This window comes from Silanimonas sp., assembly GCF_044377035.1.
Taxonomy (GTDB): domain Bacteria; phylum Pseudomonadota; class Gammaproteobacteria; order Xanthomonadales; family Xanthomonadaceae; genus Silanimonas.
This window is the reverse complement of record NZ_JBILJW010000005.1, coordinates 111,979-164,353: the sequence shown is the minus strand read 5'-3', so window position 1 is coordinate 164,353 and position 52,375 is coordinate 111,979. Positions and strand designations below refer to the sequence as shown.

Here is a 52,375-nt window from a genome sequence, read left to right as displayed (position 1 = left end):
GTGCTTGCGGCCGCCCTGCGGCGGGACGCTGGCGACCGTGCCTTCGATCAGCTTCAGCAGGGCCTGCTGAACGCCTTCACCCGACACGTCGCGCGTGATCGACGGGTTCTCGCTCTTGCGCGAGATCTTGTCGATCTCGTCGATGTAGACGATGCCCTGCTGCGCCTTCTCGACGTCGTAGTCGCACTTCTGCAGCAGCTTCTGGATGATGTTCTCGACGTCCTCGCCGACATAGCCGGCTTCGGTCAACGTCGTGGCATCGGCCATCGTGAACGGCACGTTGAGCAGGCGCGCCAGCGTTTCGGCCAGCAGCGTCTTGCCCGAACCGGTCGGCCCGATCAGCAGGATGTTGGACTTCGCCAACTCGACGTCATCGCCTTTCTGGCGCGACTCGATGCGCTTGTAGTGGTTGTAGACCGCGACGGCGAGGGTCTTCTTCGCGCGCGGCTGGCCGACCACGTACTGGTCGAGCACCTCGAGGATCTCTTTGGGCTTGGGCAGGTGGCTGCGCGCCGCCTGCGACTTGTCCTCGAGCTCCTCGCGGATGATGTCGTTGCAGAGCTCGACGCATTCATCGCAGATGAACACGCTGGGGCCTGCGATCAGCTTCCGCACCTCGTGCTGGCTCTTTCCGCAGAAGGAGCAGTAGAGGATCTTGGAACTGTCGGCGGGGCGGCTGGGTCGGTCGTCGGTCATTTCTTGGGAAACCCGGGGGCAGCGGTCTCGGCCCGAGAATAGCACCGGCACCCCGGAGCGGAAGCCCCGAGGTGCTGGTACGGCGTGAAGGGGAAAACGGCGGCGTTCAGCCGGCCTGCACCGTGTCGTCCGGACGGCGCTCGAGCACGGCGTCGATCAGGCCGTAGGTCTTCGATTCTTCCGCGTTCATGAAGAGATCGCGCTCGAGGTCCTTCTCGATCTGCTCCACCGACTTGCCGGTGTTGGCGGCGTACTCGCGGGCCAGCTTCTCGCGGAGATACAGGATCTCCTTGGCCTGGATGGCGATATCGGTCGCCTGGCCCTGCGCGCCGCCCGAGGGCTGGTGGATCATCACGCGGGAGTTCGGCAGGGCGTAGCGCTTGCCCTTGGCACCGGCGGCCAGCAGGAACGAGCCCATGGAGCAGGCCTGACCGACGCAAATGGTGCTCACGTCCGGCTTGATGAAGCGCATCGTGTCGTAGATCGCCAGGCCGGCGGTGACGACACCGCCCGGCGAGTTGATGTACAGGCTGATGTCCTTCTCGGGGTTCTCGGCCTCGAGGAACAGCAGCTGGGCCACCACCACGTTGGCCATGTAGTCGTCGATGGGACCCACCAGGAAGATCACCCGCTCCTTCAGGAGGCGCGAGTAGATGTCGTACGCGCGCTCGCCGCGGGCGGTCTGTTCGACCACCATCGGGACGAGGTTGAGGCTCTTGGTCGGTTCCATGGGACGCTCCGGTTCGTTTAGGCGTTCGGGCGCAGCGCGTCAGTGAAGGACATCGCCACATCGGTCGCCTGCGCACGCTCGGCGATCCAGTCGATCACCTGCTCTTCCATCACGCGCGCCTGCAGGCCCTGCATCAGATTGGGGTCGTTGCGGTAAAGATCAACCACCTGCTGCGGATCCTCGTAGGTCGAGGCGATCAGGTTGATGGCTTGGTTCACGCGCTTCGGGTCAAGGCGAAGGTTGTTGCGCTTGGCCACCTCGCCAACGATCAGGCCGGCCGAAACGCGGTTGCGCGCGGCTTCCATGAACGGGGCGTGGTCGACCTGGCCGACGTTCTGGCCCTGGCGACGGGCGTTTTCGGCGGCCTGGGCGGCCATCGAGCGGGCCTCGGCCTCGATCAGGCGGGGCGGCAGCTCGATGTGGGTGTAGGCGGCCACCAGCTTCTGAGCCACTTCCGAGCGCAGGCGGGCCGACAGCGCGCCCTTCAGCTCGCGCTGCAGGTTGCTGCGCACTTCATCGCGGAACTTGTCGAGCTTGCCGGACTTGACGCCGAAGCTCTTGATGAAGGCATCGTCGATGGCGGGCAGGTGCTGCTCGGAGACCTTCGCGGCCTTGACGTTCACCTGCGCGGTCTTGCCGGCGAGCTCGGCCACCCGCCAGTCGGCCGGGAAGCTGACGTCGACGGTCTTCTCTTCGCCGGCCGACAGGCCGACCAGGGCCTGCTCGATCGCCGGGAACAGCATGTTGCTGCCGACGACGGTCATGCCGCGCTCGACACCTTCTTCAGGCAGGCGCTTGCCATCGACGACGGCGAAGTTCTCGACGTTGACGAGGTCGCCGGCCTGCGCCGCGCGCTCGACGACATTCCAGGAACGGCGCTGCTGGCGCAGCGTCTCGATCATGTTGTCGATGTCGGCGTCTTCGACCGACGCAGCGGCGCGCTGGATCGGGAGCGTGGTGATGTCGATGTCGCCGAAGTCCGGCGCCACCTCGAAGGTGGCGGTGTAGCGGATATCTTCCGCCACGCCACCCTCGGCGTTGATCTCGGGCTGGCCCACCGGCTGCAGGTTCTGCTGGCGCAAGGCCTCGCCGAAGGTGTCGCGCACGACATCCGAGTACGCCTCCGAACGCACCTGCGCGCCGAAACGCTGCTCGATGACCTTCGCGGGGACCTTGCCCGGGCGGAAGCCGTTCATGCGCACCGTGCGCGAGAGCTCGCGAAGGCGGTTGCCCACGGCGCTCTCAAGGCGCTCGGCCGGGACGCTGACCGAAAGCTTGCGCCCCAGGCTGCCGATGGATTCAACGGAAACGTGCATGGTGACTCCTGAAATGTCGCGTGTTGTGCCGCGCTCGTCGCGCGCGCTGGAAACGAAAAAACCCGCGGAGTCAGGCCTCAAATCCTCCGCACCGGATGCTGCTTGGTGCGAAAGGAGAGACTCGAACTCTCACGGGTTGCCCCACTGGAACCTAAATCCAGCGCGTCTACCAATTTCGCCACTCTCGCAGGCTTTGGAGCAGGCGAAGCGGCGTTCGAGGTTTGGTGGGCCGTCTAGGATTCGAACCTAGGACCTACGGATTAAGAGTCCGCTGCTCTACCAACTGAGCTAACGGCCCGGAAACCTCGTCGCCGACGCGACTGCGAAGGCGAATTATGCCCTACTGAAGGGCTGGGGTGGAAGACGGGATTTGAACCCGCGACCCCTGGAATCACAATCCAGTGCTCTAACCAACTGAGCTACATCCACCACATTGAAACTGGCGCGCCCGGCAGGAATCGAACCTGCAACCGCCGGCTTAGAAGGCCGGTGCTCTATCCGATTGAGCTACGGGCGCTCAGAAACGGATGGACCCACCGGACCCGACGCCGGGGCATCAGCTTATCGACACCACCAGACCACGCAACTGGTCGGGGCAGAGGGATTCGAACCCCCGACATCCAGCTCCCAAAGCTGGCGCTCTACCAGACTGAGCTATACCCCGGCTTTGAAGCGGTCGGGCGAAGAACGACTGCCACGCGAATTGTGTTGGACCACTGGATCGACGCGATGCCGCGTCTCTCCTCCGAACAAAAAAGGTGCCGAAGCACCTTGTTTGATCGATGGCGCGCCCGGAAGGATTCGAACCTCCGACCCCCAAGTTCGTAGCCTGGTGCTCTATCCAACTGAGCTACGGGCGCGTAGAAGTGAAATTATGCGGAGTGGATGTCGGGACGTCAAGCCCCGGAACCCACTTTTCTGAACCACCACCGCGACGCATGCGATTGATGCAAACGCGCTGGCGATCCATTCCCACCAGACGAAGACGCCGCCCGAGGGCGGCATCGACGTGGCGGAGTGAGAGGGATTCGAACCCTCGATAGAGCTTTTGACCCTATACTCCCTTAGCAGGGGAGCCCCTTCGGCCTCTCGGGCATCACTCCGTCGACCCGCACCTCATCGGCGCGGGCGCAAAGAGTAACGGCTCACGCCTCTCCGGGCAAATCTTCTTTGCCCCTGGACGGCCCTTTGCCGGCTTCGTCGCGCTGAATGCGCTGGAAAATCTCTTCGCGATGCACCGCGACTTCCTTCGGGGCGGTGATGCCGATGCGCACCTGATTGCCCTTGACGCCAAGGACCGTCACGGTCACGGAGTCGCCGATCATCAGGGTTTCACCGACCCGCCTGGTCAAAATCAACATACGCGTGTTCCTCGTCCGGGGTTCTTCCTACACCGGACCGCGGCGGCATCCGAGCCCACCGCAGCCTGATCGGCTCTGCACGACGCACCGCACAGACCGCCGATACTAGGCGCGCTGGACTTCACGCGCAACGCGCCGGTGCCGTGGAAAAGGCAAGTTTCGTCAGCATCCGGCGCGCGCTCAGACGCCGAGCTTGCCCGCCACCCACGCCGGAACCGCCGCCAGCGCCGCGACGAGGTCGTCGCCGTCGCTGCCACCGCCCTGCGCCATGTCGGGACGCCCGCCGCCCTTGCCGCCCACCTGCTGCGCCACGTGCGAGAGCAGGTCGCCGGCCTTGACCTTGGCGAGCGCGCCGCCATGGCTGCCGGCGATCAGGCTGGCCTTGCCATCGTTGGCAGCCGCGAGGATGACGACGACGTCGCCGAGCTTCTGCTTGATGTTGTCGACAGCGTCGCGCAGCCCCTTGGCGTCGAAGCCCTCGAGGCGCGCAGCGACCACCTTGATGCCCCCGACGTCGACGGCCTGGGACGCGAGGTCGGCGCTGGCACCCGCTGCCGCCTTCGCCTTGAACGATTCGATCTCGCGCTCGAGTTTCTTCTGGCGATCGAGCAGGCCGCGCAACTTGTCGAGGAGATCGGACGCACGACCGCCGACGAGATCGGCGGCCTGCTCCAGCACCGCGTCCTGCGCGGCGATCTCGGCCAGCGCGCCGCGTCCGGTAACCGCCTCGATGCGACGCACGCCGGCGGCGACGCCGCCTTCCGAGACGATCTTGAACAGACCGATATCGCCGGTGCGGTGCACGTGCGTGCCACCGCAGAGCTCGGTCGAGAACTCACCCATGCGCAGCACGCGGACGCGCTCGCCGTACTTCTCGCCGAACAGCGCCATCGCGCCGAAATCGAGCGCCTCCTGCATGCCCATGTGGTGCACTTCCGCCTCGGCGTTGCGGCGGATCTCCGCGTTCACCATCGACTCGATGGTGGCGAGCTGATCCGGCGTGATGGCCGAGAAATGCGAGAAGTCGAAGCGGAGGCGGTCCGGCGCAACCAACGAGCCCTTCTGCGTGACGTGCTCGCCGAGCACCGTGCGCAGGGCCGCATGGAGCAGGTGGGTGGCCGAATGGTTCAGCACGACGTCCTGGCGGCGCCCATCATCCACGCGGGCCGAAACGCGATCACCGATCGCGAGGCCACCGGCGCTGACACGGCCGAGGTGCGCGTGGAACTGGCCGGCGAGCTTCAGCGTGTCCTGCACCTCGAAGGCGTCGCCGCGCGCATCGATGAGGCGCCCGGTGTCGCCGACCTGGCCACCCGACTCGGCGTAGAAGCTGGTCTTGTCGAGCAGGACAACGCCCTCTTGGCCCGCTGCAATGCGCTCGACCGGCTTGCCGTCAAGCAGAAGCGCGACGACGCGGCAGTCCTCCGTCTCGACGGACTCGTAGCCGAGGAACTGCGTAGGATTCAGCTTGGCGATGAGTTCGGCGGGCATGACGATGCCGCCGCCGAACTTGCCGGCGGCGCGGGCGCGCTCGCGCTGCTCGTTCATGCGCTGCTCGTAGACGGGCAACGCGTCGACGGCGGGCGACAGGCTGCGCTCGCGCAGGATGTCGAGGATGAGGTCGGGCGGGCAGCCGTAGGTGTCGTGCAACTGGAAGAGGGACTCGCCGTCCAGCACGGCGCCGGCCTTCGAGAGCGTGCCGTCCAGGCGCTGCATGCCGGCATCGAGCGTGGTGGCGAATGCGGCTTCTTCGGCCTTCAACGCCGCCTCCACCGTGCCTTGCTGCGACTTGAGTTCCGGATAGGCCTCGCCCATGGCCTCGACCAGCGGCTGCACCATGCGCCAGAACACGCCCTCGGGCTTGAGCGCACCGAGCTTCCAAACATGGCGCGTAGCGCGACGGATGATGCGGCGGAGCACGTAGCCGCGGCCTTCGTTGGACGGCAGCACGCCGTCGACGATGAGGAAGCTGGCGGCACGGATGTGGTCGGCGATGACGCGCAGCGACTTGTGCTCGAGGTCCTTGGTGTCCGTCAGGGCCGCGGCGGCCTTGATCAGGTGCTGGAACAGGTCGATCTCGTAATTGCTGTGCACGTGCTGCAGCACGGCGGCGAGGCGCTCGAGGCCCATGCCGGTGTCGACGCAGGGTGCCGGCAGCGGCAGCAGGCTGCCGTCCGGTTGGCGGTCGAACTGCATGAAGACGTTGTTCCAGATCTCGATGAAGCGGTCGCCGTCTTCATCCGGCGAGCCCGGGGGGCCGCCCGCGATGTGGGCGCCCTGGTCGTAGAAGATCTCGGTGCAGGGGCCGCAGGGGCCGGTGTCGGCCATCTGCCAGAAGTTGTCCGAGGCGTAGGGCGCACCCTTGTTGTCGCCGATGCGGATGATCCGTTCGGCCGGGATGCCGACGGTCTGGTTCCAGATGGCGAACGCTTCGTCGTCGGTGTGGTAGATCGTGACGAGCAGGCGGTCCTTCGGGAGCTTCCAGACGCCGGTCAGCAGCTCCCACGCCCAGCAGATGGCGTCCTTCTTGAAGTAGTCGCCGAAGCTGAAGTTTCCCAGCATCTCGAAGAACGTGTGGTGACGGGCGGTGTAGCCGACCTGGTCGAGGTCGTTGTGCTTACCGCCGGCGCGCACGCAGCGCTGCGAGGACACAGCGCGGGTATAGCTGCGCTTCTCGGCGCCAAGGAATACGTCCTTGAACTGCACCATGCCGGCATTCGTGAACAGCAGGGTGGCGTCATTGCCCGGGACGAGCGGGCTGGACGGGACGATCGTGTGGCCCTTCGACTGGAAGAACTCGAGGAAGTCGCGGCGGATCTCGGCGCTGGTTTTCATGCGGAACCTGAAGGCGGGTCGGAAGGGCACGGCCGGGGCCGCGTCATGCCGACATGGGAGGCGGAAAGTCAGCCTTCAAGGGTAGCAGGGGGCGCGCGGGGATTGGCTCAGGGCTCGTCGTCGCCTTCGGCACGCAGGGCCAGGGCCTGCCGGGCCTGGTCCTGCGAAAACCCTCGCCGCAGCAGGAAGCCCAAGGCCTTGTGCCGCAGCTTGATCGCCTCCGCCCCCCGCTCGGCACCTCGCAGCGCGGGGAGGAACCGGGCCGCGACGCGAGCCGCGGTGTCCGCCCAATCGAGGCCCTCGGCTTCCGCCGCCTCGAACGCCGCGTCGACATCAGCCGCGGGCACGCCGTTCACGCGCAACTCGGCGCGGATGCGGATCGGGCCCTGCCCCGCCAACGCGCGGCTTCGAACCAAGGCCTCGGCATAGCGACGATCATCCTGGAAGCCCTGCCGCTGCAGGGTCTCAACGGCGGCGTCGAGTTCATCGACCTCGACGCCCTTCCCGCGCAGCTTGCGCTTTAGCTCGGTGGCCGAGTGCTCGCGCCGGACCAGAAGCCCGAGGGCCCGCTGGTAGGCAGGGACCGCCGGTCGCTCGCGACGACCACGCGGGGTCGGCTCGCGATCGTCGGCGCCCTCGCCACTCACGCGTCAGCCGGCTCTTCGGATTCTTCGTTGCGGCTCTCGGCCGGAACGTAGAGCTCACGCAGCTTGGCCTCGAGCTCGGCGCACTGGCGCGGATTGTCCTTGAGCCACGCGCGGGCGTTCTCCTTGCCTTGGCCGATGCGCTCGGTGCCGTAGCTGTACCAGGCGCCCGACTTCTCGACGAGCTTGGCATCGACGCCCATGTCGATCAGCTCGCCCTCGCGGCTGATGCCCTCGCCGTAGAGGATCTCTGTGACGATCTGCTTGAAGGGCGGCGCCAGCTTGTTCTTGACCACCTTGATCTTGGTCTGGTTGCCGATGATGTCGTCGCCCTTCTTGACGGCACCGATGCGGCGGATGTCGAGACGGATCGACGCGTAGAACTTCAGCGCGTTGCCGCCGGTGGTGGTCTCGGGATTCTGGCCCGGCATCATCACGCCGATCTTCATGCGCAACTGGTTGATGAAGATCACCATCGTGTTGCTGCGCTTGATGTTGCCGGTGAGCTTGCGCAGGGCCTGGCTCATCAGGCGGGCCTGCAGGCCGACCTGCATCTCGCCCATTTCGCCCTCGATTTCCGCCTTCGGGGTCAGTGCGGCGACCGAGTCGACCACCACCACGTCGACGGCGTTCGAGCGCACGAGCATGTCGGCGATTTCCAGTGCCTGCTCACCCGTGTCCGGCTGGCTGACCAGCAGGTCGTCGAGCTTGACGCCCAGCTTCTGCGCGTAGATCGGGTCGAGCGCGTGCTCGGCGTCGATGAAGGCCGCCGTCCCGCCCGCCTTCTGGCACTCGGCGATGACTTGCAGGGTCAGCGTGGTCTTGCCGGACGACTCCGGCCCGTAGATCTCGATGACGCGGCCCTTCGGCAGGCCGCCGATACCGAGCGCGATGTCGAGCATCAGGGAGCCAGTGCCGATGACTTCGGCGGCTTCCACGTTCTTGTCGCCCATGCGCATCACCGTGCCCTTGCCGAACTGGCGTTCGATCTGGGTCAGGGCGGCAGTCAGGGCGCGCTTCTTGTTTTCGTCCATCGCGGTCATGTCGGGTCTCGGGTCAGAGGGTGTGGAAAGGAGTCTGGGGCAGGCGTTTCGCACAGGCTGAGACAGCGGCGGAACGTGGGATCAGGGTGGTGCAAACCGGCCGGGCGTCGCAGAAGCCGGTGCCGCGCGGAAGAGTCGGAGAATCAAGGCCCGGGGCGTACGCCGCGCTCACCGCGACGGCCTCAGCAGGCCGCAGAACAGGCCTTCGATGGCGAAATCCTGGTCCTCGGCGACGGCAATCGGCGCGTGTTCGGGATTGCGCGGCATCAGCCGAAGGCCCTCACCGCCGAAGTGCAGCACCTTCACAGTGATCTCGCCGTCCACCCGGGCGATGACCACCTGTCCGTGGCGGGCATCGGCCGTGCGGCGCACGCCGATGAGGTCGCCGTCGAGGATGGCTTCGTCGCGCATCGAATCGCCCTGGACGCGAAGCAGGTAGTCGGGCGTCGGGTGGAAGACATGCCGATCGAGCACCACGGTGGCGTCGCTACCGATGTCGGCCCCGATCGGCTGGCCGGCGGCGACACGGCCCAGCACCGGCAGCCGGACGGCATCGTCATCGACTGCAGAGGCGAGCGGCAGGGCCGACTGTGCCCTGGCCGGCGCCTGCAGCACGCGCAGGCCGCGGGCCTTGCCCGGCAGGCGCTCGATGGCGCCGGCGGCCTCGAGGGCCTCGAGGTGGTACTGCGCGGCGCGCACGCTCTTGAAGCCGAAAGCACGGGCGATCTCGGTCTGCGAAGGCGGCATGCCCTCCGACTCGATGCGTTCGGCGATCAGTTCGAGGATGGCGGTTTGGACGTCGGTCAGCGGCATGTGGGTAGTAATACTACTAACCAAGCCCTGCCACAAGCCCCCGAAGCGCGAGTGGGGGGACGCCGCCTCAGTCGGAGGTCAGGGCCAACAGCCCTCGCAGGGCCGCCGCAATGGTTTGCCGCCGCACCGCCTCGCGGTCGCCGGCGAAGTGGAACACCTCGGCCTTCGGGTAGCCGCCACGACGCTTCCAGCCGATCCAGACGGTACCGACCGGCTTGTCGACCGTCCCGCCGCCGGGGCCGGCGATGCCCGTCACCGCGACGGCCACCGAGGCCGCCGAATTCACCAATGCGCCCGACACCATCTCGATCACCGTTTCGCGGCTGACCGCGCCCTCGCGCTCGAGGGTCTGCGGCCGCACGCCGAGCATGGCCTGCTTGGCCTCGTAGCTGTAGGCGACCATGCCGCAGTCGAACCAGCCCGAACTGCCAGCGAGATCGGTGAGGGTCTTGGCGATCCAGCCGCCGGTGCAGCTCTCGGCGGTGCTGACGAAGAGGCGCTGGGCAACCAAGGCATCGGCGAGCTGCCGCGCCAGCGCGGCCAACTCGGCATCGTTGGGGAGGTAGGGCGTGTCCATCCCGCTAGACTAGCCGGCCCTTGCCCGACCGGTCAGCCCGCACGTTCCGAATGGCCAGCGACGCCCCACAGCACACCCCGCTGATGAAGCAGTTCTTCGCCGCCAAGGCGGAGCATCCGGACTTGCTGCTGTTCTTCCGGATGGGCGACTTCTACGAGCTGTTCTACGACGACGCCCGCAAGGCGGCGCGGCTGCTCGACATCACACTCACCCAGCGCGGGCAGTCGGGCGGGCAACCGATCCCGATGGCGGGCGTGCCGGTGCACGCCTACGAGGGCTACCTGGCCCGCCTCGTCGCCCTCGGTGAATCGGTGGCCGTATGCGAGCAGATCGGCGATCCAGCGCTGGCCAAAGGCTTGGTCGAGCGCAAGGTCGTCCGCATCGTCACTCCGGGCACGGTCACCGACGAGGCCCTGCTGCAGGAGCGCCGCGACACGCTGCTGATGGCGGTGGTGCGCGGGAAGAGCGGCTTCGGTCTGGCCTGGGCCGACCTCGCCGGCGGCCGCTTCCTCGCCAACGAGGTCGCCGACGAGGACGCGCTCGCCGCGGAGCTCGCTCGGCTGGAGCCGGCCGAAGTGCTCGTGCCGGACGAGGACGGCTGGCCCAGCGCGGTGACCCAGCGCCAAGGTGCGCGTCGTCGCGCGCCGTGGCTGTTCGACGCCGACAGCGCCCGGCGTGCCCTTCTCCGCTTCTTCAACTTGCACGACCTCTCGCCCTTCGGCCTCGAAGGAAAAGCGCTGGCGACGGCCGCCGCAGGCGCCCTGCTCGGCTACGTCGAGGAGACGCAGAAGCAGCAACTGCCGCACCTGACGGCCATCGCCGTCGAGGCCGCGGACGAGGCCATCGCCCTGAACGCCGCGACGCGGCGGCATCTCGAGATCGACACCCGCGTCGACGGCAACACGGCGCACACCCTGCTGGGCGTGGTGGACAGCACGATCACGCCGATGGGCGGCCGCCTGCTGCGGCGCTGGCTGCACCGGCCGCTGCGCACTCAGGCGGTCGTCGCCGAGCGCCACCACGCCGTGCGCAGCCTGCTCGACTCCCGCGCCTTCGACGGCCTGCGCGAAGCGCTGCGCCGCGTCGGCGACCTCGAACGCATCCTCTCGCGCGTGGCCCTGCGCTCGGCGCGCCCGCGCGATTTGTCCACCCTGCGCGATGGCCTCGCGCTCTTCCCTGCCCTGCGCGAGGCATTGGCGCCGCTGGATTCGCCCCGCCTCGCCGCCCTGCTCGCCCGGCTCGGCGAGCACGTCGACACCTCGGATTGGCTGCAGAAAGCCATCGCGCCGCAGCCGCCGTTGAAGCTGGTGGACGGCGGCGTCATCGCCGAGGGCTTCGACGCCGAGCTCGACGAGCTGCGCGTGCTGTCGACGAATGCCGACCAGTTCCTGCTCGACCTCGAGGCCCGCGAGCGCGCCGCTACCGGCATCGCCACGCTGAAGGTCGGCTACAACCGCGTCCATGGCTTCTACATCGAGATCAGCAAAGGCCAGGCCGACAAAGCCCCGCTGCACTACAGCCGCCGGCAGACGCTGACCGGCGCCGAGCGCTACATCACCGATGAGCTGAAGCAGTTCGAAGACAAAGTGCTCTCGGCGCGTGATCGCTCGCTGTCGCGCGAGAAGCAGCTCTGGGAAGACCTGCTCGACGGCCTCAATGCCGTGCTGAACCCGCTGAAAGCCGCCGCCGAGGCGGTGGCCGAGATCGACGTACTGGCCGCATTCGCGGAGCGCGCGCTGGCGCTGGATTGGGTGGAACCGCAGCTGGTGGCCGAGCCCAGTATCGGCATCGAGCGCGGCCGCCATCCGGTAGTGGAGGCGGTGCGCGAGGCGCCGTTCGAACCCAACGACCTCGCGCTGTCGCCCGAACGGCGGATGCTGGTGATCACCGGCCCGAACATGGGCGGCAAGAGCACCTATATGCGGCAGGCGGCGCTGATCGTGTTGCTGGCCTACGCCGGAAGCTTCGTGCCCGCCTCGCGCTGCGTGTTCGGGCCCGTCGACCGCATCCTGACGCGCATTGGCGCCGGCGACGACCTCGCCAAGGGCCAGTCGACCTTCATGGTCGAGATGAGCGAGACGGCCTACATCCTCCACCACGCCACCGCGCACTCGCTCGTGCTGATGGACGAGATCGGCCGCGGCACGTCGACCTACGACGGCCTCGCGCTGGCGCAGGCCTGCGCGCTGCACCTCGCCAACGTCAATCGCGGCTTCGTGCTGTTCGCCACGCACTACTTCGAGCTGACGGCGCTGGCCGGCGACGGCAGCAACGGCATCGCCAACGTGCACCTCGACGCTGTCGAGCACGGCGAGAAGCTGGTCTTCATGCACGCGGTGAAGGACGGCCCGGCGAACCGCAGCTTCGGTCTCCAAGTGGCGGCCCTCGCGGGCCTGCCGCGCGCGGTGCTGGGCGAAGCGCGACGCACGCTTGCGGAGTTGGAGCAGCGCAGCCGCGACATGCCGGCGACCGCCACCTCGCCGGCCGCCATCGACCAACCGGCACAGATGGCCCTGTTCCGCAGTCCGCCGCCGGCGCTCGACGCCTTGGCCGCGGTCGATCCGGACGAACTCACGCCGAAGCAGGCGCTGGAAGCGCTCTATCGCCTCAAGGCGATGCTGTAGCCGTTACAGCGCGTCGAGGTCGCCCAAGGCCTGGATCAGGCGGCGTTGGCGCTTGTTCGGGCGCGTCTCGGGCGGCTGGTAGCCCTGTGCTTCGAAACGCCGTTTCTCGCGCTCCGCAAGGCGGGCGGCGATCGACGCTTCGGATTCAACGTACAGCTGCTGCGCCACGCTGGCCGGGCCGCGCTGTTCGGCGACCCCGCGGACTTCGACCTCGTAGCGCTCGCCAGCCCGCTCGACGGCGAGCACGACGCCGGGGCGTACCGTGCGACTCGGCTTCAGGGTCTGGCCGTCGATGCGCACCTGGCCGAGTTCGATGGCCTTCTTCGCGAGCGCGCGGGTCTTGAAGAAGCGCGCCGCCCAGAGCCAGAGATCGAGACGCACGCCCGAGGCGTCTTCGGCAGCAGGACCCGCAGCCCCCGAAGGCGTGCCGGCGGACGCTTCGAATCGGCGGTGGCGTCGTCGTGTCGGAAGGATCATGGAGACGGAGGCCGGAAACACGAACGGCCGCGCGAGGCGGCCGTCCGGGGTTGGCGCTAGCGCGGCCGGGATTACTGGGCCGACTTGCGAGCCGCCAGGTCTTCCTTGATGCGCGCCGCCTTGCCTTCGAGATCACGCAGGTAGTACAGCTTGCCGGCGCGGACCTTGCCGTAGCGCTTCACTTCGACGGAGTCGATGATCGGGCTGTGGGTCTGGAACACGCGCTCGACGCCGAAGCCGTGCGAGATCTTGCGGACGGTGAACGAGGAGTTCAGGCCGCCGTTCTTCTTGGCGATGACCACGCCTTCGAAGGCCTGCACGCGCTCGCGGTTGCCTTCCTTCACCTTGACGTTGACGATCACGGTGTCGCCCGGGCTGAACGCGGGAAGCTGACGCTGGATCTGCTCGGCCTCGAACTGGGCGACGATCGACTTGTTGAGCTGGCTCATGGCTTTAAACCTGTGTAGTTCTTATAGATGCCGCGCCACGCAGGCACGTAGCCCGGGCGAGTCGGAAAGTATACCCCCGTCTTGACAGCCGGCGCTAGGGGCTGTCGGGGCTCGAAACTTGACGGGCGATGAATTCGGCGAGCAGGGCCCGGTCCTGCCGGCTCAGATCCATCCGGGCCAGAAGGTCCGGGCGGCGGAGCCAGGTCCGGCCCAGGGACTGCTGCCGGCGCCAGCGGGCGATCTTCGCGTGGTCGCCGGAGAGCAGGACCTCCGGCACGCCGTCGGTGCCGAGGGTCTCCGAGCGAGTGTAATGCGGGCAGTCCAGCAGGCCGTCCTCGAAACTGTCCTGCACCGCCGAAGCCGCGTCGTTGAGGGCGCCGTCGAGCAGGCGGCCCACGGCATCGATGACCACGGCCGCGCCCAGCTCACCGCCGGACAGCACGTAATCGCCGATCGACAACTCTTCATCGACATGCGCGTCGAGGAAGCGCTCGTCGACGCCCTCGTAGCGGCCGCACAGCAGCATGAACCCGGGCAACGACGCCAGCGACCGGGCCTTGGCCTGGGTGAAGCGCGGCCCCTGCGGCGAGAGATAGATAACCGGGCCGGAGGCACCGTCGGCACGTGCTGCGGCCAGGCAGGTTTCGAGGGGCTCGGGCAGCATCAACATGCCCGGGCCACCGCCGAACGGCCGCTCGTCGACGCGCCGGTAATTGCCGGTGGCGTAGTCGCGCGGGTTCCAGCCCTTCACCGCGATCAGCCCGCGCTCGGCGGCGCGACCGACCACGCCGACACCAGCCGCTTGGGCAATGAAATCCGGGAACAGCGTGAGGACGTCGATGCGCATGGGCGCGCCGATCAGAACTCGGGATCCCAGTCGACGACCATCCGGCCGCCGTCGAGGTCGACCTCGCGCACGACGTCCGGGGTGTAAGGCAGATAGCGCTCGCGCTCGCCCTTGATGGCGATGACGTCGTTGGCGCCGTTGTTGAACAGATGGGCAATGGTGCCGAGTTCGACACCCTCGACCGTCGCGACCTTCAGGCCCTCGAGGTCGACCCAGTAGTACTCGCCGGGCTTCGAGGGCGGCAGCTGCGAGCGCAGCACCCAGATCTCGGCGCCGACGATGGCCTCGGCGTCGTCGCGGGTTTCCACGTCGGGGAGGCGGGCGGTGACCGAACCGTTCGGGTTCACTTTGCCCTTCGCCCCGGACACGAGGCTTTCCTCGCCACGATGGACGAGGATCAAGGGCTTGTAGCGGAACAGCGCGTCACGGGGACTCGTCCAGGACTCGAGCTTCAGCTCACCCCGAACGCCGAACGCGCCGACCACCCTGCCCAACAGGATGCGGCGCTCGGTGCTCATTCAGGTCTCGTGCGCCATCGCGGAAGGATGGCGCAACGGGATCAAGCGGCCTTGGCCGCTTCCTTGACCAGCAGCGCGACCTTGTCGGTCATCTGCGCGCCGTGCGACACCCAATGCTTCACGCGATCGGAGTCGATTTCGACGCGCTTCTCGCCACCACGGGCGACCGGGTTGTAGTAACCGACGCGCTCGATGTTGCGGCCATCGCGGGCGTTGCGGCCGTCGGTGACGACGACGTGGTAGAAGGGGGCCTTCTTGGCGCCACCGCGAGCCAGGCGGATCTTGACCATTGCTGTTTGCTCTGTAGTTCTTGGGGTCATACCTGCCCGTTCAGGGGCAGGGAATTGGAAAGTCTAGCGGGGCCAGCCCCAAAAGGCAAAGCCGAGCATCAGGACGGGCTGCAACACCGGGACGCCGTTCAGGCTCGCCGTGCCAGCCCTCAGCGCGGGAAGCCGCCACCCGGGAAGCCCCGGCCGCCCATCATCCCCTGCATGCCGCGCAGCATGCCCTTCATGCCGCCACGCGACAGCTTGGACATCATCTTCTCCATCTGCTGCCACTGCTTGTAGACCTGGTTCACCTGGGCCGGGCTGGTGCCGGATCCCTTGGCAATGCGGGCCTTGCGGGAGCCGTTCAGCAGATCGGGATTGCGGCGTTCCTTCGGCGTCATCGAGTTGATGATCGCGATCATCCGCGGCACTTCCTTGCCGGTGACCTGCGCCTTCACGCTGTCTGGGACCTGGCCCATGCCGGGCAGCTTGTCCATGAGGCCAGCCAGGCCGCCCATGTTCTGCATCTGCAGCATCTGGTCGCGCAGGTCGTTCAGGTCGAAGCGCTTGCCCTTGGCGACCTTCTCGGCGAGCTTCGCAGCCTTGTCCTTGTCGACGCTGCGCTCGACCTCCTCGACCAGCGACAGCACGTCGCCCATGTCGAGGATGCGGCTGGCGGCGCGATCCGGATGGAACACGTCGAGGCCGTCCGGCTTCTCGCCAACACCGACGAACTTGATCGGCTTGCCGGTGATGTAGCGCACGGACAGCGCGGCACCGCCGCGGGCGTCGCCGTCGGTCTTGGTGAGCACGACGCCGGTCAGCGGCAGCGCCTCGGCGAATGCCTTGGCGGTGTTGGCGGCGTCCTGGCCGGTCATCGCGTCGACGACGAACAGGGTCTCGATCGGATCGACCGCGGCGTGCAGCGCCTTGATCTCCGCCATCATTTCCGCATCGATGGCCAAACGGCCCGCGGTGTCGACGATCAGGACGTCGGCGACATTCCGCTTGGCGGCGTCGATGGCCGCGCGGGCGATATCGACCGGCTTCTGGCCGGCTTCGGACGGATGGAACAGCGCGCCGACCTGGCCGGCGAGCGTTTCGAGCTGGGCGATGGCGGCCGGACGATAGACGTCGCAGCTCACCACCATCACCTTCTTCTTTCGGCGCTCCTTCAGGTGCTTGGCGAGCTTGCCAACCGTCGTCGTCTTGCCGGCACCCTGCAGGCCGGCCATCAGGATCACCGCCGGCGGCTGCTGGGCCAGCGAGAGCTCGGCCCCCTGCCCGCCCATCACCAGCGTCATCTCGTCGCGGACGACCTTGATCAGGGCTTGGCCGGGGGTGAGCGACTGCAACACCTCCTGCCCGACCGCGCGCACCTTGATGCGCTCGATCAGGGCCTGCACCACCGGCAGGGCGACATCGGCCTCGAGCAGGGCGATACGGACCTCGCGCAGGCTCTCGCGGATGTTCTCCTCGCTCAGGCGGCCGCGGCCGCGGAGGCGCTGGAGGGTGCCGGAAAGGCGCTGGGTGAGGGACTCGAACATGGCGGAAAGCGCTGCAGGGACGCGGTAAAGCGGGGCGCGAAGTATAGCCCCGGGGCCGATGCGAGGCGTTCTCGTCTCGAGGAGCCCTGTGCGACACTTCGGCCATGCCCACCGACCTGATCCTCGCGGCCTTCGCCGCGCTCGCCTACGCGCTCGCCGCCTTCGGGCTGGTGCGTCGCCTGCAGGCCGGCGGATCGGCGCACGGCGCGCTGTGGCCCCTCCTGCTCGCCGGCAACGGCGTCCTGCTGCAGCTCGGCCTTCACGCTTGGGCCGGGCACGTGAAGGGGGCACCGGACCTGCACTTCTTCGCGGCGCTCTCCCTCGTGAGCCTTGGCATGGCGGCCCTGACCGTCGCGGCGGCGAAGCTGGAACGGCTCGAAGCCCTCGGTGTGGTGGTGTTCCCCGTGGCAGCGGCCTGCGTGCTGACGTACGCCCTCGGCGCGCAGCCCGGCAGCGGCAGCAACGACCTCCCCTGGCCGATCCTGATGCACGCGTGGCTGGCCCTGCTGGCCTACGCAGCCCTTGCCTTGGCCGCGCTTTTCGCAGCCGGCCTGTGGCTGCAGGAACGCGCGCTGCGGCAGCGACGCATCACCGGCATCGTGCGGATCCTGCCGCCGCTCACGCAGTCGGAGAGCCTACTGTTCCGTACGCTGGTCGCGGCCTTCGCCTTGCTGACGCTGGCATTGGCGATGGGCCTGGTGTTCGTCGAGAACCTGTTCGCCCAGCACCTGATGCACAAGACCGTGCTGTCGCTGCTCAGCTGGACGGTGCTGGCCACCCTGCTGTTCGGCCATTGGCGCTGGGGTTGGCGCGGGGCCAAGGCAGCACGCTGGACGCTCGCCGCCATGCTGCTGCTTGGGCTGGCGTTCTTCGGCAGCCGCTTCGTCTACGAGTTCCTGCTCGCGCGCTGAGCGTCCACCGCCTCAGGCCTCGATGCGCTCCGAGGGCTGGAAGGGCTCGATGCGCCCGTCCGCGAAACGCTGGAAAAGCACCGGCGAGAGGGCGTAGGCCGCATCGGCGTGGATTTCGGTCGCGTATCGGCGAAGCTCGGCGACGACCTTGGGGTCGGCGCTGTCGCCGAACACGAGGACGTCGCGCGCGGGAATCGCGATCACCGGGTCGCCGCGGAGGCGTTCCCTCTCCCGAACCCAGAATTCGTCAAGAAGCACGATCGAGGCTTCGTAGTAGCCGCCAGCGACGACCATGTTCAGCCCGCCGCCGCGCTGCACCTCGAGGCGCGTCAACTTCGCGCGCAGGTTGTCGACGGCGCGACGACGCAGGCCTTCGACACCGATGCCGCGATCGACGAACCAGTCTTCGCCGACATAGGCGACGTTGTGCGGCGTGTCGATGGCATAGACGATGGCGAGGTGCGCGTTGAGTGCTTCGCTGCGATGGCCAACGGGGCGACCGTCCTCGCGCACCGGCAACGCATCGAACCAGTCGGGCGACTTCAACACGGGCACGATGTCGTCGATGCCGGCCGCGTCACTCGCGGCAGCCCCGGTGCTCGAAGCCAACCAGGCTGCGATGACGGCCTCGCGTCCGGCGTCGTCGGCCGCCTCGGCCGCGAAGCGGTAGGCGTTGTCGAGGAACACCTGCTGCAGGCCTTCCGCGCCCTCGATCGAAAGCGAAAGGCGGCTGCTGACGGCCACCGTCCGACCCGGCATCGCGGCGCGCAGGCGGCTGGCCATGTCCTCGGTGAAGGCGTCCGGATCGAGCGCCGGACGTGGCGCCCCGAACATCGCGGACTTCAGTGCGTCCCACCATCCCATCGTCGACCCTCCTGCTCAGCCCGTGGCTTGCTCGAGCGCTTCCGACAGCCGCTCGACACCGATCACCTCCATCTCGCCGACGCGGCCGGATTTCGGCGCGTTGGCCTTCGGCACCACGGCGCGCTTGAAGCCGTGCGTCGACGCCTCCTTCAGGCGTTCCTCGCCATTCGGCACCGGCCGCAATTCGCCGGATAGACCAACTTCGCCGAACGCGATGGTCTTCTCAGGCAACGGGCGATCGCGCAACGAGCTGAGCACCGCAAGCAGCACCGGCAGGTCCGCGGCGGTTTCCTGCACGCGGATGCCGCCGACAACGTTGACGAACACATCCTGGTCGAACACGCCGACGCCGCCGTGGCGATGCAGCACCGCCAGCAGCATCGCCAAGCGGTTCTGCTCGAGGCCAAGCGCGACGCGGCGCGGATTGGCGAGCGGGGATTGATCGACGAGGGCCTGCACCTCGACCAACAGCGGCCGCGTGCCTTCGCGGGTCACCATCACCGCGCTGCCCGGCTGCGGCAAGCGCGCGCCGGAGAGGAAGATCGCCGACGGATTCGACACCTCGCGCAGGCCCTTGTCGCCCATCGCGAACACGCCGAGCTCATTGACGGCGCCGAAGCGGTTCTTGAAGGCGCGGAGCACGCGGAAGCGGCTGCCGGCTTCGCCTTCGAAATAGAGGACGGCGTCGACCATGTGCTCGAGCACGCGCGGGCCGGCAATGCCGCCCTCTTTGGTGACGTGGCCGACGAGGAACACGGCCGTGCCGGTTTCCTTCGCGAAGCGCACCAGTTTCGCCGCACTCTCGCGCACCTGGCTCACCGAGCCGGGCGCCGCGGTGAGCAGTTCCGACCACAGGGTCTGGATGGAATCGGCGATCATCAGCCGCGGCTTGGCCTGCGCCGCCTGCGAGAGGATGCGCTCGACGCAGGTCTCGGCAAGCGCCTGCACGCCGTCGATGCCAAGGCCGAGGCGCTGCGCGCGACCCGCGACCTGCGAGAGGCTCTCTTCACCGGTGACGTAAAGGCCCGGAACCCGCGCGGCCATGGCGGAAATGGCCTGCAGCAGCAGCGTCGATTTGCCGATGCCGGGATCACCGCCGACCAGCACCACCGAGCCCTCGACCAGCCCGCCGCCGAGCACGCGATCAAGCTCGCCGATGCCGGTGGACACGCGCGATTCGGCCTCGTGCTTCACCGATGCCAGCGGCGTGATGCGGGCCTGTTCCGGCACGCCGGCCCAGTTCCCGTGGCGGGGATTCGACTTCGCCGATACCGGCTCGACGACGATCTCCGACAGCGTGTTCCACGCGCCGCAGGCTTCGCACTGCCCCTGCCACTTCGAGTAACTCGCACCGCAATCGGTGCAGACGTAGGCCGTCTTCGCCTTGGACTTGCTGCCGGTAACCGCCACGCCGATGCTCCTTGGATCAGAACGCCAGCTTGCCATGCGCGGGTCGCAGGGCACGAGACGCCGCGCGAAGCCTAGGGGACTGCCTTCGACAGTTCCATCAGGAAGGCATCGCGCTCCGCATCGGAGATCGGCGTGAGCGCTGCGCCGAATTCATCCTTGATCGCAACGGCGAAGGCCTGCGCCCAGTGCGCGTTCAGCACAGTGCCGGCGTGGCCATCGGCGAGATAGAGATGCGCGAGACCATCGCCCTCACCGAAGGCCGCGGACCAGGCCACGGTCCCGCCCGCATCGCGCACGGGGATCCCGCGATAGGCTGGGCGGCCGTCGTCGGAACGCGCACCGACCAGGCCGCGATAGAAAGCCCGGTCATCGAAGAAAGCCCGATTCGGCGAAGCACCGGCGATCGTCCGAAGGCCTGCATCGAAACGATCGAGCATCGCGGCGATGCGTTGCCGCTCGACGGGATCGGTGTACTCGCCGCTTCGGCGCGGCCAGTCGACGTTGTCGAGCACGCCCACCAGCAGGATGCGCAGCTCCGGCTGCACGTCCGCCAGCTGGCGCAGGGCGAGATCGATGGATGCGAGGCAGGCGTCGACGCGGCGACGATTGGCGTCGCTGTCACCATCGCGGGCGAAGGCGTCGAGCGCTTCGCCGGTACCGAGGTCGTTGATGCCGATGCGGACGACGACGACGCCAGTGCGCCATGCTTCGGGCTGCACCGCCACGCGCGCGGCAAGGCGTGGGGCTTGCCGCCCCGGGCCCTCGACGAGGTCGGCGCAACGCGCGCCCGACCAGGCGTAGTTGAATTCGTGGTCCTGCTTTTTCGGCGAGCGACGCTCGATGCCCAGCCAGCCGAGGGGCGTGGCCCATCGGCCGCGAAGGCCCCATTCGCCCCATCCACCGGGGTCGATTTCGTCGCCACGAAGCCGGACGAGGACTTCGGTCCACTGCAGGGTCGTCGCACGCTGGAGGCCGCCACGCTCGGAACCCGACTCGGCGAACGTGACGCGGTCCTGGTAAGCGTGGGAGTCGGAATCGCCCAGCACCGCGAACGGCACGCGATCGGCCGACGGCGACGGTCCGTAGGGGCCCGCACAGCCAACCAGCAATGCGGACAACAGGAGAGCGGCGGGAAGCGCGTGTTCCGTGCGACGGAAGAAGCCCATCGGGTTCCGTTGGACGCGCTGGAGGGGGGGGCTGATGGTGCCGGAGAAGGGACTCGAACCCCCGACCTACGCATTACGAATGCGCCGCTCTACCAACTGAGCTACACCGGCATCAGACGCGGGATTTTAGGGGGCCGTGGGGCCGCGGTCAATCGACCAGGCTGATGCGGAGTTCCTTGGGCAGGGCGAAGACCACGTCCTCGGGCTTGCCGGAAAGCTCCGTCGCCGCCCCGCCGCCCAGTTCAGCCAGTCGCGCGATCACGCCCTGAACCAGCAGTTCAGGTGCGGATGCACCGGCAGTGACGCCCACGCAGCGCTTGCCGTCGACCCAGCGCGGATCGACATGCTCCGCCCCGTCGATGAGGTAGGCCTCGACGCCGTTCTTCTCGGCCAGCTCCCGCAAGCGGTTCGAATTCGAGCTGCTCGGGCTGCCGACCACGAGGATCAGGTCGCAGCGCGCGGCCAGGTCGCGGACGGCGTCCTGGCGATTCTGCGTGGCGTAACAAATGTCGTCGTGGCGCGGGCCCTGCATGGCCGGGAAGCGCCGCTGCAGCGTGGCGATGATGTCCTTGGTGTCGTCGACCGACAGCGTCGTCTGCGTGGTGAACGCCACGTTGTCGGGCTGGGCGATGGCGATGCGCTCCGCCTGCTCGACGTCCTCGACCAGGTAGATCGAGCCCGTACCGGCTTCCTTGCGCCACTGCCCCATCGTGCCCTCGACCTCGACGTGGCCGGCATGGCCGATCAGCACGACATCGCGACCCGCGCGGCAATGCCGCGTGACTTCGATGTGGACCTTGGTCACCAGCGGACAGGTCGCGTCGAACACCTTGAAGCCGCGCTCGGCGGCCTCGTTGCGCACCGCCTGCGAGACGCCGTGGGCACTGAAGATCAGGGTGGCTCCGGACGGCACGTCGGCGAGGTCCTCGATGAACACCGCACCTTTGGCCCGCAGGTCCTCAACCACGAATTTGTTGTGCACCACTTCGTGACGGACGTAGATCGGCGCACCGAGCTGCTGGAGCGCCCTGTCCACGATCTCGATCGCGCGGTCGACGCCGGCGCAGAAACCGCGAGGATTCGCGAGCAGGACGTCGAAGCTCATTTCCTTTCCCCGCTGAAGAAACTGGCGATCACGAGCAACACCGCGCCGGCAACGATCGCCGAGTCGGCCACGTTGAACACGGGCCAGCTGTGCTCACGCCAGTACCAGTGGACGAAGTCGACGACGTAGCCGAAGCGCACGCGATCGATGAGATTGCCCAGTGCACCGCCGATGATCAGCGCGAACGGCAGGGCCTCGGGCCAATGGCCGCGCGGCAGCTTGCGGAGCCAGTGCACCAGCAGGCCGCTGATGCCCACGGCCAGCGCACTGAAGAACCAGCGCTGCCAGCCCGACGCCCCGGCGAGGAAGCTGAAGGCCGCGCCATGGTTCTTCGCCAACTGCCATTCCCAGAAGCCATCAATGACGGGGATCGTGGGGCCGCCGTACTCGAGGATCGACAGGAAGTAGAGCTTGCTGGTCTGGTCGAGGACGATGACCACGGCGGAAAGCCAGAGCCAAACGAGGGCGTTCGGCGTCACGACGTCGTTGCGGATCGGGGCGTTGGAGGTGGAATCGGTCACAGGGCGGCGATCAGAAGAAGCGGCGGTCTTCGCCCGCGCCGTCGACGTTGTCGACGCAGCGGCCGCAGAGCTCGGGATGGTCGGCGTGCGTACCGACGTCGTGGCGGTAGTGCCAGCAGCGCACGCATTTCGCGGCCGAGCTGGCCACCGCCCGGATGAACGCCCCGGCGACGCCGTCGGCCGCCACCGCGTCGGTGGGCTTGTCGGACGCCGGGTGCAGGCGCAACTCGCTGGTGATGAACAGGAAGCGGAGTTCGTCGGCCACCGGCGCCAGCGTCGCGTCGTCGACGTAAAGGTCGACCTCGGCCTCGAGCGAGGCGCCGATCGCGCCACCGGCACGCATCGGTTCCAGCACCTTGGCCACGGCCTCGCGCAGCGCCAGCAGCGCGGCGAAGGTCTCCTTCGAGAGCGCACCGCCCGCAGGCAGGGCATCGAGGTCGGTACGCCAGGTGGCGAACAGCACGTGGGCCTCGCGCGCACCCGGCAGGTGCTGCCAGAGCTCGTCGGCGGTGAAGCTCAGGATCGGCGCGATCCAGCGCGTGAGCGCATGGGCGATGCGGAACATCGCCGACTGCGCCGAGCGGCGGCCGCGGCTGTCCACCGGCATGGTGTACAGGCGGTCCTTGGTGACGTCGAGGTACAGCGCACCGAGGTCGTTGGTGCAGTAGTTCTGCAGCGCGGCGACGACGGCGGCGAAGTCGTAGCGGGCGTAGGCCGCGGTGATCTCGGCCTGCACCTCGCCGGCGCGGGCCACGGCCTGCGCGTCCAGCCACAGCAGTTCGCCGTTCGGCAGCAGGTGCGTGGCCGGGTCGAAGCCCGAGAGGTTGCCGAGCAGGAAGCGCGCGGTGTTGCGGATGCGGCGGTAGGCGTCGGCGGTGCGCTTGAGGATGTCGTCGGAAACGGACATCTCGTTGCGGTAGTCGGTACTGGCCACCCACAGGCGCAGCACGTCGGCACCCATCTGGTCGATGACCTTCTGCGGTTCGACGACGTTGCCGATCGACTTCGACATTTTCCGGCCCTGCGCATCGACGGTGAAGCCGTGCGTAAGCACCTGCCGGTAAGGCGCCGCCCCGTCGATCGCCACGCCGGTGAGCAGCGAGCTCTGGAACCAGCCGCGATGTTGGTCGGAGCCTTCGAGGTAGAGATCGGCCGGCTTGCCCAAGCCCTCGTCGGCGCGCGCGGCGAGGACGGCCTCGTGGGTGACGCCGGAATCGAACCAGACGTCGAGGATGTCGGTGACCTTCTCGTAGTCGGCGGCCTCGGCGCCGAGCAGTTCGGCGGCGTCGAGCGCGAACCACGCGTCCACCCCGCCCTGCTCGATCTTCGCAGCCACCGCGGCCATCAGTTCGGCCGTGCGCGGGTGGATCTCGCCGGTGATGCGGTGCGTGAACAGCGCGATCGGCACGCCCCAAGTGCGCTGGCGCGAGATGCACCAGTCCGGGCGGCCGTCGACCATGGCGCTGATGCGCGCTTCGCCCCAGTCGGGGAACCACTGCACGCCCTTGATGGCGGCCAGCGCGTCGGCGCGCAGGTTGGCCTGCGTCATCGAGATGAACCACTGCGGCGTGGCGCGGAAGGCCACCGGCGTCTTGTGGCGCCAGCAGTGCGGGTAGCTGTGGTGCAGCTTGCCCGAGGACAGCAGCACGCCGCGGGCACCCAGCGCCGCGACGATGACGTCGTTCGCCTTCCACAAATGCGTTCCGGCGATCGCGACCTCGCCTTCCGGCGTCGGGATCGGCGGCGTGCCCGGCAGGTACAGGCCCTTGCCGTCGACGGGATTGATCTGCGCGGCGGTGTAACGGTCGGTGAGCCCGTAGAGCTTGCCGACCACGAAGTCTTCCTGGCCGTGGCCGGGCGCAGTGTGCACCGCACCGGTGCCGTCGTCGGCGGTGACGTGGTCGCCAAGGATCAGCGGGATCTCGCGCGCGTAGAACGGATGCGCGAGCACGAGGCCCTCGAGCGCGCGGCCTTCGACGCGGCCCAACACCGTCACCTCAGCCACGCCGTAGCGGGCCAGCGCCTTCTCGACCAGCGCTTCAGCCAGAACGAGCAGCACGCGGCGGCCGTTGCGCGCCGGGCCTTCGACCAGCGCGTAGCCGAGCTCCGCGCCCAGCGTCACCGCCAGCGAGGCGGGCAGCGTCCAGGGCGTGGTGGTCCAGATCGGCACGGCGACGATGGCGTCGCCGGATTCAACGCCGAACTTGGCGGCCAGCGCCTTCGGATCGCGCGCGTCGTAGGCGACGTCGACCATCGGCGAGGTCTTGTCGGCGTACTCGATCTCGGCTTCGGCCAGCGCCGAACCGCAGTCGAAGCACCAGTGCACGGGCTTCGCGCCGCGCACGAGGTGGCCGCGATCGACGATCTTCGCCAAGGCGCGGACCATGTCGGCCTCGAAGCGGAAGTCCATCGTGCGGTAGGGATGGTCCCAGTCGCCGAGGACGCCAAGGCGCTGGAAATCGCGCGACTGGCCGGCGATCTGCTCGGCGGCGTACTCGCGGCACTTCTGCCGGAACGCGGCGGCGTCGAGCTTGTCGCCCACCTTGCCGAACTTCTTCTCGACGGCGAGTTCGATCGGCAGGCCGTGGCAGTCCCAGCCCGGCACGTAGGGCGCGTCGAAGCCGGCCAGCAGCTTCGACTTCACGACGAGATCCTTGAGGATCTTGTTGACCGCGTGGCCGATGTGGATGTTGCCGTTGGCGTAGGGCGGGCCATCGTGCAGCACGAAGCGCGGGCGGCCGGCGGCATTCGCGCGCACCTGGTCGTACAGGCGGCCATCCTGCCAGCGCTGCAGCGTGGCGGGCTCGCGCTTCGGCAGGTCGCCGCGCATCGGGAAGGCCGTGTCCGGCAGCGAGATGGTGCTCTTGTAGTCGATGCTCACGGCGTCGTCAGGCTCAAGGAATGGGGATGGCCGGCCTTCGGGAGGCCGGCGAGGATCGCGCGCGCTTGCGCCGAATCGCGATCCATCTGTTCGATCAGGGCGGGCAGGCCGTCGAACTTCAGCTCGTCGCGCAGCTTGGCCACGAACTCGACGCTCAGGCGCTTGCCGTAGAGATCGCCGTTGAAGTCGAACAGGTGCGCTTCAAGCAGCGGCTCCTTGCCATTCACCGTGGGCCGCGTGCCGAGGCTGGAGACGCTCGGCATCGGCTGGTCGCCGACGCCGTGCACCCAAGTGGCGAAGATGCCGTGCATCGGCGGGCGCTTGCCGCCGAAACGCAGGTTCGCCGTCGGGTAGCCCAGCGTTCGGCCGAGCTGCTTGCCGCGCACCACGCGGCCGGGGATGGCGTACGGCCGCCCCAGCAACACCGCGGCGCGGTCGAGTTCCGCATTCGCCAGCGCGGCGCGCACAGCGGTGCTGGAGACGCGCTCTCCGGCGTCCTCCACCAGCGGCAACGCATGGGTGGCGAAGCCGAGCTCGGCGCCCATCCGCTGCAGCAGCGCGACATCGCCGCCGCGACGGTGGCCGAAGCGGAAATCGGGCCCCACCCACACCTCGCGGGCGTGCAGCTTCGCGACGAGGACGGCGCGGACGAAGTCCTCGGCGGCCATCGCCACCATCGCCGGGTTGAAGCGCAGCAGGCCGATGACATCGACCTCGAGCGCCTCCAGGCCGGCGATCTTCGCGGCAGGCAGGATCAAGCGCGCCGGCGGCTCCGGGGCCATGAAGAACTCGCGCGGCAGCGGCTCGAAGCTCAGCACCACGAGCGGCAGGCCGAGCTCGCGCGCACGGGCGCGGGCGCGGCCGATCAGCGCCTGATGACCCCGATGCAGGCCGTCGAACGCACCGATGCAGACCACGCTGCCGGCGGGGGTGGGCGACGCGCCCCCGATGTCACGGAACAGCAGGCTCATAAGCCGCCGAGTATAGCGGCCTCAGTGCGCCCAGACCTGCCGTGGACGGACGCCAAGCGCCAGCAGCGACAGGGCGTACACACCGGCACCGGCGGCCACGCAGCCCAGCACGGCGGCGATCCGCGGCCACTCGGGCATGGCGGTGAAATCACCCAGCCAGCTGCGCAGGGCGCCCAAGGCGGCGGCCATCAGTCCGGCGGCCACCAGCACCTGCAACAGGTAACGCCCCCAGCCCGGCTGGGTCCGGTAGAGGCCATCGCGATGCAACCAGGCCCAGAGCAGCGCCGCGTTCGCGATGCCGGCCAGCGCGGTGGCCAGAGCGATGCCCGCGTGTGCGCCGTGGACACCGTACTGCCAGAGCGGCGTGGTGATCGCCGCGGTCAGCCCGATGTTGATGAACACCGTGGCGACGGCCGCGCGCATCGGCGTCTTCGTGTCCGAGCGCGAGAAAAACGCGGGAAGCAGCACCTTCGTCAGCATGAAGGCCGGCACGGCGAGCGCCGTCGCCGACAGCGCGAGGCCGGTCATCTTCGCGTCGTCGGCCGAAAACGCGCCGCGCTGGAACATCGCCGAGGCCAGGGGTTCGGCGAGCATCAGCAGGCCGACGCCGGCTGGGACGCCGGCCAGCAGCACCATCCGCAGCCCCCAGTCGATCGCCTTGGCGTAGCCCTCGGTATCGCCGGCGGCGTGGCGGGAGCTGAGGTGCGGAAGGATCACCGTGCCGATCGCCACCCCGAACAGGCCAAGCGGGAACTCGCTGAGCCGATCGGCGTTGTACAGCCAGGTCTGGCTGCCGGTGACGAGCAGCGAGGCGAAGATGGTGCCGACGATCAGGTTCAGCTGCGCGACGGAGGAAGAGAACAGCGTCGGCAGCATCAGGGCCCCGACCTTGCGCACCGCCGGATGGCGGAAATCGAGGCGGAAACGCGGCCTTGCCCCGATCCGACCCAACGCCGGCCACAGCAGGGCGAACTGCAGCACGCCTGCCAGCAGCACGCCCCAGGCCAAGGCCATCGGCGGCACCTCGAACAGGGGCGCCAGCGCCAGCATCGCCGCGATCATCGCGACGTTGTGCAGCACCGGGGTGACCGCCGCCAGGCCGAAGCGGCCATGGCTGTTCAGCACCGCGCCGGCGAGCGCCGTCAGCGAGATGAAGACGAGGTAGGGGAAGGTGATCCTCAGCATCGACGCGATGGCGTCGATCTGGCCCGGCTGGTCGAGGGCCCCGGGGGCGAAGACCGCTGCGATCCAAGGCGCAGCGAGCATGCCGAGCCCGGCCACGACGATCACGACGGCGCATAGCGCGGCGGCCACATGGTCAAGGAAGTCCCGGACGGCCTCGCGGTCACCCTGCTCCTTCAGGGCCGAGTAGGCGGGCACGAAGGCCGACGAGAACGAGCCCTCGGCGAAGATGCGCCGCAGGTAGTTCGGGATCCGGTAGGCGATGACGAAGGCGTCCATGGCCGCCGAGGCGCCGAACAGGCTGGCCTGCAGCACGTCGCGCGCGAATCCGGCGAGCCGGGACAACAGGGTCATGGCGCTGAAAACGGCGGTGGACCGCAGCAAAGCGGGCTTCTTCACGCCGATTTCCTGAACACCAGGGCCGGAAAGCCGCTTACTTCTTGACGCACCAAGGCTTTTCCCCAATACTCCGCGGTCTTTCGTGCACCATCTTACCCAGTTTCACGCAGGAGCCGTCCGTGGCCAACATCAAGTCCGCCAAGAAGCGCGCCAAGCAGGCCGCTGTTCGCAATGCTCGCAACTCGGCCCAGCGCTCGATGCTGCGTACCGCCGTCAAGAAGGTCGTCAAGGCCATCGATGCCAAGGATGCCGCCGCCGCCGAGGCCGCGTTCGCCATCGCGCAGCCGATCCTCGACCGCTACGCCTCGCGTGGCCTGATCCACAAGAACAAGGCTGCCCGCCACAAGGCCCGCCTGAACGGCCACATCAAGGCCCTCAAGGCCGCCTGATCACGGGCGCAGCCTTCCGTGGCCCGCAAGGCCCATGGAACACGAAAAAGCCGGCATTACGCCGGCTTTTTTGTTGCCCCTCGCTGACGGAAACGGGCGCCGTCAGGCGCCCTCGCCGGTCCGCGGCGCCGGCGTGTTCCGCTCGACCCACGCGGCGTCCTCGGCCGCTTCCGCCGCCTGGTGCTTCAGGTCGTCGAAGAACTGCTGGACCTTGAGCATGATCGGGCGCGTGCCTTCGCGGCTGATGGCAGAAACGACGAAGTGCGGGCCCTTCCAGTCGAGCCGCTGAACGACGTCGGCGACGCGCTCGGCAGTTTCCTCCTCGTCGAGCAGGTCGGCCTTGTTGAGCACCAGCCAGCGCGGCTTCTCGAGCATCGCCGGGTCGTACTTCCGCAGCTCGTTTTCGATGGCACGCACCTGCTCCACCGGGTCGACGCCCTCGTCCATCGGCGCCATGTCCACGAGGTGCAGCAGCAGGCGGGTGCGCTGCACGTGGCGCAAGAACAGCGCGCCAAGGCCGGCGCCATCCGCCGCGCCTTCGATGAGACCGGGGATGTCCGCGATCACGAAGCTCTTGAAGGCTTCGACGCTGACGACGCCGAGGTTCGGGTACAGCGTGGTGAACGGGTAATCGGCCACCTTCGGCGTCGCCGCCGAGACGGCGCGGATGAAGGTGCTCTTGCCGGCATTCGGGAAGCCGAGCAGGCCAACGTCGGCAAGCAGCTTCAGCTCGAGGCGCAGCTCGCGTTCCTCGCCGGGCCATCCCGGCGTCGCTTTGCGCGGCGCGCGGTTCACCGAGGTCTTGAAGTGGATGTTGCCCTTGCCGCCGTCGCCACCCTTGGCGACCAGCAGGCGCTGGCCATGCTCGGTGAGGTCGCCGATGATCTCGTCGGTGGCGACGTTGCAGACGGCCGTACCGACCGGCACTCGGATGATGACGTCCTCGCCGGCCTTGCCGTACATGTCGCGACCCATGCCGTTCTGCCCGCGCTGCGCGCGGTAGACGCGCTGGTGGCGGAAGTCGATCAGGGTGTTGAGGTTCTCGTCGGCGACGAGCCAGACGCTGCCGCCATTGCCGCCATCACCGCCGTCGGGGCCGCCGAGCGGGATGAACTTCTCGCGGCGGAAACTGATGCAGCCATTGCCACCGTTACCGGCGTGGACGGCGATCTCGGCTTCGTCGACGAATTTCATGGGGAACTCCAAGTGGACGGCGGCCGGCCCCGGGGAGGCGGCGCCGCCAGAAACGACGACGCCCCGCCGTGGCGGAGCGTCGTGTATTGCTTTGCGTGGCGAGCGGCGACTCCGGCAGGCCGGGACCGCGTCGCGGGCCGATTACTCGGCGCCGACCACGCTCACGGTGCGGCGCTTGTTGGCGCCCTTCACCGAGAAATCGACCTTGCCGTCGACCAGCGCGTACAGCGTGTGGTCGCGACCGATGCCGACGCCGGCACCCGGATGGAACTCGGTGCCGCGCTGGCGGACGATGATGTTGCCGGCTTCGACGGCCTGGCCACCGAAGATCTTCACACCGAGGTACTTCGGGTTGGAATCGCGGCCGTTACGGGTCGAGCCAACGCCCTTTTTACTTGCCATGACGTGTTCTCCTTAGGACGGACGGATCAGGCCGAAATGCCGGTGATCTCGAGTTCGGTGAAGTGCTGCCGGTGGCCCATCTGCTTGCGATGGTGCTTGCGGCGGCGGAACTTGACGATGCGGACCTTCTCCAGGCGGCCGTGACCCTTGACGGTCGCGGTGACCTTGGCGCCCGCCACCTTCGGCGCGCCGACGGTGATCTTCTCACCATCGCCGACCAGGAGGACGTCATTGATTTCGATGTTGGCGCCCGGCTCGGCGTCGATCAGCTCGACGCGGAGGGTTTCGCCCTTCATCACGCGGTACTGCTTACCGCCGGTGACGACGACTGCGTACATGTTGCGATTCCTATGTAGTTCTTCTTAGGGATTCGGCTGCCGGCAAAGCCGTCGGCCACCCCTGCGCTGCGCCGGTCGGGCCGGGCTGGACGCAGGGAGTTGGGAAGTATGGGGGAGCGCCCCCGCCCGGCGCAAGCCGCGGATGGGGTTCGTTCAGACGCCGGGGTGCCCCGGGGGGACGGGTACCGGTGACCCCACGGCATGGGCCCTGGGTGGGGTCACGGCCCGGCGACGCGGGAGGGCTAGACTAGCCGATTGCCCCTGCGCCCAGACCCTCCATGGACCAGATCCGCATCCGCGGCGCCCGCACCCACAACCTGAAGAACGTGGATCTCGACCTGCCGCGAGACCGGCTCATCGTGATCACCGGGCTGTCCGGGTCCGGGAAGAGCTCGCTGGCCTTCGACACCATCTACGCCGAGGGGCAGCGCCGCTACGTCGAGTCGCTCTCGGCTTACGCCCGGCAGTTCCTGTCGGTGATGGAGAAGCCGGACCTCGACCACATCGAGGGCCTCTCCCCGGCCATCTCGATCGAGCAGAAGTCGACCTCGCACAACCCGCGCTCGACGGTCGGCACGATCACCGAGATCCACGACTACCTTCGCCTGCTCTACGCCCGCGTGGGCACGCCGCGCTGCCCCGACCACGATGCCCCGCTCGAGGCACAGACCATCGGCCAGATGGTCGACACCGTGCTGGCGATGCCGGAGGACAAGCGCCTGATGCTCTTGGCGCCGGTCATCCGCGACCGCAAGGGCGAGCACGCGCAGGTGTTCGACGCCCTGCGCGCGCAGGGCTACGTACGCGTGCGCGTCGACGGCGTGGTGCATGAGATCGACGCCGTGCCGAAGCTCGAACTGCGCGTGAAGCACACGATCGAAGCCGTGGTCGACCGCTTCAAGCCGCGCCCCGACCTGAAGCAGCGCCTCGCCGAGAGCTTCGAGACGACGCTGAAGCTGGCCGACGGCGTCGCGCTCATCGCCGACATGGACGACGACAAGGCACCGGCGCAGATGTTCAGCAGCAAGTACGGCTGCCCGCATTGCGACTACTCGCTGCCGGAACTCGAGCCGCGACTGTTCTCCTTCAACTCGCCGATGGGCGCCTGCGCCACCTGCGACGGCCTCGGCATTACCCAGGTGTTCGACGCGGCGAAAGTTGTCGGCCACCCCGAGCTGAGCCTCGCCAACGGCGCCGTGCGCGGCTGGGACCGCCGCAACATCTACTACTTCCAGCTCGTCGCGGCGTTGGCCAAGCACTATGGCTTCAGCGTCGACACCCCTTGGCAGGACCTGCCCACCAAGGCGCGCGAGGCCGTGCTGAACGGCTCGGGCGGCGAAGCGATCGCCTTCACCTACATCACCGAGAACGGCGGGCGCAGCCAGCGCAAGCACCCCTTCGAAGGCATCCTGCCGAACCTGCAGCGCCGCTACCGCGAGACCGAGTCGCAGACGGTGCGCGAGGAGCTGGCGAAATACATCAGCGACCAGCCCTGCCCCGACTGCGGCGGCGCGCGCCTGAACCGGATGGCGCGGCATGTGTTCATCGACGGGCGCAATCTCCCGGCCGTGGCGCACCTGCCGGTCGACGCCTGCATGGCCTTCTTCAGCGACCTCACCCTGCCCGGTTGGCGCGGCGAGATCGCGGTGAAGATCGTCAAGGAGATCCGCGAGCGCTTGCGCTTCCTCGTTGATGTCGGCCTCGACTACCTCACGCTCGACCGCCAGGCGGATTCGCTCTCCGGCGGCGAAGCGCAGCGCATCCGACTCGCCTCGCAGATCGGCGCCGGCCTCGTCGGCGTGATGTACGTGCTCGACGAACCTTCGATCGGCCTGCACCAGCGCGACAACGAGCGCCTGCTCGGCACGCTGACGCGCCTGCGCGACCTCGGCAATACCGTGATCGTGGTCGAGCACGACGAGGACGCCATCCGCCTCGCCGACCACGTGGTCGATATCGGACCGGGCGCCGGCGTGCACGGCGGCGAAGTCGTCGGCCAGGGCTCGGTGGCCGACATCATGGCGTCGCCGCGCTCGATCACCGGCCAATACCTCAGTGGCGAACGCCGGATCGACGTACCGACGAAGCGCCACGCGCCGCGGAAAAACGAGTGGCTGAAGCTGCTCGGTGCGACCGGCAACAACCTGAAGGACGTCGACCTCGAGATCCCGGCCGGCCTGTTCGTCGCGGTGACGGGTGTTTCCGGCTCGGGCAAGTCGACGCTGATCAACGACACGCTGTTCGCGCTCGCTTCGCGCGAACTGAACGGCTCGGGCGCGACGGCGGCGCCGCACCGCGAAGTGATCGGCATGGACCTGTTCGACAAGGTGGTCGACATCGACCAGACGCCGATCGGCCGGACGCCGCGCTCGAACCCAGCGACCTACACCGGCCTGTTCACGCCGCTGCGCGAGCTGTACGCGCAGGTGCCGGAAGCACGCGCTCGCGGCTACGCGCCGGGCCGCTTCAGCTTCAACGTGCGCGGCGGCCGCTGCGAGGCTTGTCAGGGCGACGGCCTGATCAAGGTGGAGATGCACTTCCTTCCGGATGTGTACGTGCCCTGCGACGTCTGCCACGGCAAGCGCTACAACCGCGAGACGCTGGAGATCCTCTACAAGGGTTACAGCATCCACGACGTGCTGGAGATGACCGTGGAGGACGCGCTCAAATTGTTCGAGCCTGTGCCGTCGATCGCGCGCAAGCTCGAAACCTTGATGGACGTGGGCCTGAGCTACATCAAGCTCGGGCAGAGCGCGACGACGCTCTCGGGCGGCGAGGCGCAGCGCGTGAAGCTTTCGAAGGAACTGAGCCGCCGCGATACCGGCCGCACGCTCTACATCCTCGACGAGCCCACCACGGGCCTGCACTTCGCCGACATCGAACACCTGCTGGCGGTGCTGCACAAGCTGCGCGACGACGGCAACACGGTGGTGGTCATCGAACACAACCTCGACGTGGTGAAGACCGCGGACTGGGTGATCGACCTCGGCCCCGAAGGCGGCCACCGCGGCGGCACCATCGTCGCGACCGGCACGCCGGAGGAGATCGCCGCGCATCCCGATTCGCACACCGGGCACTTCCTCGCCAAGCTGCTGGAGGCTGCCCCGGCGACCGCGCCGGTGGCGCCGGCACCCCGGCGCATGAAGGCCGCCCCGCCGCCGCCCGTGCGATTGACGGAGGAAGAGAAGGTCGCGGCCAAGAAAGCCGCCAAGAAGGCCGCGAAGGCCGCCACCAAGACGAAGGAAAACGCATGAAGACCGTGTTCGAAATCGCCATGGACGTGCGCTGGGGCGACATGGACGCCTTCAACCACGTGAACAACGCGAGCTACCTCCGCTTCATCGAGGAGGCGCGCGTGGCCTGGTTCAAGAGCCTCACCGCGGACTGGGCCGCCGTCGATTGCGCGCCGATCCTCGCAGCGGCGACGATGAACTATCGCCGCCCGATCGGCTGGCCGGAGCGCCTGCGAGTGACGCTACACGCCGAAAAGCTGGGCACCAAGAGCCTCACGCTCGGCCACCGCATCGAGAGCGCCACGCAGGACGGCGTGCTCTACGCCGACGGCACCACGGTGATGGTCTGGGTCGACAACAGCGGCGCGTCGATTCCGCTTCCGGCCAGCATCCGGGCGGCCTGCGAGTAGACGGGCGCCGGCCGGCGACAACCCGGGCTGAACACGAGGCCAAGTCCCAACCCCGGGGCTTGGCCTCGTCCGTTGATGGGCTCACGATCCCACCACCCACGACGGAGTCCCCCATGCCCCTCCCGCGCGTCCAACCCGCACCCGCCGCCCTCGCCGTCGCCCTTACGCTGGGAGTTGCCTCGATGACCGCCTCCGCCTCCGTTCCCCAGCGCCTTGCCATCTACAGCGGTGGCTTCGAATCCGTCAGCCAGACCCGTGGCGGCAACGCGCAGGCCGGCTATGCCCTGGTGCAGCGGCCCGTGCGCGTGACGCCGGGCGAATGGTCCATCGACGACCTGCCGCTCGCGCTCGATCCGTCCACCGTGCAGCTCAGCGGCGATGGCGTGGCGGTGCGCAGCCAGCGCTACGACTTCGCCACCGCCGACCATGCGCAGCTGCTGCAGCGCGCGGTGGGGCGCACGATCACCGTCGAACAGAACGTCGCCAGCGGCGTGCGCGAATACACCGGCGTCCTCATCGCGGCAGGCAACGGCCTGACCTTGCGCGAGGCCAACGGCCAGCTGCGCGTGCTCTCTGGCTACAGCGGTTTCACGCTGGCCGAGCCGCCGAGCGGGCTGGTGGCGCGCCCGACCCTGCGTTTCCTGATCGGCGCGCCGGCCGCGCGCGACGCCCGGCTCGACTACGCCACCGCGGGCCTCGCGTGGCGCGCGGAGTACCGCGCCGTGCTGGCCGGCAGCGGCAACGGCTGCCGAATGGCCCTCGAAGGGCACGCGATGGTGGCGAACCGCTCGGGTGTCGATTTCAACGACGTCGCGCTGGACCTGGTGGCCGGCGAGCCTAACCGCCGCGTTGACGTGATCCAGGTGAGCGGGACGATGATGCGCGCGGCCGCTGCGCCGCCGGAGGCCAAGATGATGGCCGACGAAGGCGCGCCCTCGGTGTCGGCCTCGGGCGAAAACCATCGCTACACCCTGCCCGGCACCGGCGACCTGCCCGACGGCTCGCTGCAGCGCCTGCCGCTGCTCAAGGCCGCGGCCAACGTGCCCTGCGAGCGCCGTCTGGTGGCGGTGCGCAACGACGGCGACTGGATGCCGGACCGCCCGATGGTTCACCGCGAACTCGGCGGCGATGGCGAGATCCCGGTGCGTTCGCGCCTCGTGTTCAAGAACGATCGCGCAGCCGGGCTCGGCGTACCGCTGCCCGCGGGACGCCTGCGCGCCTTCGACGGCAGCGAACTGCTGGGTGAAGCCGATATCGGCCACACCGCCGCGGGCCGCGAGCTCGACCTCGACCTCGGCGGCGCCTTCGACGTGACGGCCCAACGCAAGACCGTCGACTTCCAGCTGGACCGAAGCGGCCGGACGATGACCGAAACCGTCGAGTGGACGCTGCGCAACGCCAAGGCCGCCGAGGCCACGGTGCGCTTGGGCGACCGCCTGCCGCGCTGGACGGAGTGGCAGTTGCTCGAAGGCGGCGAGCGCTTCCGCAAGACCGACGCGCAGCGCATCGAAGCCGACGTGCGCGTCCCGGCCGGCGGCGAGACGGTGCTGCGCTACACCGTGCGCTATCGTTGGGCCGCTGACATCACCCTCGACTGAGACTCCCCCCATGCTGGAACGCATCGCCCACGGCAACGTGCTCGAAATCCGCCTCGCGCGGCCGCCCGTCAACGCGCTGAACCCGGAGCTGCTCGCGGCGCTCGCCACGGCCTTCGCGCCGGCGCAGCTCCACGGCGTCGAAGGCGTCGTGCTCTCGGGTGGGCCGAAGGTGTTCTCCGGCGGGCTCGACGTGCCGCACCTGCTCGGCCTCGACCGTGCCGGCCTCACCGCCGCGTGGTCGGGCTTCTTTGCCACCGCCCGTGCCATCGCCCACTGCCCGGTGCCCGTCGTCGCCGCGATCGGCGGCCACAGCCCGGCCGGCGGCTGCGTGCTGGCGCTGTGCTGCGACTACCGCGTGATGGCGCGCGGCGCCTACCGCATCGGCCTCAACGAAACGCAGGTCGGGCTGGTGGTGCCGGATGCGATACAGGTGCTGATGCGCCGCGTCGTCGGCACGCATCGCGCCGAGCGACTGATGGTGGCCGGCGCGATGATCGAGTCGGAGCAGGCGCTGGCCATCGGCCTCGTCGACGAACTCACCGACGCCGACCACGTCGCCACGCGCGGCCTGCATTGGCTGGGCGAACTGGCCGCACTGCCCCGCGAACCGATGCTGACCACGCGGAAGATCGCCCGCGCCGACTTGCATGCGGCCCTCGACGGCTTCACCGACGACGAGCTGGACGGCTTCGTCGACCGCTGGTTCGCAAAGGCGACCCAGGACGCCCTGCACGCGCTGGTGGCGAAGCTCAAGAAGTAGGCGCCGCGCCCTCAGCGCTGCCCACCGACGGCGGTGGCGGCGCCGACCGGGCGGATCCACACCTCCACGCGGCGGTTGCGCAAACGCCCGGCCAGCGTGTCGTTGCTGGCCACCGGCGCGATCTGCCCCAGCCCGCGCTGGCGCGCCACGCGAAGCCCCTTCGTCCTCAGCTCGGCGGCCACGAGGTCGACGCGGTCGTTGCTCAAGGAGAGCGCGAGGTAGGGCGTCGCTTCGGAACGATCGGCGAACCCGATCAGCAGCAATTCGTGGCCGCCCTGACGCGGCGCGGCCATGAAGCGGGCCAAGCGCTCGATGTCTTCGACCGCCTTGTTGTCGAGCACGGCCGCACCCTCGCCGAAACGGAAATTCAGGCTCAAGCGACGCGCTCCGGCGACGAGCGCGCGGTAGTCCTGATGCTCCGGCGCCCGCTGGTCGAGGGCACGGATGTCCTGCGGCACGAAGCCGACGTCGGCGACGACCTGCTGGCCCGAAGGGCCCAGCGCGAAATCGATCAGGGCCTGCACTTCCGCGCGCGGTCGCGCCGCGCTGTAGAGGAACAGACGGCGCGCAAGCACGTAGTCCTCGGTGGCAACGCTCAGCGCCGTCGGCGCCATTGGCACGGTGCCGCGCTCCGACAGGGCCAACGGCTTCGCGCGCCCCACGCCGGCGAGGCCGACGAAGCCGATAGCCTGAGGGTCCGCCGCGACCGCCGCGGCGAGTTGCTCCGTCGATTCGTAGCGCGCAGCGGCCGCGCTGAGCGCCGCCTCGCCCATCACCAGCGATTTGAAGGTGTCGAACGTGCCGGAGCGGTCGTCGCGGGCATGCAGCACCACGGGGCCGGGCGCACCGCCGACCTGCGACCAGTCGCGCACGCGCCCGGAGAAGAGCGCGCGGACCTGTTCGACCGTCAGGGTCGACACCCGGTTGCCCGGATGCACGATCACGGACAGACCATCGAGGGCGATGACGTGTTCCAGCCCCTTCTCGTACAGCGGGCCGATCAGCCGTGCGCCCTGCACCTCTTCCTCGCGCACCGCGCGGGACGCCATCCACAGATCGCAGTCGCCGTCGCGAAGCGCAGCGAAGCCGGTGCTGGTGCCATGCGCGAGCACGTCGACGACGAGCGGGCCCTTCGGCGTGGTGAAGCGCAGCCGCGACTCATCGAGGGCGGGGGTGTCCTGGCCGTCGAAGCGCCAGCCCTGCTGGGCCGCCCACGCCTTCGCCAGCTCCGGGGCCAAGCGCTGGCCGACCGTGTTCGAACCGGAAAGACAGACCCGCGCCGCGCCCGCAGGCGCCTGCGCCTGCACGGCCCACGCCATGGCGAGCACCAGGCCCACCGCCACACTGCGCCAAACTGCCGATCCGCGCATCGCTTGCCCCGCTGGCCGAAAGCCCGACAGGTTGGCGATTCGCGGTGACGCGTTCGTTGCGCGCGGATGACCGTTTCAGTCGCCGGTGGCGACGGGCCGCGCGGGATCGCTCACCCAGCCTGACCAGGAGGGCGCGAACAGCGTGGGCATTGGCCAACCGGCGTGCACGAGCGCCAGCGCGTTGTGACAGGCCGTGACGCCGGAGCCGCAGGACAACCATGGCGCGGTGTCCTCCGGCAGCAACGCTCGCCACTCCGCCTGCAACTGCGGCCGTGGCTTGAACCGCCCCGCGGCGAGGTTCTCGGCGAAGGGGCGGTTGATGGCCCCGGGGATGTGCCCCGCTTTCGGGTCGAGGGGTTCGACGTCGCCGCGGAAGCGTTCGCGGGCACGAGCATCGACGAGGACGACCGACGCACCGCGCGCGGCCACGGCATCGGCATCCACGGTCGGCGTGCTGCCGGGACGCCAGCCGTCGCCTTCGGCAAGCCGGGCCCATGGCTCGTCTGCTGCGCCAGCGACATCAGCCGGGGCCGTTTCCATCGGGGCTGAGGCTGCCGTCCATGCGGCGAAGCCGCCATCCAGCACGCGCACGTCGGCATGCCCCATCCAGCGCAGCAGCCACCACGCACGCGCCGCCGCCATGGCGCCGCTCCCACCGTCGTAGACGACCACCGGCGTCGCCGGCGTGATGCGCCAGCGGGCGAGCGTGGCAGCGAAGCGGTCGGCGTCGGGCAGCGGATGGCGGCCTTCCGAAGCGGGCTTCGCATGGTCGGAGAGATCGTCATCGAGATGCGCGTACACCGCGCCGGGAATCCGCGATGCCGCGAACGCGCGGCGGCCGGCATCGGCATCGGCGAGGTCGAAGCGCGCGTCGATGACGCGCAAGGACGGGGCACCAAGGCGCGCACGCAGCGTCTCGATATCGACCAGCGGCGACGGTTCGTTCGATGCGGTCATCGCGGCGCTCCGTGTTCGGGAGCCCGAGTATTCAGCGCGGTGAAGCGGCCTGCAAACGCTCGCGCAAGTTCACCAGCATGGCCGCGGTGGCGCCCCAGATGCGGTGTTCGCGCCACTGGAACTCCACCAGCAGGCGCGTGCGGCCGCGCCACTCCATGGCCACGTCGCGGGCGCTGGCCGGGTCGAGCAGGAAATCGAGCGGCACTTCGAAGGCTTCGGCCACTTCGTCGGCGTTCGGATGCAAGGGATGCTCGTGGTCAATGCGCGCCACCAGCGGATAGACATGAAAGCCGGTGATCGTCGCGTACGGGTCGAGCCAGCCGAGCGGCTCGATGCTGCGCGCCGGCAGACCGACTTCCTCCTCGGTTTCGCGGATCGCTGCCGCGAGCGGACCCGCGTCGGCGAGATCGACGCGCCCACCGGGGAAGCTGATCTGGCCGGCATGGTGCCGCAGCGCGTCCTGCCGCCGCGTCAGGAGCACCGTGGTGCCGCTGCCGTGTTCGCGCAGGCCGACGAGCACCGCGGCCGGGCGCAAGGGTTCGGCGGGCAACAGATCCGCCAACTGTTCGAGGTTCCACGGCGACGCGACGGGCGCCGGGTGCAGCCCAAGCAGCGCGCGTTCGAACAGGTGGCGGGACAGCATCGAACGCTTCAGCCGGCGAGCCGCGACTCGCGTTCCGGCAGCACCTCGTCCATCAGGCGCTGGCGTTCGGCATCGCCCATCAGCGACCAGCGCGCGATCTCGTCGCCGGTGCGGAAGCAGCCTTCACAGAAGCCGGTGGCGTCGAGGCTGCAGATGCCGATGCAAGGGGTGAGGATTGGCGTGGACATTCAGGGTTCCGGAAACAAACAGGGCGCCGCCGGAGCGACGCCCTGTCGATGCCGCGAGCGTCGGGATTACTTGACGCTGACGAGCTTCAGGTCGAACACGAGGGCCTGGCCCGGGCCGACCGGCGAACGCGGGTCGTTGCCGAAGGCCTTGTCGGCCGGCAGGTAGATTTCCCAACGCGAGCCGACCGGCATCAGCGGCAGCACTTCGCGGATGCCGACGAGCGGGAACTGTTCGATCTTGAAGGTGGCCGGCTGCGCGTTCGGCGAGGCGTAGGTGTTGGCCAGCTCCTGGCCGGTGTGCAGCGAGTAGCGGAAGTGCATCTGCACTTCGCTGGTCGCGGTCGGGCGCGCACCGGTGCCGCTGTCGATGATGCGGTACTGGATGCCCGAGGGCAGCGTGGTCACGCCCTGCTTGGCGCGGTTGGCGGCCAGGAAGGCATCCGACTTCGCCTTGTTCTCACGGGCGGCGGTCTCGAACTGCGTGCGGGCTTCGGTCTGCAGCTTCTGCTGCAGCCACGCCACGGCGCGGCCCATCTGCTCTTCGGTGTAGGCCGCCTGGCGCTTGTTGTAGGCGTCCTGCAGGCCGCGGATGACCTGGTTCATGTCGACGTCCGCCTTGGCGTTGACGATCGACAGGCCGGCGTCGTAGCCGAGCGCGTAGCTCAGGGTGTTCTTGTCGGGCTGGGGCAGCGGCGCCTGCTGGGCCGGGGCGGCCTGCGGAGCGGGGGCCTGGGCGGTCGCGGCGGTGGCGACGGCGGCAGCAAGGGCAACAGCGAGGACGCGCACGATCATCAAAGTCTCCAGCGGAAAAAGAATCGAGGCCGTGGGGCGGCCTCGAGGGCGACGTAGAATAGCGGCCGGGGGCCTGAATCGCCACTGACATTCCGGGCCCGGAAGCACACTTATCCACAGCCCGCGCGGAGCGCGCATGACCTTTAACACCCTTCTAACCGAAGATCGCGGCGCGGTTCGCGTCATCACGGTCAACCGCCCCGACAAGCTCAACGCGCTGAACCACGCGACGCTGACCGATCTGCACGCGGCCTTCGCCGCCGCGGCGGCCGATGACAGCGTCCGTACCGTCGTGCTGACCGGCGCCGGCCCCAAGGCCTTCGTCGCCGGAGCGGACATCGCCGAGATGAACGGCCTGAGCCCGGTGCAGTCGCGCGATTTCTCGCGCCACGGCCAGGCGCTGATGACCCGCATCGAACGCCTCGGCAAGCCGGTCATCGGGATGCTCAACGGCTTCGCCCTGGGCGGCGGGCTCGAGCTGGCGATGGCCTGCCACCTGCGCATCGCCGCCGACACGGCCAAGATCGGCCAGCCGGAAATCAACCTCGGCCTGATCCCCGGCTTCGGCGGCACGCAGCGCCTGCTGCGCCTCGCCGGCCGCGCCGCGACGCTCGAGCTCTGCCTGCTCGGTGCGCCGATCGGCGCGGAGCGCGCGATGCAGCTCGGCGTCGTCAACCGCGTGGTGCCGGCGGCGGAACTCGAAGCCGCCACCTTCGCCATCGCCGAACAGCTCGCGAACGCGGCCCCGCAAGCCCTTCGCGGCATCCTCGACGCCGTGCTGATCGGCGGCGAGTCGCCGATCGACGTCGGCCTCGATTACGAGACGCAGGGCTTCGCGATCGCGTTCTCGACCGAGGACATGAAGGAAGGCACCGGCGCCTTCCTCGCCAAGCGCAAGCCCAGCTTCACCGGCCGCTGAGCACGCACGGGCCGGCACGCATGGGCGGGCATCGATGAGCCTGCATCGCTTTTTCGGCGGCTTGGCCCTCCCCGCGCTGAAACCGGCCCCGGCCGCCGTGAGGCGGCTGCCCGTGCCGGCCCAGCTGCGCGTGCCCCTGCTCCAACACGCCGGAGCAGAGGCCGAGGCCTGCGTGGTGGTCGGCGATCGCGTTCGCCGGTTCCAGCGGATCGGTCGCCGCGCGGCGGACGCGCTTGGCGCGGACGTGCACGCACCGGCGGCCGGCGTCGTGGTCGCCATCGAGCGCGGGCCAGTCGCGATGCCGGGCACGCCGGACGCGACGCACGTGGTGATCGCGGTCGATGCTGGCATCGCCGGGGCCGGATCTTCAGGCGCCAGCGATTCGTCGGACGACGCCCGGATGCCGACATTGGATTCGAATGCCACGCCGCTGGACGCGCTGCGCGAGCGGTTGGCCGAGGCCGGCCTGGTGGGCCTCGGGGGCGCGGGCTTTCCCACCGCCGAGAAGCTCTCCCTCGCGCACCGTCTCCTGATCCTCAACGGCGCCGAGTGCGAGCCCGTGGTGGCCTGCGACGAAGCACTGCTGCGTGAGCGCGCCGACGAGGTGGTGGCTGGCGGACGCATGCTGGCGCGCCTCTGCGGCGCGACGCGCCTCGTGCTGGCGATGGAGCAACGCATGGCCTCGGCACTGCCGGCGGTGCAGGCAGCGATCGCCACGTACGTGGACGGTGACATCGAGGGGCTGAGGGTTGAACTGGCGCTACTGCCGGACCGTTACCCCGCCGGCGGTGAACGCCAGCTCATCCAGACACTCACGGGCGAAGAAGTCCCGGACGGCGGCCTGCCGCGCGACCTCGGCGTGCTCGTGCAGAACGTCGCCACCGCCGCGGCGGCTTGGCGGGCCGTCTTGCATGGCGAACCGCAGGTCTCGCGCCTGGTGACCGTGGGTGGCGATGGGGTGTCCCATGCCGCCACCTTCGAAGTGTTGCTCGGCACCCCGGCGTCGCACGTGGCGGAGGCCGTGGGCGGCTGGCGCGACGATGCAACGGTGCTGCGCGCCGGTGGCCCGATGATGGGCGTGGCGCTGCCGCATGACGACGTGGCGGTGATCAAGACCACCATCGCCCTCACCGCGTGGTGCGAGCGAGTGTCCCCCGATGCCGGGGCGGATGCCTCCGCGCCCCGGTCGCCCATGCCCTGCATCCGCTGCGGCGACTGCGCGAACGCCTGCCCCTCGCGGCTCCAACCGCAGTTGCTGCACGGGCGCCTCAAGGCCTCCGACGGCGGCGACCTGAGCGGCGCCCTGGCCCTCGGCCTCGGCGCGTGTATTGAATGCGGGGCCTGCGATGCGGTGTGCCCGAGCGCGATCCCGCTCACCACCGGCTTCGTCGCGGCCCGGCAGATGGCAAGGCTCGGCCAGCACCAGCGCGTGCAGGCGGAAGCGGCGAAGGAGCGCTTCGAACGCCGCATCGAACGACTGCAGCGCGAGGCCGAAGAGGCCGCCGACCATCAGGCGCAGCGCGTGAAGCGCGTGTCCGGCGCCGCGGCGGCGGCCTTGGCGAAAGCCCGCGCGAAGCGGGCCGGCGACGCACCGGCGCCCGGCCCGGCGGACGCGCCATCCGACGGTGGCCCGTCGTGAGTCCGCGCGCGTTCCGCGATCCCGGCACACCCTCCTTGCACCTCGCCCGCAGCGTGCCGGCGACCATGGGCCTTGTGCTGCTGGCGCTGCTGCCCGGCATCGCGGCGATGACGCTGTTCTTCGGCCCCGGCGTGCTGGTGCAGATCGCGCTCGCCGTACTGTTCGCCATGGGGCTCGAAGCGGCGATGCTGGCCCTGCGCGGCGCGGCGCTGAAGCCGGCGCTCACCGATCTTTCCGCCCCGCTGACGGCGGTGCTGTTCGCGCTGTGCTTGCCGCCGACCGCGCCCTGGTGGATGAACCTCGTCGGTGTCACCGCGGCGATCGTCGTGGCGAAGCATCTGTATGGCGGCCTCGGCCACAACCCGTTCAACCCGGCGATGGTCGGCGTGGCAGTCGTCGTGCTCGCCTTTCCGCTCGAGTACTCGCGCTGGATCGCGCCCGGGCAATGGGACACGCTGGCGCAGGCCACCCCGCTCGACCTGCTGCGCCAGCAGGCCACGCAGGGCTACGCGCTGTCCGAGATCCGCGCCAACCCGGTGTTCGGCGCGCTCGGCGGCCGCGGCTGGGAGTGGGTGGCGGGTTTCTGGGCGCTGGGCGGGCTGTTCCTTCTGTGGAAGCGGGTGATCCCCTGGCAGACGCCGGTCGCGGTGCTGGGCACCACGGTGCTGGTGACCTTGCCGTTCTGGCTCTGGGACGCCGACACGCACCCGAGCCCGCTGAGCCACGTCTTTTCCGGCGCGCTGGTGTTCGCCGCCTTCTTCATCGCCACCGACCCGGTATCGGGCTGCACGACGCCGCGCGGTCGGCTGGCTTTCGGTGCCGGCGTGGCGCTGCTGACGCTGGCGATCCGCCGCTGGGGCGGTTTCCCCGACGGCGTGGCGTTCGCCGTGCTGCTGATGAATGCCGCCGCGCCGCTGATCGATCGTCTGGCGAGGCCGCGCTGGCTCGGCGAGCGGCCAAGGGGCGCGCCATGAGCCCCCGCCTCGGCGACCTCGGACGCGGCGCGCTGACCCTGGCCGTCGTTGGCGCACTGGGGCTGGGCGGCCTGCTGGCCCTCCGCGCGCTCACCGCGGAGCGCATCGCCGAACAGCAGCGCGCCGCCACGCTGCGCGCACTGGCCGTGCTGCTGCCGGCGGATTTCGACAACGACCCGCAGGCCGACCGCATCGAGGTGGTCGCCCCCGCGTGGCTCGGCGGCGAGGACGCGTTGACCGTGCGCCGAGCCCGCCGCGACGGCGTGATCGAGGCCCTGCTCCTCGAAGCCGTCGCGCCCGACGGCTACAACGGCGACATCCGCCTGCTCGTCGGCGTGGATGCGCGGGGCCGGGTGATCGGGGTGCGCGTGGTCGAACACCGCGAGACGCCGGGCCTCGGCGATCCCATCGAGATCGAGCGCGGCCCATGGATCACCGGCTTCGACGGTCGATCCTTGAGCGACCCCGCGGCGGACGCGTGGCGCGTACGCCGCGACGGCGGGGCCTTCGACCAACTCGCCGGCGCGACGATCACGCCGCGCGCGGTGGTGGGCGCGGTTCGGCGCGCGCTTCAGTTCGTCGAAACCCACGGCGAAGCGCTCGCCGAAACGCCGTCCGGCGCCACGCTGGCCTTCCGCGATGCGCCGCCGCTGGAGGATTCCCGGCGATGACTGCCCCTACTCCACCGCGCAGGATCCTCGAGTACGGCCTGTCGAGCGGCAACGTCGCGCTCGTGCAGCTGCTCGGCCTGTGCCCGTTGCTCGCGGTGAGCAACTCGCTGGTGTCGGCCCTCGGCCTCGGCCTCGCAACCGTGCTCGCGCTGACGGCCACCAACGCCTGCATCGCCGCGCTGCGCCGCGTAACCGGCCGCGACGTGCGCATCCCGGTGTTCGTCACCGTCATCGCCTGCGTCGTCACCGCCATCGAACTGGCGATGCGCGCCTGGCTGCCGGCGCTGCACGGCGTGCTCGGCCTGTTCATCCCGCTGATCGTCACCAACTGCGCCCTGCTCGGCCGCGCCGAAGCCTTCGCGTCGCGCAACGATCCGCTGCGCGCGGCGCTGGACGGCTTCGCGGTGGGCGCGGGTTTCCTGCTGGTGCTTCTGCTGCTCGGCGGCCTGCGCGAGGCCATCGGCCGCGGCACGCTGTTCGCCGGTGCCGGAGCCCTGCTCGGCCTGCCCCAGCTCGAGTGGACGCTGCTGCCCGGCTACCGCGGCTTCCTGCTCGCCACGCTGCCCGTCGGCGCCTTTTTCCTGCTCGCCCTGCTGATCGCTGCGCGGCAGCGCTGGAGCGCCCGATGAAACCCGCCGACCGCATCGAGTTCTTCCGCCGCCTGCGCGAGCTCAACCCGCACCCGACGACCGAGCTCGAATACACCTCGCCCTTCGAATTGTTGGCCGCCGTATTGCTCTCGGCGCAGGCCACCGACGTCGGGGTCAACAAGGCCACACGCAAGCTGTTCCCGGTGGCCAACACGCCGGCGGGCCTGCTCGCGCTCGGCGAGGCCGGCCTGAAGGGCTACATCAACACCATCGGCCTCTACAACGCGAAGGCCGCGAACCTGATCGCGACGTGCCGCATCCTCGTCGAACGGCACGGCGGCGAGGTGCCGCGCGACCGTGAATCGCTCGAAGCCCTGCCCGGCGTCGGGCGAAAGACCGCGAATGTCGTGCTGAACACGGCCTTCGGCGAGCCGACGATCGCCGTCGACACCCACATCTTCCGGGTCTCGAACCGGACCGGCCTGGCCCCCGGAAAGACGGTGGATGCGGTCGAGCAGAAGCTGCTGAAGGTCGTGACCGCCGAGTTCAAGCAGGACGCCCACCACTGGCTGATCCTGCACGGCCGCTATGTCTGCAAGGCGCGCAAGCCGCTGTGCGGCGCCTGCCCGGTGCGCGATCTCTGCCGCTTCAAGGACAAGACCGACGCCACGACCTAGGCGTAACCGCGCTCCATCATCCAGCCGGCCACGGCATTGGCGGCCATCGGCGCGCCGTAGTGGTAGCCCTGGCAGATGTCGCAGTCGAGCTGAGCCAGCTTGATCACCTGCGCCTGGGCCTCGACGCCCTCGGCCACCACCTTCAGGCCGAAGCCGTGCGCCAGCGCGATGACTGCACGGACGATGGCCGCGTCGCCGGCGTCGCGGACGATCTGCCGGACGAACATCTGGTCGATCTTCAAGATGTCGATCGGGAGGCGCTTGAGCTGCGACAAGTTGGAGTAGCCGGTACCGAAATCGTCGAGCGCGAGGGCGACGCCGAGCTCGCTCAGGGTCGACATCAGCGCGATGGCGCGCTCCGGGTCGTGCAACGCGGCGCTCTCGGTGATCTCGAGTTCGAGCGAACCGTGGGGCAGGCCGGCCTGCGCCAGCACGGCGCGCACGCCGTCGACCAGACCCGGATCTTCGAACTGCCGCGGCGAGAGATTCACGGCGACGCGCTCGACCTCCAGCCCCTCCTCGCGCCAGCCCTTGAGTTGGCGCACCGCCTCGCGCAGCGCCCAGCTGCCGATGGGAAGGATCAGGCCGGACTCCTCGGCCAGCGGAATGAACTCGGAAGGCGCGACCTGGCCCAGTTCGGCGTGGTACCAGCGCAGCAGGGCCTCGAAACCGACCAGGCGCTCGCCGGCCAGCGCGATCTGCGGCTGGAACGCGAGGCTGAGTTCGCCGCGCTCCATGGCCAAGCGCAGATCCTGCAGCAGGCGCACGCTGCGGCCGCGGGCGGCGCTGTTCTCGGCGGAATAGAAGGCCACCGTGCCGCCGGGCGCGGTGGCGGGTTCGGCGGTTTCGGCGTTGTCGAGCAGGCGCTCGGGGGTGTCGCCGTCGCGCGGATACACCGCCACGCCGACCGAAGCATCGAAGAACAGACGGCGGCCGCTGATCTCCATCGGCTGCGCCAACGGCGCCAGCACGTCGCGCAGCAGGGCTTCGATACGGGTCTCATCCTCCACGCCGGACAGGGCGAGGGCGAATCGGTGCTCGCCGGCGCGCGCCAGCACGGCGCTGGTGCCCAGCCGGGCGCGGACGCTTTCAAGCAGCCGGTTGGCCCCCTCGCGCATCACCTCGTCCGCCGGGCCTTGCCCCAAGGACTGACGGAGCACCGGCAGCTGGCCCAGCGCGATGCTGGCGAGGATGGCGCTGGGCTGGCCGTCGTTCGTCCGGGCGAGGCGGCCGAGGAAGTGGCTCCGATTCGGCAGGCCGGTGATCGAATCGAACTCGCGGAGCTTCTGCGCCTCGGCCTCGAGTTGCCGGCGCGCCTCGGTGCGCTTGGCAGAACGCCGCAGCTGGGCCTGCACGAGCGACAGCAGTTCGGTCGGCCGGAACGGCTTGGTGAGGTAATCGTCGGCGCCGAGGTTCATGCCGGCACGGATCGATTCGCGCTCGTCGAGGCCGGTCAGGAAGACGAAGGGCAGGTCCGCGGTGCGCGGGTCGGCGCGCAGGGCCGCCAGCAGATCCTGCCCATTGCCGCCGGGCATCAAGACGTCCGACAGGACCAAGTCCGGCAGGTGCTCGTGGGCCAGGACGAAGGCATCAGGGCCGTTGTCGGCCTCCAGCACCCGATAGCCGGCCGAACGCAGGGTGGCGTTCAACACCGCCCGGATGCTGCCGTCGTCTTCCGCGACGAGGATCGTGGTCGTGCCTGCCTGCCCTGCCATCGGCGCCCTCCCCGAGCGATCCGATCGCCCACCGGCCGAGTCTAGCCTCAGGGCTGGCGTCATGCGCCAGTGACGGTGGGATGTCCCCCGGATGACCGGCAGGTAGCGATTTCGTGTCAATTGAAATATTGGTGTCATCTCCCGTCCATAGGCTGCGCCCACCTTCCCAACGGTGTCCGCCGCCATGCGCCTCGCCCGCTCCCTGCTCGCCGCTTCCCTCGCCGCCGCCCTCGCCACCCCGGCCCTGGCCGAGGTGCCCATCGACGTGATCGGCGACACCGAAATCTATTTCGACGCCCTGCTGCACTTCGACGCCTACCAGTACGACCAGAACATCAGCCGCGCCGACGGCCTCGCCCTCACGGCCGGCCAGCTGACGGCCAACACGCTGACCAACAACGGTCAGTTCCGCCGCGGCGAGATGATCCTGCGCGGCAAGACGCCGACGGCCGAGTGGCAGATCGGCTACGACACCGTCGGCAGCCGCGGTACCGGCCGCAACGGCCGCTGGCTGGACGTCAGCTGGAAGGGCCGCATCAACGCTGACTGGTCGTACCGCCTCGGCCAGTTCAAGCAGCCCAACAGCCTCGAAGAGCTGACGAGCACCAAGAACAACGAGTTCATTTCGAAGGCGATGGTCACCAACGCCTATGGCCTCTCGCGCCGCGTCGGCGCCGAGATCCAGTACGCCACCCCGTCCATCACGGCCACCGGCACCTGGTTCACGCGCGAGATCAACGTCGCCCAGCGCGTCGGCGATGGCTGGGGCACGCGCCTCACCTGGGCGCCGATCCAGGACACCCAGGCCGGTGAGGCCCTGCACTTCGGCATTTCGGCCGTCCAGTTCGACGCCGAGAACAACCGCTATAGCCTCAGCTCCCGCCCGCAGGCGGACATCACCAACGTCAACACGGTGACCGCCACGCTGTCGGATGCCGACTCGACCCGCATCCTCGGCCTCGAAGGCATGTACTACCGCGGCCCGTTCAAGGTGATGGGCGAGTACTTCCGCGCCGACACCGATCGCCTCGGCGCCGCGCCGGACTACAGCACCGACGGTTGGTACGTTTCGACCCTTTACACCCTGAGCGACGACCTGTTCGGCTACCGCGGCGGCCTCTACACGACGGCCACCCCGACCGACCCGGTCAAGGGCCTGTGGCAGCTGGCCGCCCGCTACGACCGCCTCGATGCCAACGACGGTGCGGTCTTCGGCGGCGCCCAGTCGGCCTTCACGGTCGGTGCCAACTGGTACATCCGTTCGAACTTCCGCCTGTCGCTGAACTACGTGATGGTCGAGAGCGAGCGCGTGCAGTCGGGCGTGCTGATCAACAACGACCCGAACATCGTCGAGCTCCGCGGCCAGATCACCATCTGACACCGCCATCACGGGCCGCCGGGGCCAACCCGGCGGCAAGTCATCGGACTGTCACATCGCTGACACATACTGCTGGCCGGCCGCCGCGAGGCGCCGGCCCTTTGGAGAATCCAGTGAACCTGAAGACGTTTTCCCGGATCGCCGCGGCCGGCCTGATCGCCGCCTCGGCGTTCGCCGCCCAAGCCCAGAACATCACCGGCGCCGGCGCCTCGTTCGTGTTCCCCGTCATGTCGAAGTGGTCGAGCGAGTACGCCGCCGCCGGCCAGGGCCGCGTGAACTACCAGTCGATCGGCTCGGGCGGCGGCATCGCCCAGGCCAAGGCCGGCACGGTCGACTTCGGCTCGACGGACGCCCCGTTGGCGCCGGCGGACCTCGCCCAGAACAAGCTCGCCCAGTTCCCGTCGGTCATCGGCGGCGTGGTGCCGGTGGTGAACCTGCGCGGCGTCGCCGCCGGCCAGCTGCGCCTCACCGGCCCGGTCATCGCCGAGATCTACCTCGGCAAGATCACCAAGTGGAACGACGCCAAGATCACCGCCCTGAACCCAGGCGTGACGCTGCCCGACCAGACCATCCGCGTGGTCTATCGTTCGGACGGCTCGGGCACCACCTTCAACTTCGTCAATTACCTGTCGCAGATCAGCGCCGAGTGGAAGCAGAAGGTCGGTGTCGGTACTGCCGTTCGCTGGCCGACCGGCTTCGGCGGCCGCGGCAACGAGGGCGTCTCGGCCTACGTGAAGCAGCTGCAGGGCTCCATCGGCTACGTCGAGCTGAGCTACGCCACCACCAACAACCTCACCTATGCCGCGATGCAGAACGCCGCCGGCACCTGGGTGCAGCCGAGCATCGCCAGCTTCCGTGCCGCCGCCGCCAGCGCCGACTGGGCATCGGCCCAGGACTTCAACCTGGTGATCACCAACGCCCCGGGCGAGAACAGCTGGCCGATCGCCGCGACGAACTTCATCCTCGTCTCGACGGCGCCGCGCGATCCGGCCAAGGCGGCGGCCACCCTCAAGTACTTCGAATGGGCGTATGCCAACGGCGACGCCTCGGCGGAATCGCTCGGCTACGTGCCGCTGCCCGACCCGCTGGTCGAGCGCGTCAAGGCCTACTGGGCGGCCAAGCTGAAGCGCTGATCGCCCACCAATCCGATCCATCCTCAGGCGCCGGCGTCCCCGGCGCCTGCGGCATCATGACCACCGCGAAAACGAACGACGGAGCACCACCATGACCTCGACCCTGCTGCGCACCACTCTCGCCCTCGGCGCCGCGAGCCTGCTCGCCGCCTGCGGCGGATCGTCCGACGCCCCCGCGGCGAACGGCGAGGCCGGGACGGCCCCGGCGCAGCCGGCGGCGATCGATGTCACCGGTGCGGGCGCTTCCTTCGTGTTCCCGCTGCTCTCGAAGTGGTCGAGCGAGTACGCCACCGGCACGGGCAACCGGGTGAACTACCAGTCGATCGGCTCGGGCGGCGGCATCGCCCAGGCCAAGGCCGGCACGGTCGACTTCGGCTCGACCGACGCCCCGCTGAAGCCGGAAGAACTCGCGGCGGCCAACCTCGGCCAGTTCCCGTCGGTCGTTGGCGGCGTGGTGCCGGTCGTCAATATCGAAGGCCTGCCGGCCAACCAGCTGCGGCTGACCGGCCCCCTGCTGGCCGACATCTACCTGGGCAAGATCGCCCAGTGGAACGATCCCGCCATCGTCGAGATCAACCCCGGCGTCACCCTGCCGGAGGCCGACATCAAGGTCGTCTACCGTTCGGACGGTTCGGGCACCACGTTCAACTTCGTCAACTACCTCGGCCAGGTCAGCCCGGCGTGGGCGGAGGGCGTGGGCCAGGCCGCGACGGCGGTGAAGTGGCCGACCGGCGTGGGCGGCAAGGGCAACGAGGGCGTGGCCGCCTACACCAAGCAGCTGAGCGGCGCGATCGGCTATGTCGAGCTCAGCTACGCGCTGCAGAACAACCTGACCACGGTCAGCCTGCAGAACGCCGCCGGCACCTGGGTCGCCCCGAGCATCGCCAGCTTCCAGGCCGCCGCCGCCAGCGCCGACTGGGCCAACGCGCAGGACTTCCATCTGGTCATCACCAATGCGCCGGGCGCGGACGCGTGGCCGATCGCCGCCACCAACTTCATCCTGGTCAGCAAGTCCCCGTCGAACCCGGCCAAGGCGCGCGCCGCGCTCGAGTTCTTCAAGTGGGGCTACGCCAACGGCGATGCCCGCGCCGAAGAGCTGGGCTACGTGCCGCTGCCCGACGCCCTGGTCACCCAGGTCGAGGGCTACTGGGCCCAGAACTTCACGTTCTGAAGGCCGGGTACAATCCCCGCTCCACCGTCCGCCCTGCCCGGGCGTGATCCAACGCCCGCGTCGCCTGACGCGGGCGTCCTGATCTGAACTCTCCGGTACGAACCCTGATGGCGTCCGCCACGTCCCAACTCGACCACCTGGCCCGCGGCGACGCGCGCGCCGACCGCCTGTTCCGATGGACCGTCGCGGCGGCTGGCTTCTTCGTCCTGATCAGCCTGATCGGCGCCGCCCTCACCATGGCCTGGGGCGGCCGCGAAGCCTTCGGCACCTTCGGCTGGAGCTTCCTGAGCTCCGACAACTGGGACCCGGGCAACCTCGTCTTCGGCGGCCTCGCCCCGATCGTCGGTACCGTCATCACGGCGGGTATCGCGCTGCTGATCGCCGTTCCGATCAGTTTCGGCATCGCCCTGTTCCTCACCGAGGTCGCGCCGCCGTGGCTGCGCGGCCCCGTGGCGACGGCCATCGAGCTTCTGGCCGGCATCCCGTCGATCATCTACGGCATGTGGGGCCTGTTCATCCTGGTGCCCTTCCTCGCCGAGTACGTCTACCCGTCGTTGAGCGAGTACGGCAGCCAGCTGCCGCTCATCGGCTCCTGGTTTGATGGCCCGCCGATCGGCATCGGCATGCTCACCGCCGGCCTCGTGCTCTCGATCATGATCATCCCGTTCATCGCCTCGGTGATGCGCGAGGTGTTCCTGACCGTCCCGACGCGCCTGAAGGAATCAGCCTACGCGCTGGGCTCGACGACCTTCGAAGTGGTCTGGGACATCGTGCTGCCCTACACCCGCTCGGCGGTGATCGGCGGCATCTTCCTCGGCCTCGGCCGCGCACTGGGCGAGACGATGGCCGTCACCTTCGTGCTCGGCAACGCCAACCGCCTCGCCAACCTGCTCGAGCCCTCCAGCTCGATCGCCGCGACCATCGCCAATGAGTTCGGTGAAGCCTTCGCCGACCTGCACCGCAGCTCGCTGCTGGCCTTGGGCTTCGTGCTCTTCATCGTCACCTTCATCGTCCTCAGCATCGCCAAGCTGATGCTGATGGGCCTCAAGCGCCGGGAGGGCAAGTGATGGACGCCGCC

Annotated in this window: 48 protein-coding genes, 8 tRNA genes and 1 pseudogene (1 of these 57 cut by a window edge); 18 read left to right on the top strand and 39 right to left on the bottom strand. The window is 69.1% G+C overall.

Annotation, left to right across the window (positions count from 1 at the left end; translation table 11 throughout):
• The 16 genes from clpX to ACIQ6S_RS04350 all read right to left on the bottom strand — a co-directional run.
• Window positions 1–696: ATP-dependent Clp protease ATP-binding subunit ClpX (gene clpX / locus ACIQ6S_RS04425; protein ID WP_397607292.1), on the bottom strand; the 696-nt coding region annotated here is incomplete at its 3' end.
• A gap of 106 nt (window positions 697–802) precedes the next feature.
• Entirely contained in the window at window positions 803–1,426 is a 624-nt protein-coding gene (gene clpP / locus ACIQ6S_RS04420; protein WP_297864881.1) for an ATP-dependent Clp endopeptidase proteolytic subunit ClpP, read from the bottom strand.
• A gap of 17 nt (window positions 1,427–1,443) precedes the next feature.
• On the bottom strand, window positions 1,444–2,742 hold the full coding sequence (tig, locus tag ACIQ6S_RS04415; protein ID WP_397607291.1) for a trigger factor: 1,299 nt from the start codon (window positions 2,740–2,742) through the stop codon (window positions 1,444–1,446).
• Between the two features lie 103 nt (window positions 2,743–2,845).
• Window positions 2,846–2,930: transfer RNA gene (locus ACIQ6S_RS04410), tRNA-Leu, on the bottom strand.
• 34 nt (window positions 2,931–2,964) lie between these two features.
• Window positions 2,965–3,040, bottom strand: a tRNA-Lys gene (locus ACIQ6S_RS04405).
• A gap of 54 nt (window positions 3,041–3,094) precedes the next feature.
• Window positions 3,095–3,171, bottom strand: a tRNA-His gene (locus ACIQ6S_RS04400).
• 11 nt (window positions 3,172–3,182) lie between these two features.
• Window positions 3,183–3,259 (bottom strand) — tRNA-Arg (locus ACIQ6S_RS04395).
• A gap of 70 nt (window positions 3,260–3,329) precedes the next feature.
• Window positions 3,330–3,406, bottom strand: a tRNA-Pro gene (locus tag ACIQ6S_RS04390).
• A gap of 119 nt (window positions 3,407–3,525) precedes the next feature.
• Window positions 3,526–3,602, bottom strand: a tRNA-Arg gene (locus ACIQ6S_RS04385).
• A gap of 150 nt (window positions 3,603–3,752) precedes the next feature.
• A tRNA-Ser gene (locus ACIQ6S_RS04380) sits at window positions 3,753–3,845 on the bottom strand.
• Window positions 3,846–3,887: 42 nt separating this feature from the next.
• Entirely contained in the window at window positions 3,888–4,103 is a 216-nt protein-coding gene (gene csrA / locus ACIQ6S_RS04375) for a carbon storage regulator CsrA (protein WP_297864883.1), read from the bottom strand.
• 180 nt (window positions 4,104–4,283) lie between these two features.
• On the bottom strand, window positions 4,284–6,938 hold the full coding sequence (gene alaS, locus ACIQ6S_RS04370; protein ID WP_397607290.1) for an alanine--tRNA ligase: 2,655 nt from the start codon (window positions 6,936–6,938) through the stop codon (window positions 4,284–4,286).
• Window positions 6,939–7,045: 107 nt separating this feature from the next.
• Window positions 7,046–7,585 carry a regulatory protein RecX gene (locus ACIQ6S_RS04365; protein ID WP_397607289.1) on the bottom strand — a complete coding sequence of 180 codons (540 nt, stop codon included), beginning with the start codon at window positions 7,583–7,585 and terminating at the stop codon, window positions 7,046–7,048.
• The gene (recA, locus tag ACIQ6S_RS04360; protein WP_397572857.1) at window positions 7,582–8,616 is read right to left on the bottom strand and encodes a recombinase RecA; all 1,035 of its coding nucleotides are present in this window, start codon (window positions 8,614–8,616) and stop codon (window positions 7,582–7,584) included. The genes ACIQ6S_RS04365 and recA overlap by 4 nt, the downstream gene beginning before the upstream one ends.
• A 177-nt stretch (window positions 8,617–8,793) precedes the next feature.
• Window positions 8,794–9,438, bottom strand: coding sequence for a transcriptional repressor LexA (gene lexA / locus ACIQ6S_RS04355; protein ID WP_397572821.1), 645 nt, complete (start codon window positions 9,436–9,438; stop codon window positions 8,794–8,796).
• Window positions 9,439–9,505: 67 nt separating this feature from the next.
• Complete coding sequence (locus tag ACIQ6S_RS04350; RefSeq protein ID WP_397607288.1) at window positions 9,506–10,015, bottom strand: CinA family protein; 510 nt, start codon at window positions 10,013–10,015, stop codon at window positions 9,506–9,508.
• A gap of 83 nt (window positions 10,016–10,098) precedes the next feature.
• Between ACIQ6S_RS04350 and mutS the strand changes: the two genes are divergently transcribed.
• Window positions 10,099–12,639: a DNA mismatch repair protein MutS gene (mutS, locus tag ACIQ6S_RS04345; protein ID WP_397607287.1), complete on the top strand. Its 2,541-nt coding sequence runs from the start codon at window positions 10,099–10,101 to the stop codon at window positions 12,637–12,639.
• A 3-nt stretch (window positions 12,640–12,642) separates the two neighbouring features.
• On the opposite strand, the gene ACIQ6S_RS04340 is transcribed toward mutS, so the two are convergent.
• From ACIQ6S_RS04340 to ffh, 6 genes are all read right to left on the bottom strand, one after another.
• A complete protein-coding gene (locus ACIQ6S_RS04340) occupies window positions 12,643–13,020 on the bottom strand; it encodes an RNA-binding S4 domain-containing protein (protein ID WP_397607286.1) in 378 nt (125 codons plus the stop codon).
• A 167-nt stretch (window positions 13,021–13,187) separates the two neighbouring features.
• Window positions 13,188–13,565: a 50S ribosomal protein L19 gene (gene rplS / locus ACIQ6S_RS04335; RefSeq protein ID WP_297875783.1), complete on the bottom strand. Its 378-nt coding sequence runs from the start codon at window positions 13,563–13,565 to the stop codon at window positions 13,188–13,190.
• A gap of 94 nt (window positions 13,566–13,659) precedes the next feature.
• Window positions 13,660–14,412, bottom strand: a complete 753-nt coding sequence (trmD, locus tag ACIQ6S_RS04330; protein WP_397572825.1) for a tRNA (guanosine(37)-N1)-methyltransferase TrmD — start codon at window positions 14,410–14,412, stop codon at window positions 13,660–13,662.
• A gap of 11 nt (window positions 14,413–14,423) precedes the next feature.
• Window positions 14,424–14,930, bottom strand: a complete 507-nt coding sequence (gene rimM / locus ACIQ6S_RS04325) for a ribosome maturation factor RimM (protein ID WP_397572826.1) — start codon at window positions 14,928–14,930, stop codon at window positions 14,424–14,426.
• A gap of 41 nt (window positions 14,931–14,971) precedes the next feature.
• Window positions 14,972–15,220 (bottom strand): 30S ribosomal protein S16, encoded by a 249-nt coding sequence (gene rpsP, locus ACIQ6S_RS04320; RefSeq protein WP_397572827.1) that lies wholly within the window; start codon window positions 15,218–15,220, stop codon window positions 14,972–14,974.
• A gap of 149 nt (window positions 15,221–15,369) precedes the next feature.
• Window positions 15,370–16,746: a signal recognition particle protein gene (gene ffh, locus ACIQ6S_RS04315; RefSeq protein ID WP_397607285.1), complete on the bottom strand. Its 1,377-nt coding sequence runs from the start codon at window positions 16,744–16,746 to the stop codon at window positions 15,370–15,372.
• A gap of 116 nt (window positions 16,747–16,862) precedes the next feature.
• Between ffh and ACIQ6S_RS04310 the strand changes: the two genes are divergently transcribed.
• On the top strand, window positions 16,863–17,657 hold the full coding sequence (locus ACIQ6S_RS04310) for an inner membrane protein YpjD (RefSeq protein ID WP_397607299.1): 795 nt from the start codon (window positions 16,863–16,865) through the stop codon (window positions 17,655–17,657).
• A 12-nt stretch (window positions 17,658–17,669) separates the two neighbouring features.
• On the opposite strand, the gene ACIQ6S_RS04305 is transcribed toward ACIQ6S_RS04310, so the two are convergent.
• The 9 genes from ACIQ6S_RS04305 to murJ form a co-directional block, all read right to left on the bottom strand.
• Entirely contained in the window at window positions 17,670–18,521 is an 852-nt protein-coding gene (locus ACIQ6S_RS04305; protein WP_397607284.1) for a DUF1444 family protein, read from the bottom strand.
• 15 nt (window positions 18,522–18,536) lie between these two features.
• Window positions 18,537–19,931: a DNA repair protein RadA gene (gene radA / locus ACIQ6S_RS04300; RefSeq protein WP_397607283.1), complete on the bottom strand. Its 1,395-nt coding sequence runs from the start codon at window positions 19,929–19,931 to the stop codon at window positions 18,537–18,539.
• Window positions 19,932–20,002: 71 nt separating this feature from the next.
• Complete coding sequence (locus ACIQ6S_RS04295; RefSeq protein ID WP_397607282.1) at window positions 20,003–21,049, bottom strand: hypothetical protein; 1,047 nt, start codon at window positions 21,047–21,049, stop codon at window positions 20,003–20,005.
• 83 nt (window positions 21,050–21,132) lie between these two features.
• Window positions 21,133–21,208 (bottom strand) — tRNA-Thr (locus ACIQ6S_RS04290).
• 37 nt (window positions 21,209–21,245) lie between these two features.
• On the bottom strand, window positions 21,246–22,202 hold the full coding sequence (gene ispH, locus ACIQ6S_RS04285; RefSeq protein ID WP_397607281.1) for a 4-hydroxy-3-methylbut-2-enyl diphosphate reductase: 957 nt from the start codon (window positions 22,200–22,202) through the stop codon (window positions 21,246–21,248).
• A complete protein-coding gene (lspA, locus tag ACIQ6S_RS04280; protein ID WP_397607298.1) occupies window positions 22,199–22,681 on the bottom strand; it encodes a signal peptidase II in 483 nt (160 codons plus the stop codon). Before lspA ends, ispH begins: the two co-directional genes overlap by 4 nt.
• Window positions 22,682–22,733: 52 nt before the next feature.
• Window positions 22,734–25,604, bottom strand: coding sequence for an isoleucine--tRNA ligase (ileS, locus tag ACIQ6S_RS04275; protein ID WP_397607280.1), 2,871 nt, complete (start codon window positions 25,602–25,604; stop codon window positions 22,734–22,736).
• Window positions 25,601–26,575: a bifunctional riboflavin kinase/FAD synthetase gene (locus ACIQ6S_RS04270; RefSeq protein ID WP_397607279.1), complete on the bottom strand. Its 975-nt coding sequence runs from the start codon at window positions 26,573–26,575 to the stop codon at window positions 25,601–25,603. The genes ileS and ACIQ6S_RS04270 overlap by 4 nt, the downstream gene beginning before the upstream one ends.
• Before the next feature lie 21 nt (window positions 26,576–26,596).
• A complete protein-coding gene (murJ, locus tag ACIQ6S_RS04265) occupies window positions 26,597–28,156 on the bottom strand; it encodes a murein biosynthesis integral membrane protein MurJ (protein WP_397607278.1) in 1,560 nt (519 codons plus the stop codon).
• Between the two features lie 119 nt (window positions 28,157–28,275).
• On the opposite strand from murJ, the gene rpsT reads away from it, so the two are divergent.
• A complete protein-coding gene (gene rpsT / locus ACIQ6S_RS04260; RefSeq protein ID WP_297864904.1) occupies window positions 28,276–28,545 on the top strand; it encodes a 30S ribosomal protein S20 in 270 nt (89 codons plus the stop codon).
• 102 nt (window positions 28,546–28,647) lie between these two features.
• Here the strand turns inward: rpsT and cgtA are convergent, their stop codons facing one another.
• The 3 genes from cgtA to rplU all read right to left on the bottom strand — a co-directional run bounded on the left by cgtA (window position 28,648) and on the right by rplU (window position 30,479).
• Window positions 28,648–29,739, bottom strand: coding sequence for an Obg family GTPase CgtA (gene cgtA / locus ACIQ6S_RS04255; RefSeq protein ID WP_397607277.1), 1,092 nt, complete (start codon window positions 29,737–29,739; stop codon window positions 28,648–28,650).
• A gap of 141 nt (window positions 29,740–29,880) precedes the next feature.
• Window positions 29,881–30,141 carry a 50S ribosomal protein L27 gene (gene rpmA, locus ACIQ6S_RS04250; RefSeq protein ID WP_297864906.1) on the bottom strand — a complete coding sequence of 87 codons (261 nt, stop codon included), beginning with the start codon at window positions 30,139–30,141 and terminating at the stop codon, window positions 29,881–29,883.
• Window positions 30,142–30,167: 26 nt separating this feature from the next.
• Window positions 30,168–30,479, bottom strand: coding sequence for a 50S ribosomal protein L21 (rplU, locus tag ACIQ6S_RS04245; protein ID WP_297864907.1), 312 nt, complete (start codon window positions 30,477–30,479; stop codon window positions 30,168–30,170).
• Between the two features lie 278 nt (window positions 30,480–30,757).
• On the opposite strand from rplU, the gene uvrA reads away from it, so the two are divergent.
• The 4 genes from uvrA to ACIQ6S_RS04225 all read left to right on the top strand — a co-directional run bounded on the left by uvrA (window position 30,758) and on the right by ACIQ6S_RS04225 (window position 36,480).
• Window positions 30,758–33,733: an excinuclease ABC subunit UvrA gene (gene uvrA / locus ACIQ6S_RS04240; protein ID WP_397607276.1), complete on the top strand. Its 2,976-nt coding sequence runs from the start codon at window positions 30,758–30,760 to the stop codon at window positions 33,731–33,733.
• The gene (locus tag ACIQ6S_RS04235; protein ID WP_397595734.1) at window positions 33,730–34,122 is read left to right on the top strand and encodes an acyl-CoA thioesterase; all 393 of its coding nucleotides are present in this window, start codon (window positions 33,730–33,732) and stop codon (window positions 34,120–34,122) included. Before uvrA ends, ACIQ6S_RS04235 begins: the two co-directional genes overlap by 4 nt.
• A 113-nt stretch (window positions 34,123–34,235) precedes the next feature.
• Window positions 34,236–35,720 (top strand): DUF4139 domain-containing protein, encoded by a 1,485-nt coding sequence (locus ACIQ6S_RS04230; RefSeq protein ID WP_397607275.1) that lies wholly within the window; start codon window positions 34,236–34,238, stop codon window positions 35,718–35,720.
• 10 nt (window positions 35,721–35,730) lie between these two features.
• Window positions 35,731–36,480: an enoyl-CoA hydratase/isomerase family protein gene (locus tag ACIQ6S_RS04225; RefSeq protein WP_397607274.1), complete on the top strand. Its 750-nt coding sequence runs from the start codon at window positions 35,731–35,733 to the stop codon at window positions 36,478–36,480.
• An 11-nt stretch (window positions 36,481–36,491) separates the two neighbouring features.
• On the opposite strand, the gene ACIQ6S_RS04220 is transcribed toward ACIQ6S_RS04225, so the two are convergent.
• From ACIQ6S_RS04220 to ACIQ6S_RS04205, 4 genes and pseudogenes are all read right to left on the bottom strand, one after another.
• Window positions 36,492–37,850, bottom strand: a complete 1,359-nt coding sequence (locus ACIQ6S_RS04220) for a substrate-binding domain-containing protein (RefSeq protein ID WP_397607273.1) — start codon at window positions 37,848–37,850, stop codon at window positions 36,492–36,494.
• 75 nt (window positions 37,851–37,925) lie between these two features.
• On the bottom strand, window positions 37,926–38,807 hold the full coding sequence (locus ACIQ6S_RS04215) for a sulfurtransferase (RefSeq protein WP_397607272.1): 882 nt from the start codon (window positions 38,805–38,807) through the stop codon (window positions 37,926–37,928).
• Between the two features lie 31 nt (window positions 38,808–38,838).
• A pseudogene (locus ACIQ6S_RS04210) lies at window positions 38,839–39,638 on the bottom strand (DUF1289 domain-containing protein).
• A gap of 66 nt (window positions 39,639–39,704) precedes the next feature.
• Window positions 39,705–40,430, bottom strand: coding sequence for an FKBP-type peptidyl-prolyl cis-trans isomerase N-terminal domain-containing protein (locus tag ACIQ6S_RS04205; RefSeq protein ID WP_397607271.1), 726 nt, complete (start codon window positions 40,428–40,430; stop codon window positions 39,705–39,707).
• A 136-nt stretch (window positions 40,431–40,566) separates the two neighbouring features.
• Between ACIQ6S_RS04205 and ACIQ6S_RS04200 the strand changes: the two genes are divergently transcribed.
• From ACIQ6S_RS04200 to nth, 6 genes are read left to right on the top strand one after another with little or no spacing between them, the layout of a single operon-like run.
• Window positions 40,567–41,349: an enoyl-CoA hydratase/isomerase family protein gene (locus ACIQ6S_RS04200; RefSeq protein WP_397607270.1), complete on the top strand. Its 783-nt coding sequence runs from the start codon at window positions 40,567–40,569 to the stop codon at window positions 41,347–41,349.
• A 34-nt stretch (window positions 41,350–41,383) separates the two neighbouring features.
• Window positions 41,384–42,988, top strand: coding sequence for an electron transport complex subunit RsxC (gene rsxC / locus ACIQ6S_RS04195; protein WP_397607269.1), 1,605 nt, complete (start codon window positions 41,384–41,386; stop codon window positions 42,986–42,988).
• Window positions 42,985–43,962, top strand: a complete 978-nt coding sequence (locus tag ACIQ6S_RS04190; protein WP_397607268.1) for an RnfABCDGE type electron transport complex subunit D — start codon at window positions 42,985–42,987, stop codon at window positions 43,960–43,962. Before rsxC ends, ACIQ6S_RS04190 begins: the two co-directional genes overlap by 4 nt.
• Window positions 43,959–44,633, top strand: a complete 675-nt coding sequence (gene rsxG, locus ACIQ6S_RS04185; protein WP_397607267.1) for an electron transport complex subunit RsxG — start codon at window positions 43,959–43,961, stop codon at window positions 44,631–44,633. The genes ACIQ6S_RS04190 and rsxG overlap by 4 nt, the downstream gene beginning before the upstream one ends.
• Window positions 44,630–45,262, top strand: coding sequence for an electron transport complex subunit RsxE (rsxE, locus tag ACIQ6S_RS04180; protein ID WP_397607266.1), 633 nt, complete (start codon window positions 44,630–44,632; stop codon window positions 45,260–45,262). Before rsxG ends, rsxE begins: the two co-directional genes overlap by 4 nt.
• Window positions 45,259–45,900 (top strand): endonuclease III, encoded by a 642-nt coding sequence (gene nth / locus ACIQ6S_RS04175; protein ID WP_297875758.1) that lies wholly within the window; start codon window positions 45,259–45,261, stop codon window positions 45,898–45,900. The genes rsxE and nth overlap by 4 nt, the downstream gene beginning before the upstream one ends.
• Here nth and ACIQ6S_RS04170 read toward each other — a convergent pair.
• Complete coding sequence (locus ACIQ6S_RS04170) at window positions 45,897–47,615, bottom strand: putative bifunctional diguanylate cyclase/phosphodiesterase (RefSeq protein ID WP_397607265.1); 1,719 nt, start codon at window positions 47,613–47,615, stop codon at window positions 45,897–45,899. The genes nth and ACIQ6S_RS04170 overlap by 4 nt on opposite strands.
• Window positions 47,616–47,799: 184 nt before the next feature.
• Between ACIQ6S_RS04170 and ACIQ6S_RS04165 the strand changes: the two genes are divergently transcribed.
• From ACIQ6S_RS04165 to pstA, 5 genes are all read left to right on the top strand, one after another.
• Complete coding sequence (locus ACIQ6S_RS04165) at window positions 47,800–48,993, top strand: OprO/OprP family phosphate-selective porin (protein WP_397607264.1); 1,194 nt, start codon at window positions 47,800–47,802, stop codon at window positions 48,991–48,993.
• 113 nt (window positions 48,994–49,106) lie between these two features.
• Window positions 49,107–50,126: a phosphate ABC transporter substrate-binding protein PstS gene (gene pstS, locus ACIQ6S_RS04160; RefSeq protein WP_397607263.1), complete on the top strand. Its 1,020-nt coding sequence runs from the start codon at window positions 49,107–49,109 to the stop codon at window positions 50,124–50,126.
• A 91-nt stretch (window positions 50,127–50,217) separates the two neighbouring features.
• Entirely contained in the window at window positions 50,218–51,297 is a 1,080-nt protein-coding gene (gene pstS / locus ACIQ6S_RS04155) for a phosphate ABC transporter substrate-binding protein PstS (protein WP_397607262.1), read from the top strand.
• Between the two features lie 104 nt (window positions 51,298–51,401).
• Window positions 51,402–52,364: a phosphate ABC transporter permease subunit PstC gene (pstC, locus tag ACIQ6S_RS04150; protein ID WP_397572859.1), complete on the top strand. Its 963-nt coding sequence runs from the start codon at window positions 51,402–51,404 to the stop codon at window positions 52,362–52,364.
• A protein-coding gene (gene pstA, locus ACIQ6S_RS04145) for a phosphate ABC transporter permease PstA (RefSeq protein WP_397607261.1) crosses the window boundary here: on the top strand, window positions 52,364–52,375 show its 5' end (the start). The gene runs 945 nt beyond the window's last position; only the first 12 of its 957 coding nucleotides appear in the window; its start codon is at window positions 52,364–52,366; its stop codon lies off the right edge, out of view. The genes pstC and pstA overlap by 1 nt, the downstream gene beginning before the upstream one ends.

Bases quoted from the DNA above. Each gene is read 5' to 3' on its own strand.
- clpP (WP_297864881.1), bottom strand. From the start codon at position 1,426: ATGGAACCGACCAAGAGCCTCAACCTCGTCCCGATGGTGGTCGAACAG.
- tig (WP_397607291.1), bottom strand. From the start codon at position 2,742: ATGCACGTTTCCGTTGAATCCATCGGCAGCCTGGGGCGCAAGCTTTCG.
- csrA (WP_297864883.1), bottom strand. From the start codon at position 4,103: ATGTTGATTTTGACCAGGCGGGTCGGTGAAACCCTGATGATCGGCGAC.
- alaS (WP_397607290.1), bottom strand. From the start codon at position 6,938: ATGAAAACCAGCGCCGAGATCCGCCGCGACTTCCTCGAGTTCTTCCAG.
- recA (WP_397572857.1), bottom strand. From the start codon at position 8,616: ATGGACGAAAACAAGAAGCGCGCCCTGACTGCCGCCCTGACCCAGATC.
- lexA (WP_397572821.1), bottom strand. From the start codon at position 9,438: ATGCCGCTGACCGACGTCCAAACCGCCATCCTCGAACTGATCGCCGAA.
- ACIQ6S_RS04350 (WP_397607288.1), bottom strand. From the start codon at position 10,015: ATGGACACGCCCTACCTCCCCAACGATGCCGAGTTGGCCGCGCTGGCG.
- mutS (WP_397607287.1), top strand. From the start codon at position 10,099: ATGAAGCAGTTCTTCGCCGCCAAGGCGGAGCATCCGGACTTGCTGCTG.
- rplS (WP_297875783.1), bottom strand. From the start codon at position 13,565: ATGAGCCAGCTCAACAAGTCGATCGTCGCCCAGTTCGAGGCCGAGCAG.
- trmD (WP_397572825.1), bottom strand. From the start codon at position 14,412: ATGCGCATCGACGTCCTCACGCTGTTCCCGGATTTCATTGCCCAAGCG.
- rimM (WP_397572826.1), bottom strand. From the start codon at position 14,930: ATGAGCACCGAGCGCCGCATCCTGTTGGGCAGGGTGGTCGGCGCGTTC.
- rpsP (WP_397572827.1), bottom strand. From the start codon at position 15,220: ATGGTCAAGATCCGCCTGGCTCGCGGTGGCGCCAAGAAGGCCCCCTTC.
- ffh (WP_397607285.1), bottom strand. From the start codon at position 16,746: ATGTTCGAGTCCCTCACCCAGCGCCTTTCCGGCACCCTCCAGCGCCTC.
- ACIQ6S_RS04305 (WP_397607284.1), bottom strand. From the start codon at position 18,521: ATGGGATGGTGGGACGCACTGAAGTCCGCGATGTTCGGGGCGCCACGT.
- ispH (WP_397607281.1), bottom strand. From the start codon at position 22,202: ATGAGCTTCGACGTCCTGCTCGCGAATCCTCGCGGTTTCTGCGCCGGC.
- ACIQ6S_RS04270 (WP_397607279.1), bottom strand. From the start codon at position 26,575: ATGAGCCTGCTGTTCCGTGACATCGGGGGCGCGTCGCCCACCCCCGCC.
- cgtA (WP_397607277.1), bottom strand. From the start codon at position 29,739: ATGAAATTCGTCGACGAAGCCGAGATCGCCGTCCACGCCGGTAACGGT.
- rpmA (WP_297864906.1), bottom strand. From the start codon at position 30,141: ATGGCAAGTAAAAAGGGCGTTGGCTCGACCCGTAACGGCCGCGATTCC.
- rplU (WP_297864907.1), bottom strand. From the start codon at position 30,479: ATGTACGCAGTCGTCGTCACCGGCGGTAAGCAGTACCGCGTGATGAAG.
- uvrA (WP_397607276.1), top strand. From the start codon at position 30,758: ATGGACCAGATCCGCATCCGCGGCGCCCGCACCCACAACCTGAAGAAC.
- ACIQ6S_RS04235 (WP_397595734.1), top strand. From the start codon at position 33,730: ATGAAGACCGTGTTCGAAATCGCCATGGACGTGCGCTGGGGCGACATG.
- ACIQ6S_RS04230 (WP_397607275.1), top strand. From the start codon at position 34,236: ATGCCCCTCCCGCGCGTCCAACCCGCACCCGCCGCCCTCGCCGTCGCC.
- ACIQ6S_RS04225 (WP_397607274.1), top strand. From the start codon at position 35,731: ATGCTGGAACGCATCGCCCACGGCAACGTGCTCGAAATCCGCCTCGCG.
- ACIQ6S_RS04220 (WP_397607273.1), bottom strand. From the start codon at position 37,850: ATGCGCGGATCGGCAGTTTGGCGCAGTGTGGCGGTGGGCCTGGTGCTC.
- ACIQ6S_RS04215 (WP_397607272.1), bottom strand. From the start codon at position 38,807: ATGACCGCATCGAACGAACCGTCGCCGCTGGTCGATATCGAGACGCTG.
- ACIQ6S_RS04205 (WP_397607271.1), bottom strand. From the start codon at position 40,430: ATGATCGTGCGCGTCCTCGCTGTTGCCCTTGCTGCCGCCGTCGCCACC.
- ACIQ6S_RS04200 (WP_397607270.1), top strand. From the start codon at position 40,567: ATGACCTTTAACACCCTTCTAACCGAAGATCGCGGCGCGGTTCGCGTC.
- rsxC (WP_397607269.1), top strand. From the start codon at position 41,384: ATGAGCCTGCATCGCTTTTTCGGCGGCTTGGCCCTCCCCGCGCTGAAA.
- rsxG (WP_397607267.1), top strand. From the start codon at position 43,959: ATGAGCCCCCGCCTCGGCGACCTCGGACGCGGCGCGCTGACCCTGGCC.
- rsxE (WP_397607266.1), top strand. From the start codon at position 44,630: ATGACTGCCCCTACTCCACCGCGCAGGATCCTCGAGTACGGCCTGTCG.
- nth (WP_297875758.1), top strand. From the start codon at position 45,259: ATGAAACCCGCCGACCGCATCGAGTTCTTCCGCCGCCTGCGCGAGCTC.
- ACIQ6S_RS04170 (WP_397607265.1), bottom strand. From the start codon at position 47,615: ATGGCAGGGCAGGCAGGCACGACCACGATCCTCGTCGCGGAAGACGAC.
- ACIQ6S_RS04165 (WP_397607264.1), top strand. From the start codon at position 47,800: ATGCGCCTCGCCCGCTCCCTGCTCGCCGCTTCCCTCGCCGCCGCCCTC.
- pstS (WP_397607262.1), top strand. From the start codon at position 50,218: ATGACCTCGACCCTGCTGCGCACCACTCTCGCCCTCGGCGCCGCGAGC.